We start from the raw sequence: 57,671 nt of genomic DNA, 5'->3' as shown, positions 1-57,671 counted from the left end.
GCTACCTCACGTGGCCCTGGTCGAAGGCGGCCGCGGTGGTGAAGGCGTGGCAGGAGTGGGGTCCGGCCCAGCCCGACGAGATCTGGTCCTCCCTCCACGTGGCGAACGTCCCCGGCGGCACCCCCACCATCTCCGTCGCCGCGTTCTGCATCGGTACGTACGGCCAGCTCGAGAACGCCGTCGACCGCCTCGCGGACCGGGTGGGCGCCCCCGCGAGGAACGTGTCCCTGCGCCGGCGCACCTACGAGGCGGCGATGGAGATCTACGCCGGCTGCTCGTCCTTCACCTCGGACGCCCAGTGCCACCTGCCGGGCTCCACGCCGGGCCGCTCCCCGCAGGGCGCGCTGGGCAGGGAGACGTACGCGGCCCGCTCGGACTTCTTCGACGTCTCGCTCTCGGCGGCGGGCATCCAGACCCTGCTGAAGCAGATCACGTCCGTGCGGGGCGGCTCGGGCAGCATCGCGCTGACGGCGCTGGGCGGCGCGGTGAACCGGGTCTCGCCGATGGCCACCGCGTTCGTCCACCGCCGCTCACGCATGCTGGCCCAGTACATCGCGTCCTGGCGGGCCGGCACGGCGGGGACGGCGGCGCAGGCCTGGCTGGACACCGCCCACCGGGCGATGGCCCCGTACGCCTCGGGCGCGGCCTACCAGAACTACGCGGACCCGACCCTGACGAACTGGCGCAAGGCCTACTACGGCGACGCGCTCCCCCGCCTGACCCGGCTGAAGCAGCACTACGACCCCAACGGCTTCTTCACCTACCCCCAGGCCCTCTGAGGGCCGAGGCGAGGCCGGGAGACGAGGCCCGGGACGAAGCCGCCGGGCAAGGCCGCCGGGCAAGACCCGGAGACGAGGTCAGGCGGCGAGGTCCCGCTCCTCGGCGGCGACCTCGGAGCGGGCACCGCGGCCGAGCCCCTCCAGGTCCCCGACCCGAGCCGACCGGCTGCGCACCAGCCACCCCGTCCGGGGCGACCGGTCCACGGCCCTCAGCACCGGGGTGAGCAGCATGGAGGCGACCGGCGACAGCAGCAGCGCCACGGCGGTGCCGAGCGCGAACCCGCCGATCACGTCGGTCGGATAGTGCACGCCCATGTAGACCCGGCAGAACCCCTCGAGCAGGGCGATCCCTATCCCGACGAGCCCGAACCTGCGGTGGGCGACGAAGAGCCCCACGGCCATGGCCATGGTGAGCGTGGCATGGTCGCTCACGAACGAGTAGTCGGTCTTGCCGGAGACGAGCACCTCGAGACCCTGGTGATCGCGGAAGGGCCGCGGCCGCTCGACGAACCCTCTTATCGGCACGTTGACCAGGACGGCGACGGCGGCGGCGAGCGGCGCCCACACCAGGGCGGCCACCGAGGAGGCGGCCTCCTCGGCCCCGCCCGGCCGGCGGCGCACTCCCCACCAGCACCACACGATCAGCAGCACCATGGCGAGCAACAGCCCGTACTCACCGACGAATTCGACGATGCGGTCGAACCACTGCGGCGCGTCCTTGGCCAGCCCGTTGATGTCGTAGAGCAGGTCGACGTCGGGGTTCGACCCGGATTCGGCGAGTCCAGCCATGGTGCTGCGGCCCCTTCGTCGTGTTCTGCTCGGCGCGCCTCGCATGCGCCCGCTTCAACAGGAACGCACGGCCCCGGTTGATACGTTCCACTCTCCACTGAATGATCACTCAGACGTTATCGAAGAGAGACAGATCCGCGCAGCTCAGAGCTGGGGTTCCGGCCCGCCTCACACCGTCGTCGGGAGCGCTTTCGCGCCATCTTCGGTGACCCGGGTGGCTCCGAAGTACTCGGCGGTGTCGATGGGGTCGAAGCGGATGACGGCCCCGGTGTAGGGCGCGTCGATCATGTACCCGCCACCGACGTAGATCCCCACGTGGTGGATGGCCCGCGAATTGCCGAGATCGGTGGAGAAGAACACCAGGTCCCCCGGCAGCAACTCGCTCCGCTTCGGATGCGGCCCGGCGTTGTACTGGTCGTTGGCGACCCGGGGCAGGGTGATACCGACGCTCTCGTAGGCGGCCTTGGTCAGCCCGGAACAGTCGAACCGTCCCCCCTGGTCAGCGGTGCCGTTCCCACCCCACAGATAGGGCGTGCCGAGCTTCTTCTGCGCGAAGTAGATGGCCCCGGCAGCCTGCTTGGACGGATCCACCCGAGAAACAGGAGCGGCAAAGGACTTCTCGAGCGTCGTGATCGTCTTCACGTAGGTCCGGGTCTCGCTGTACGGGGGCACACCGCCGTATTTGACGACCGCGTCCGGTCCCGCGTTGTAGGCGGCGAGCATGTTGTGCGTGATGTTTCCGGGGACGGTCTTTACGTACGAGGCGAGCTGGCAGTCGTACGCCGCCGCCGATGGAATCGCGTCATTCGGATCCCAGACGTCACGGTCGCCGTCGCCATCGCCGTCTACGCCGTGCGTGGCCCACGTTCCGGGGATGAACTGAGCTATTCCCTCGGCCTTCGCCGGACTCCTGGCGTTGGGGTTGAATCCGCTCTCCTGGTACAGCTGCGCGGCGAGCAGCGCGGGATTGATCGCCGCGCAGTGGTTTCCCCACTTCTGCACGAGCGCCTGGTACGCGGCCGGCACGGCCCCCTTGGCAAGCCCCACGCTCTTGCCGCCCACGCCGTTGACGATGTTCCCTGCGACGACGTACACGCCGACGACGAGCAGCAGCACGAAGCTGAGCCCCGCCCCGGCCAGGGCACCCGCCCCGATCCACGCCTTACGCACCGTCAACCGCCCCTCGCCCGCGCGGGATCCCGCCCCCGTCAGTCTATGAGCTTCCCACCCGGAATCCGGTGCAACCGATGCTCTCGTAGTCGGTCGGACCGCTCTTGACGTTGTAGAACACGGCGGTCCAGTCTCCCGGGTCGTTGGCCACGGGGATCGCTGCCTCGGACTGGCTCGGGGAGAAGTGGCTGCGGAAGTCGTCGGGATAGGTCAACTCGACGAAACGGCCGTCCTTCCAGTGCTCGTAGATGTCCACGGGTCTGCTCGTGTAGCCGACGCTCTTGCTCTCCGCCATCACTTCGTACGGCTTGCCCGTGTCGGCGTCTATGTCGTGCGGCGGTTTCACGCCAACCGAGACGTAGTACGGGGCCGGCTTCTTGTCCTCGATCTCCGCGTACTTGAAGCGGAACGTGATTCTCGCGCGTCTGACGACGGTGGGTGAGTCCGGATCATCGAGGTCGTCCACCCCGTACTGGAGTTCCTTCGGCGCATTGACGGCGCCGATCTGAGCGCACTTGCCGATGCCGTGCGCGGCATCGGCCGGCTCGGCCGACAAGGTCCAGCGATCCCGGGAGACACGGTCGTTCAGGATGTATTCCGGGGCCTTTTGCGGCGCGGTGTTCGCAGTGGGAGACGCCGAGGACGACGAGCCACCGCCCGTTCCCCCTGTCCCGTTTCCTTCCAGCAACTTCAGCGTCACCGCGGTCCCCGTGCCCACCACCACGACGACGGCGAGGGCGACGACCCACGGCGTGCGACGCGACCGTCGTCCCGGAACGGGCGTCGGCGCGGACGGCGCGGAGGTGGGCACATACCCCGGGAGGGCCGTCGGCACGTAGCCGGGCCCCACGGTCGGCGCGTACGCCGGGGGCGTAGGCGCTCCATGTCCCGGTGGGACCAGTCCCGCCGCCCTTGCGGCCGGGAGATCCTGCGGCACGGCCTCGATGTCACTGGTGAGACGAACGTAGAACGGGTCCTCGGCGAGCGCGGAGGTCACCGCGCAGCGGGTGATCACCTCGTCCGGCTCCGGGCGCCGAGCAGGGTTCTTGGCCACGCAGTCCCTGACGAGCTCGGCCAGTTCCGGCTCGACCCCACCGACGTCGATGTCCTCGTGCACCACCCGGTACGACACCGCGTGCGTGGGCCCCGACCCGAACGGCGCACGCCCCGTCATGGCGTAGGCCAACGTCGCCCCCAGGGCGAACACGTCTGTGGCCGCGCCCACCTGATTGCTGATCAACACCTCGGGTGCGGTGTATCCGGGTGTCCCAGGGGCGAGTCCGGTCTGCGTCAGAGCCGTGTCCGCCGCCCCGCGGGCAATGCCGAAGTCGATGAGCAGCGGCCCCTGCGGCGAGAGGATCACGTTCTGTGGTTTGAGATCCCGGTGTGTCACTCCGTATCCGTGGACGCTTGCCAGGGCCTCGGCCAGAGCGGCGAACAGCCTCCGCGCGCTGTCCGAAGGCAACGGCCCCCGCTCCCGCACCGCGCCGGCCAGCGTCGGCCCCGGCACGTACTCCGTCGCCAGCCAGTACGGGGCCGTGTCCAGCGAGGCGTCTATGAGGTTGGCCGTGTACGCACTGCGGACCGCCCGCACCGTCTCCACCTCGCGCCGGAACCGTGCCAGCGCTTCCGGATGGTCGACGATCTCGTCCCGGATGACCTTGATCGCCACGAGCCGTCCACCGGGCGAGCGCCCGAGGTAGACCTGCCCCATGCCGCCTGCGCCGAGCCTCGCGAGAAGCGTGTGCGCGCCTATCCGCGCGGGGTCCTGAGCCTTCAGTACGTCCACCGAACCGACCTTGCCACATCGATCGGTTGGCCAGGCATACGACCCGTTCCCCACGCCTGCGCGCCGGTGTCCGCCGTGTCCTGACGGCGAGCGTGCCCGGCGGGTAAAGGACGGACCGTGCCGACGCCAAGCATCGCCCAACGTTCGATCCACGGATCGTCATGCAGGGCCATGATTCGGCAACCCGTGCGACCGGGTTCGGGCTCGGACATACGTTCCACCCCGTGAATCCTGAAGACGCCCCCCACAGATCCGTGCAGCGCCCTCCGGCCGCCGCCACCGCCCGCCGCGCGCTGCTGCGCGGCCTCGCCGGCACGGCGACCCTGGGCGGCCTCGCCCTCTCGGCGGCCCCCGCCTCCGCCGCCCCCCGCCCGACCGCCTCGCGCGGCGCCTCCCCGCGCGGTACCGCGCCCCGGCCCGCCACCGCCGACCAGGCACTGCGGGAACTCGCCGCGGGCAACCGGCGCTGGCGCACCTACTGCGAGCGCCATCCGGACGAGACGCCCGCGGTCCGGGCGAGTCTGACGGCGGGTCAGCAGCCCTTCGCCGTGGTCCTCGGCTGCATCGACTCGCGCGTGCCGCCCGAGCTGGTGTTCGACCAGGGCCTCGGCGACCTGATGACCGTCCGCAGCGCGGGCGAGGTCCTCGACGAGGCCGTTCTCGGCAGCGTGGCCTACGGCGTGCTCGAACTGGGGATACCGCTGGTCATGGTGCTCGGGCACCAGTCGTGCGGCGCGGTGAAGGCCGCCGTGCAGGCGGACCGGTCCGGTGAGCGGCTGCCCGCCCACATCCAGTATCTGGCGGACCAGATATCCCCGAACATCGATCGCACGAAGGACGGCGACGCCCGCGTCGACTCGACCATCGACGCCAACATCCGGGCCGTCCGCTCGCGCCTCGCAGCCGAGCCCGACCTCGCCGCGAAGATCTCCGCCGGCGAGCTGGCCGTCGTCGGAGCCCGCTACGAGCTGAGCAGCCAGCTCGTGCACCCCGTCGTGTAGGCCCTCCAGGGCCCCTCTAGGGCGTGTCCTGGGAATCGGCGGAAGCCTGCCGGTACAGCTGCGCGGCCTCCGGTCCCAGGACCACGCTGTACGAGACGTCGTCCGTGGATCCGCCCTGCTCGTGACCGCCCAGTATGCCGACGACCTCGCCGTAGCCGTTCACCCACGGGCTCCCGCTGGTGCCGCCGGAAAAGCCGGGGCAGGCTATGCGCTGCTGGGTGCCGGTGTGGGCGGTGGGTTTGTTCACGCACCGGATCGGCGCCTCACCGGCATTGGGGTACCCCGTGACGCTCACGGGCGTGGCCCCCGTGGCGGTGCCCGGCGCGAACCGGTTGCCGCCGACCACGTCCTCGACGCCCTCGCCGTCCTGCTCCTCGAGCGCGGCGAACGCCACATCGCTGTCCTCGTCCTGCCCCTGCTTCCACTCGTCGGGCAGGAAGACCCTCGCGACCTTCCAGATCCCGTAGGGGGCCTCACCGTCCCGGTAGCCGGGGACGAACGCCACCTCACCGCCGTCGATCAGACAGTGCGCCGCCGTGACGACGAGATCGCGGTGCGGGCTGTGCACCACGGAGGCGGTGCAGACGTGCTCGCCGGCCAGGCCACCGGCGTCCGCGTCGTCCGCCGCGAACAGCGCGCCGACCTTCGCGGACTGCGGCGTCGACACGGCGACGGCCGTCACTCCGAGGGGCCCGGGCCCCCCGTCGGCGGCCGCCTCGGAGGCGGAGGTGACGGCCAGCAGCACGACCGCACCGAGCAGGGCGTTTCGGTTCATCGAATCCACTGTGGCCCACGAAGGTGAGAGAAGCGACAGATACCTCTTCCGACGCTACCCGCACTCGGCTCGCACAACCGTTCCTCCTCGGCTCTCCAGTACGGATGCTCGACTGTCCAGTACGGATCCTCAGCTCTCCGGTACGGGTGCCCCCCAGCGAGCCCCTCAGACCCGCCCGGCCGCAGTCCTCGCCCACCCGGAACGCGGCCCCCCGCCCGCGCTCGGCGTCACCACCGGCTCCGCTGCCCGGCGCCCACGCGAGCCCGATGGGCACGGCGGGCACGGCAGGCGCTGCGGGCGCGGCGGACCCTGCGGCCCCGGGGCGTCACCGTGCGAGGTGAAGTCCCGGCGTGCGGAGGCCACTTGATGCATCTGACGCCCGCAGGTCAAGTGGCGGCCATCGCCGCACCATCACCCCACCATTGATCAGCAATCACCCAACCCCCTCCGGTATTGCGGAAGTCAGGATTCCGCCAGGCATCTTGTTGTCGCGTACTCAACAAAGGAACAGTCGTCGTGGGCCGCCGCCCGCCGCCGGGGACCACGTACCGGTGGCACGCATCACCCCCCACCCGCACCGCCCCTGCCACCCCACCATCAGGAGCTGTCCGTTGCGTACGACGACTTCCCCCGCCTCCCCCGCCAGATTCGGCCGGCAACGCCGCACCGGTGCCTCGATCCTCGGTGCCGCCGCCCTCGTGCTCGCCGGACTCGGCACCGCGGCCCAGGCGAACGCGGCACCCGCGACCCCCGCCCACACGGCGTCCCCGAAGGTCACCTGGGCGGCCACCCCCTGTGCCACCCCCAAGCACAAGGGTGACCTGACCTGCAAATCCTTCCGCGTCACCGGCGGCACCACCGCCTTCCAGAAGGAACGCGCCGCCGACACCGGCCGGACCGCCGCCGTCACCCCGAAGGCGGCCGCCGCCGGCCCCACCGGCTACGGCCCGTCCGACCTCCAGGACGCCTACGGCCTAACCGACGCCGCATCGAGCAACGGCACCGGCGAGACCATCGCGATCGTCGACGCGTACGACGACCCGAACGCCGCCGCCGACCTCGCCAAGTACCGCTCCTACTACGGCCTTCCCGCCTGCACGGTGGCCAACGGCTGCTTCAAGAAGGTGAGCCAGACCGGCTCGACGACGTCTCTGCCCGCCGCCGACAGCGGCTGGGCCCAGGAGGAGTCCCTCGACCTCGACATGGCCAGCGCGGTCTGCCCGAACTGCAAGATACTGCTCGTCGAGGCCACCTCCTCCTCGATGGCCAACCTCGGCAAGGGCGTGAACGAGGCCGTGGCGCTGGGCGCGAAGTTCGTCTCCAACAGCTACGGCGGCTCCGAGTCCTCCTCGGACACCTCGTACGACACCTCGTACTTCAAGCACCCCGGCGTCGCCATCACCGTCAGCGCGGGCGACGAGGGCTACGGGGCCGAGTACCCGGCCTCCTCCAAGTACGTGACGTCCGTGGGCGGCACCGCCCTGTCCACGTCCTCGAACTCCCGCGGCTGGACCGAGAAGGTCTGGAACACCAGTTCCACCGAGGGCACCGGCTCGGGCTGCTCCGCCTACGACGCCAAGCCGACCTGGCAGACCGACACCGGCTGCGCCAAGCGCACCGTCTCCGACGTCTCGGCCGTGGCCGACCCCGCGACCGGCGTCTCCGTCTACGACTCCTACGGCGTCACCGCCGGCTGGTACACCTTCGGCGGCACCAGCGCCTCCTCGCCTGTCATCGCCGCCGTCTACGCCCTCGCCGGCACCCCCGGCAGCAGCGACTACCCGGCCTCGTACCCCTACGCGGCCGCCGGCACCTCCGCCCTGAACGACGTCACCAGCGGCAGCAACGGCACCTGCTCGTCCAGCGCTTCCTACCTCTGCACCGCCCGCTCCGGTTACGACGGCCCCACCGGCCTCGGCACCCCCGAGGGAACGGACGCCTTCACCGGATGACCTGACCTCCCGTCACACCGAACAGCCACAGTGGGCCGTGGGGGCCACCCGTGGCGAAGGGCGAACGGGCCGCGGCACCCAGCCGCGGCCCGTTCGCCCTTCTTCGTGAGAACATCGAAACGTAGGCTCACCCGACCGGCCGTCAGAATCCGCGCAGGGCCGTGAAGTGGGCTAACGACGGAACCACACCACAGGTTCCGCTCCGGCCTCGTTGCCCGGCGTGACCTGCCGTGATACACAGAGTGACCATACGAGCCATTCGTACGAATCCGGCACGGCAATGACGCCAAGTCGACATACGACGGCGACTTTGTCGGCGACAATGAGACGTGACCTCTGCACACCGGCAGAGGGCGGCGGAACTACCCACCAGGGGCGGTGACTTACATGCTGTTCGCGGCCGACAAGGGCGACATCAACACCATCATCGGCGGGATCGCTCCCGACTGGGGGCCCTTCGGCAGCCTGGGCAACGAGGCCAAGGTGATGATCGAGGTCGTGATGGCGGTCGCCATCCTCCTCTGCCTGGGCATCGCCATCTGGGGTGCGGCCAAACAGCGCATCGGCGCTACGGCCCTGCGGGACACCTTCAGCGCGGAACAGGGCAAGGGCCTCATCATCGCCGGCCTGACAGGCGTCTTCATCATCGGCTCCCTGGGGACCCTGTTCACGATCGTGTACGGCATGGCCGTGTAGCTGCGGCCACCGCACCACCCCCAGTCCCGTCCGGGCACGCCCGGCCCCCAGTCCCCACCCACCTGTCGTGCCCACCGGCTGAGGTTTCGTTTCCCTGATGTCCCTGATGTCGAGTCACCACACCGCGCCCGCGCGGGAACCAGCACGGCTACCGTCGTACTTCTACGCGTTCCGGTACGGCAACGAGGGGGCGTACCCGGCATGACTCCCGGCGACGAGAACGACTACGGCGAACCCACACGCACCGACGAGGGCCCGCGCTACGGCGGAACACGCCTCCGGCTGCCCGAGGACGACCCCTACGGCGGAGCCCGCAGAGCCGCCCGCGGCCCCTCACGCAGCATGGTGACGGTCGTCGGGGTCGTCGTGGTACTGATCGCGGCGATCGCCTTCGCGAACCGTGGAGGAGACGATTCCTCTTCCGGACCGTCCGCTACGACCGGCGGCGACAAACCGAACGCCACCAGCACGACCCCCACCGGCACGAAGCCGGTCCGGTCGAAGACGGGCGGCATCCCGGTCGGATACGCACACACTTCCCAAGGCGCTCAGAGTGCCGCGGCCAACTATGCCGTGGCACTGGGGTCGGCGGACATGTTCCTCACCGATCTCCGGCATCAGATCGTCGACACCGTCTACACACCCGATGCCGCCGCGGCCAAGAAGACCGCCCTGGACTCCGCATATGCGAGCGAGAGGTTCCTTAGCAACATCGGACTCGCCAAGGACGGCACCGCCCCCGAGGGCCAGACCTTCGTCTCACGAGTCATTCCCGTGGGCACCAAGGCCACAGCTGCCACGAGCAGCAAAGCCACCGTCGAGGTCTGGTACACGTCGCTGTTCGGCCTCTCGGGCGCGGCCTCGACCAACCCCGTCTCCGAGAGCTGGTTCACCACCACCTACCAGCTCTCGTGGGTCGACAACGACTGGAAGATCACCGGCTTCCAGCAGAAGGACGGTCCCGTTCCCGTCGGACGCGACCAGCGGGCCTCCACCGCCGACGACATGACGAAGGCCGTCGAGGAGTTCGGAGGGTTCACGTATGCGCGCTAAGCACCTCTCCCTCAAGGTGACGGCTGCTCTGGCCGCCCTTCAGGCCACAACCGTGCTGCTGGCCACACGTGCCGTCGCCGACCCGACACCCGATCCGACGCCCTCGTCCTCCTCCAGCAGCGCCTGCAGCGAACTCATCCGAGGACCCGCCCGGGACTACTGCGAAAAGGGGGAGAACCCGTCGTCCACCACCAACCCCGGCGTCTCCGACACCCTCGACCCCCTCTCCTCCCTCGCCAAGGGCTGCGCCGACGCCGCCTCCTGGACCGTGGACAAGCTCAGCGACGCCGTGAAGGAAACGGCGAACGTCGACTTCACCAACGAGCGGTTCCTCAAGCAGTACGCCGTCGTCTTCGCCGCCTCGACCGTCCTGACGCTCCTGCTGTGGCTGCTGGCCGTCGCCAAGCGGGCGGTACGCGGAGTGCCCCTGACCACCGCCATCGGCGAAGCCGTCGGGTTCCTCTGGCTGACCGTCCTCGCCTCCGCCTTCACCCCCCTCGTCCTCTACACCGTCGTCTCCGCCACGGACGGCATCACGGACGTCCTCGCCAAGACGACCGGCAACCAGACCAACACGTTCTTCGGCACCTTCTCGCAGGCCCTCGCCAAGGGCGAGAACATCGGCGGCGGCCCGATCATGCTGATCGTCGTGTCCCTGGTGTCGATCCTCGCCGCCGGAGTGCTGTGGCTGGAGCTCGTCATCAGGGCCGCCCTGCTCTACGTCGGCGCGCTGCTCGGCACGGTCGTCTACGCGGGACTGGTCGACAAGAACCTGTGGAGCCACGTCCGCCGCTGGGCCGGCATCATGATCGCCGTCATCCTCGTCAAACCGGTCATCGTGATAGTGCTCGGCCTGGCCGGCGCGCTGTCCTCCGCCGACGGCCCGGACTCCTTCTCCGCCGTCGTCTCCGGCCTTTCCATCATCCTGCTCGCCATCTTCGCCAGCGCGATGATCTACCGCTTCGTCCCCGGCTTCGGCGACGAGATCGCGAACGGCCGCAACAACCGCATCATGCAGGGAGCCGAGGGCAAGGCCGCCGCCGTCATCAGCTCCCCGGCGAACCTGGTCGCCCAGGGCATCAAGACGCACAGCACCCGCGCGGACAACGGCGGCTCGTCCGGATCCAGCGGGGCCCGCCCAGCCAACCCGGTGTCCGGCGGGGTCGCCGCGCACAGCTCGCGCACCTCGAACGGGGGCGGCGGATCCGTCCCCTCCGCCGCACCCGCACCCCGCGCGAGCAGCCCCGTCAACACCCCGCACGCCGGAAACACCCGAAACAGCAGCAACAACCGCACGGGAGGTGAAGGGCGTTGACGACCGATTCCCACGTGTCCCACGCGATCACGCCCCGCCGTACATATCTGATCGGCCGCGCCCGGCCGAACGCGATCGTCGGCCGCAACCGCGAGTCCGGCGAGATCGCGCTCATCGTCATCGGCGCGTTCCTCGGCATGATGTGCGGCCTCCTCGTCCCCGTCCTCGCCCTGCGCATCGTCCTGCTGAGCGGCTTCCCCATGCTCGCGCTGGCCGCGGTGTACGTGCCGTACAAGCACCGCACGTTCTACAAGTGGTTCGAGATCAACCGCAGCTACAAGCGCACCCTCCGCCGGGGCACCACGTACCGCTCGACGGCCTCGGAGGCCGGCACCCGCCTGGACGGCCAGGAGGTCGAGGTCGGCCCCCCGCCGGGCATCGGCCGCATCAGCTGGCTGGCCGCCCCCTTCGGTCCCGACGAGATCGCCGTCCTCCTGCACGCGGACCGGCGCACGGTGACCGCCGCCATCGAGATCGAGGGCCCGGGCGTCGGCCTGCGCGACAGCGAGGACCAGGAAGCCCTCGTCGACCGCTTCGGCACCCTCCTCAAGCACGTGGCCAACGGCGACGGCTTCGTCACCCGGCTGCAGATACTCGCCCGCACCCTCCCCGCCGACCCCGACGCCCACGCCAAGGACGTCGCCGTCCGCGGGGACGAGAAGTCCCCCGACTGGCTGGCCCGCTCCTACGACCAGCTCCAGTCCATGGTGTCCACCAGCAGCGAGCAGCACCGCGCCTACCTCGTCGCCTGCATGCACTACACCCGCGAACTGGCCGCCGAGGCACACGCGATGGCTCGCGCCGCCCACCCCCGGTCGGGCCGCAAACTGGACCGCGACGCCGGCCTCGCCGTCGTCATGGCCCGCGAGCTGACGGACATCTGCTCACGCCTGCAGGAGGCGGACATCCGCGTCCGCCAGCCGCTGGGCCAGGGCCGGCTGTCCTCCCTCGTCCACTCCATGTACGACCCGGACCACCCCATCGACCACATCCAGGCGATGACCAGGCGCAACGCCTGGCCGGCCGAGCTGGACGCCATGGAGCCGACGTACCTCCAGGCCAAGACCCGCGAGTCGTCCACCCGCGCCCCCTGGTGCCACGCCACGGCCTGGGTGAAGGAGTGGCCGATGACCCCGGTCGGCGTCAACTTCCTGGCCCCCCTGCTGGTCCACACCCCGGACGTCATCCGCACGGTCGCCGTCACGATGGACCTCGAACCCACCGAGGTCGCCATCGAGCGCATGCTCACGGAGAAGACGAACGACGAGGCGGAGGCCAGCCGCGCCGCCAAGATGAACCGGACCGTCGACCCGCGCGACGTCGCCGCCCACTCCCGTCTCGACCAGCGCGGCGAGGACCTGGCGTCCGGCGCGGCCGGCGTGAACCTGGTCGGCTACATCACGGTCTCCTCCCGCAACCCCGAGGCCCTCGCCCGCGACAAGCGGACGATCAGGGCGTCGGCCGGCAAGTCGTACCTGAAGCTGGAGTGGTGCGACCGGGAGCACCACCGTGCGTTCGTGAACACCCTCCCGTTCGCCACCGGAATCCGAAGGTAGGGGCTTCACATGCGGGACCCGATGTCCGTCCTCACCGACGCCTTCACGTCCTTCCTGTTCGGCAAGGTGGAGACGACCCGCCTTCCGGTCCGCACCTCCACCGGCCAGGCCCAGGCGGTCTATCTCCCCACGGCGGCGCCCGGCCTCGGCGACTCCGGCGTCATCATCGGCCGCGAGGTCTACTCCGGGAAGGGCTACATCTACGACCCCTTCCAGCTGTACGGCCAGCAGCTGCCCGCCCCGCACTGGCTCGTCCTCGGCGAGTCCGGCAACGGCAAGTCGGCCCTGGAGAAGACCTACGTCCTGCGCCAGCTCCGCTTCCGAGACCGACAGGTCGTCGTCCTGGACGCGCAGGGCGAGGACGGCGTCGGCGAATGGAACCTCATCGCGCAGGCGCTGGGAATAACCCCCATCCGTCTGGACCCGATGGCCGCCCTCGACCACGGCATCCGCCTCAACCCCCTGGACCCGTCGATCACCACGACGGGCCAGCTCGCGCTGCTGCGCACGATCATCGAGGTGGCGATGGGCCACGGTCTCGACGAGCGTTCCGGCTTCGCGCTCAAGGTCGCCCACGCCTACGTCAACGAGACGATCGTCGACCGCCAGCCGGTCCTCACCGACATCGTCGAGCAACTGCGCCACCCCGAACCGGAGTCGGCGGAGGCGATGAACGTCGCCATAGACGACGTGCGGGCCTGGGGCCTGGACGTCGCCCTGGTCCTGGACCGCCTGGTCGACGGCGACCTGCGCGGCATGTTCGACGGCCCGACGACGGTCGGCATCGACCTGGACGCCCCGCTGATCGTGTTCGACCTGTCCCACATCGACCGCAACTCGATCGCCATGCCGATCCTGATGGCGATCGTCGGGGTCTGGCTGGAGCACACCTGGATCCGCCCGGACCGGAAGAAGCGCATCTTCCTGGTCGAGGAGGCCTGGCACATCATCAGCAGCCCGTTCGTGGCCCAGCTCTTCCAACGGCTGCTGAAGTTCGGCCGGCGTCTCGGCCTGTCCTTCGTGGCCGTCGTCCACCACCTCTCCGACGTGGTGGACGGCGCGGCGGCGAAGGAGGCCGCAGCCATCCTGAAGATGGCCTCCACCAGGACGATCTACGCCCAGAAGACGGACGAGGCGAGAGCGACCGGCCGCGTCCTGGGCCTGCCACGCTGGGCCGTGGAGATCATCCCGACCCTCACCCCGGGCATCGCCGTGTGGGACGTCAACGGCAACGTCCAGGTCGTCAAACACCTGGTCACCGAGACGGAACGCCCGCTGGTCTTCACCGACCGCGCGATGACGGAGTCCTCCGCCGACCGCATGGCCGACGACGACGCGCTGCTCGCCGCCGAGCTGGAACAGGAACGACGGGCGGCGGCCTTCATGGAACAGCACATCGCCGACCTGGACGGCTCGTCCGAGTCGACCGTGGCGTAGAGGGCGGGGTGGTCATGAGACCGGGTGACGGGCATCGCCACGACAGCCACGGCTCCGGCCCGGGCCCCGGGCCGGGAGGCATCCCCGACGGCCTGCTCGTCGGCATACTGGCCTTCCTGCTCGGCATGACGCTCCTCGTCTGGACGGCCACCGGACTGTCGGCCCTCCTCGCCCACGGTTCCTGGCCGTCCGGGGTCACCTTCACGCGCACCCCCCTGGCCATGCGCCACCTCATCTCCGCGCCCCACGACGTCCCCGGCGCGTGGCCCGACGCGGACGCCACGCAGTTCTCCGGCTACGGCCTCTTCTGGGGCCTGCTCATCGGCCAGTTGATGATCCTGCTCGTGCTCACGGTGTTCGTGATGGGCACGCTGGCCCGCTGGCGGGCGGTACGCGCACATCGAAGGGCGGACCGGACGGCCCCCGGGCCCGCCCCGCAGCCTCCGCACCACGAGGTGCCCACCCCACGGGCCGAGGCGACGCCGGCGGAGACGGACCCGGGCGCCCGAGCCGAGCCGACCCCGCACACGCAACGCCTCGCGCCAACCGTCGCGTCGGCCACCCCGCCGGACCGGCAGCCCGTGGCGGCATCCCCGTCCTCCCTACCCCCGTCGCAGCCGTCCTCCTCGTCGCACCCGTCATCGCCGGCCGGGACGCGGCAGCCCGAGGCCGTCCTCGCGCCCGCCCACGGGTGGGAGAGCTCCCGCGCCGACGGCAGTACGGTCCACTACGCGCCCCCCGCGGCCCGGTACGCCCTCGCCTCCCAAGCCGTCCGGGACGCCGAGGGCCCGGCCCTCGTCCTCACTTCCGACCCCGCCCTCTGGCAGGACACCAAGGACGGCCGAGCCAAGCTGGGGCCGGTCCACCTCTACGACCCGGCGCACCGCTGCGACACCCCGGCCCGCCTCCACTGGTCCCCCATCGCCGGCTGCGAGGACAGACCGACCGCGGCCACTCGCGCGGCGGCGCTCCTCACGCCCGTGCGCCCCACGGCACGCCTGGACCAGGCGGTGGCCGAGACCGCCGAGACCCTGCTCCGCAGCTATCTCCACGCCGCGGCCATCGACGGCCGCACGGTCCGCCACGTCCACCGCTGGTCCCAGGGCACCGGCGTCCAGGAAGCGGTCCGCGCCCTGCGCACGAACCCCAAGGCCGCCCCGGGTGCGGCCGGCGAGCTCGAAGCCGCCCTGACCGCCCACCCCGAACGGCGGGACATCGCGCAGGAACTGACGGCCCGTACGCTCTCCGCTCTCTCCACGGTGAACATCCGCGAGGCGTGCACTCCCAACCGAACTGATGCCCTCGCCTTGGATTCCTTCGTGGACGAAGGGGGCACTCTTTATGTGCTCGGTGAATCTCTCGAGGACCCCAGGAGCAGTCCCGGTGCGATGCCGCTCCTGACGGCTCTCGTCTCCAGCGTGGTCGAGCGCGGCCGGCGCATGGCCGAACGGTCATCCTCCGGTCGCCTCGACCCACCACTGACGCTCGTCCTCGACGATGTGGCGGCCGTGGCTCCGATCCCCCAGCTTCCGGATCTCCTGGCCGCCGGAACAGGCCGGGGCCTGCCCACTCTGGCCCTGCTCCGCTCCCGCGAACAGGGCCGGGCCCGCTGGCCGCACCACGAACTACCGGTCTGACGCCCCGGGACGCTCGAGGGCGTACTCGTACTCGTTGTCCTCTGACTCCTCGCCCAACGACACGGTCCGCCCGGTCGGCGTGAACCCCGCCTTGCGGTAGGCCCCTTGCGCCCTCAGGTTCCGCTCGTGCACCAGGAGCCGCACCCGCTCCAACCCCAGCTCCCAGGCCCAGTTCGAGGCAGCGTCGAGAAGCGCCCGCGTCATCCCGCTTCCCCGCCACTCCTTCCGCACGAAGACGCCGACGACATGCCCCTGTCGTCGTTCGACGGGCTCGCCGGCCCAGTCGACGGTGCCCGCCTCCTCCACGAGCACGGTGACCGATCCCGCCCACTGCCCGTCCTCCGCCTCGGCGACGTACTGCCGCGCTCGGACAGACCCTTCGGCCGCTCCGGCGGCCCGCTCCTGCCAGACGGAGTCCGGTCGGGCCGCAGCCGCCTCATAGGTCTCCAGAAAAGCGAGCGGCGCCGCCGGATCCTCGAGCGCGAGCAGCCGCAACGCCTTGACCGAGGCCCACTCTTCCGGCCGCACCACCCGAACCGTATACGTGTACATGCAAAGCACAGTAGTGCCTGGGCTCCGACTCGGAAATTCCTTTTCGGCCCTGAACGCAGAAAACCCCCGTGCCGAATGGCACGGGGGTTTTCGCAATGATTGTTCGGCGGTGTCCTACTCTCCCACAGGGTCCCCCCTGCAGTACCATCGGCGCTGTAAGGCTTAGCTTCCGGGTTCGGAATGTAACCGGGCGTTTCCCTCACGCTATGACCACCGAAACACTATGAAACTGTTCAGCCGCACCACACCGTGACCATGGCATGGGGCTGTTCGTGGTTTCAGAACCAACACAGTGGACGCGAGCAACTGAGGACAAGCCCTCGGCCTATTAGTACCAGTCAGCTTCACCCATTACTGGGCTTCCACATCCGGCCTATCAACCCAGTCGTCTACTGGGAGCCTTACCCCATCAAGTGGGTGGGAATACTCATCTCGAAGCAGGCTTCCCGCTTAGATGCTTTCAGCGGTTATCCCTCCCGAACGTAGCCAACCAGCCATGCCCTTGGCAGAACAACTGGCACACCAGAGGTTCGTCCGTCCCGGTCCTCTCGTACTAGGGACAGCCCTTCTCAATATTCCTGCGCGCGCAGCGGATAGGGACCGAACTGTCTCACGACGTTCTAAACCCAGCTCGCGTACCGCTTTAATGGGCGAACAGCCCAACCCTTGGGACCGACTCCAGCCCCAGGATGCGACGAGCCGACATCGAGGTGCCAAACCATCCCGTCGATATGGACTCTTGGGGAAGATCAGCCTGTTATCCCCGGGGTACCTTTTATCCGTTGAGCGACGGCGCTTCCACAAGCCACCGCCGGATCACTAGTCCCGACTTTCGTCCCTGCTCGACCCGTCGGTCTCACAGTCAAGCTCCCTTGTGCACTTACACTCAACACCTGATTGCCAACCAGGCTGAGGGAACCTTTGGGCGCCTCCGTTACTCTTTAGGAGGCAACCGCCCCAGTTAAACTACCCATCAGACACTGTCCCTGATCCGGATCACGGACCCAGGTTAGACATCCAGCACGACCAGACTGGTATTTCAACGACGACTCCACCTGAACTGGCGTCCAAGCTTCACAGTCTCCCAGCTATCCTACACAAGCCGAACCGAACACCAATATCAAACTGTAGTAAAGGTCCCGGGGTCTTTCCGTCCTGCTGCGCGAAACGAGCATCTTTACTCGTAGTGCAATTTCACCGGGCCTATGGTTGAGACAGTCGAGAAGTCGTTACGCCATTCGTGCAGGTCGGAACTTACCCGACAAGGAATTTCGCTACCTTAGGATGGTTATAGTTACCACCGCCGTTTACTGGCGCTTAAGTTCTCAGCTTCGCCACCCCGAAGAGTGACTAACCGGTCCCCTTAACGTTCCAGCACCGGGCAGGCGTCAGTCCGTATACATCGCCTTACGGCTTCGCACGGACCTGTGTTTTTAGTAAACAGTCGCTTCTCGCTGGTCTCTGCGGCCACCCCCAGCTCGAGGAGCAAGTCCTCTCACCAAGCGTGGCCCCCCTTCTCCCGAAGTTACGGGGGCATTTTGCCGAGTTCCTTAACCATAGTTCACCCGAACGCCTCGGTATTCTCTACCTGACCACCTGAGTCGGTTTAGGGTACGGGCCGCCATGAAACTCGCTAGAGGCTTTTCTCGACAGCATAGGATCATCCACTTCGCCACAATCGGCTCGGCATCAGGTCTCAGACTATGTGGTGTGCGGATTTGCCTACACACCGTCCTACACCCTTACCCCGGGACAACCACCGCCCGGGATGGACTACCTTCCTGCGTCACCTCATCACTCACCTACTGCAAGTCTGGTCCGTCGGCTCCACCACTTTCCATTCCCCGAAGGGTCCGGAACGGCTTCACGGACTTAGCATCGCCTGGTTCAATGTTTGACGCTTCACAGCGGGTACCGGAATATCAACCGGTTATCCATCGACTACGCCTGTCGGCCTCGCCTTAGGTCCCGACTTACCCTGGGCAGATCAGCTTGACCCAGGAACCCTTAGTCAATCGGCGCACACGTTTCTCACGTGTGAATCGCTACTCATGCCTGCATTCTCACTCGTGAACCGTCCACAACTACCTTCCGGTGCTGCTTCACCCGGCACACGACGCTCCCCTACCCATCACGATCCCCGTTGGGGGTATATATCGCAATGACACGACTTCGGCGGTACGCTTGAGCCCCGCTACATTGTCGGCGCGGAATCACTAGACCAGTGAGCTATTACGCACTCTTTCAAGGGTGGCTGCTTCTAAGCCAACCTCCTGGTTGTCTCTGCGACTCCACATCCTTTCCCACTTAGCGTACGCTTAGGGGCCTTAGTCGATGCTCTGGGCTGTTTCCCTCTCGACCATGGAGCTTATCCCCCACAGTCTCACTGCCGCGCTCTCACTTACCGGCATTCGGAGTTTGGCTAAGGTCAGTAACCCGGTAGGGCCCATCGCCTATCCAGTGCTCTACCTCCGGCAAGAAACACACGACGCTGCACCTAAATGCATTTCGGGGAGAACCAGCTATCACGGAGTTTGATTGGCCTTTCACCCCTAACCACAGGTCATCCCCCAGGTTTTCAACCCTGGTGGGTTCGGTCCTCCACGAAGTCTTACCTCCGCTTCAACCTGCCCATGGCTAGATCACTCCGCTTCGGGTCTTGAGCGTGCTACTGAAACGCCCTGTTCGGACTCGCTTTCGCTACGGCTACCCCACCCGGGTTAACCTCGCAACACACCGCAAACTCGCAGGCTCATTCTTCAAAAGGCACGCAGTCACGAGATACGTGCAAGCACGTATCCGACGCTCCCACGGCTTGTAGGCACACGGTTTCAGGTACTATTTCACTCCGCTCCCGCGGTACTTTTCACCATTCCCTCACGGTACTATCCGCTATCGGTCACCAGGGAATATTTAGGCTTAGCGGGTGGTCCCGCCAGATTCACACGGGATTTCTCGGGCCCCGTGCTACTTGGGTGTCTCTCAAACGAGCCGTTGATGTTTCGACTACGGGGGTCTTACCCTCTACGCCGGACCTTTCGCATGTCCTTCGCCTACATCAACGGTTTCTGACTCGCCTCACAGCCGGCAGACTGTGAAAGAGAGATCCCACAACCCCGAATGCGCAACCCCTGCCGGGTCTCACACGCATACGGTTTGGCCTCATCCGGTTTCGCTCGCCACTACTCCCGGAATCACGGTTGTTTTCTCTTCCTGCGGGTACTGAGATGTTTCACTTCCCCGCGTTCCCTCCACATACCCTATGTGTTCAGGTATGGGTGACAGCCCATGACGACTGCCGGGTTTCCCCATTCGGAAACCCCCGGATCAAAGCCTGGTTGACGGCTCCCCGGGGACTATCGTGGCCTCCCACGTCCTTCATCGGTTCCTGGTGCCAAGGCATCCACCGTGCGCCCTTAAAAACTTGGCCACAGATGCTCGCGTCCACTGTGCAGTTCTCAAACAACGACCAGCCACCCATCACCCCCAACCTGAGCTGGAGTTCACTGGGGCCGGCATCAGAAGGGCAAGCGAAAACGCTCGCACCCTCAGACACCCAACAGCGTGCCCGGCACCCCCGCCACTCGTGATCAGCTTTCCACGCTCCGAAGAGCAGTACTTGCAGCCCGAGATGACTGAGAATGCCGAATAATCAACGTTCCACCCATGAGCAACCAGCACCGGACGTTCGCCGATGAACTGGCCTCTGGACAACCTTGCGGCTGCCTAGAAGTGCTCCTTAGAAAGGAGGTGATCCAGCCGCACCTTCCGGTACGGCTACCTTGTTACGACTTCGTCCCAATCGCCAGTCCCACCTTCGACAGCTCCCTCCCACAAGGGGTTGGGCCACCGGCTTCGGGTGTTACCGACTTTCGTGACGTGACGGGCGGTGTGTACAAGGCCCGGGAACGTATTCACCGCAGCAATGCTGATCTGCGATTACTAGCAACTCCGACTTCATGGGGTCGAGTTGCAGACCCCAATCCGAACTGAGACCGGCTTTTTGAGATTCGCTCCACCTCACGGTTTCGCAGCTCTTTGTACCGGCCATTGTAGCACGTGTGCAGCCCAAGACATAAGGGGCATGATGACTTGACGTCGTCCCCACCTTCCTCCGAGTTGACCCCGGCAGTCTCCTGTGAGTCCCCATCACCCCGAAGGGCATGCTGGCAACACAGAACAAGGGTTGCGCTCGTTGCGGGACTTAACCCAACATCTCACGACACGAGCTGACGACAGCCATGCACCACCTGTACACCGACCACAAGGGGGCGACCATCTCTGGCCGTTTCCGGTGTATGTCAAGCCTTGGTAAGGTTCTTCGCGTTGCGTCGAATTAAGCCACATGCTCCGCTGCTTGTGCGGGCCCCCGTCAATTCCTTTGAGTTTTAGCCTTGCGGCCGTACTCCCCAGGCGGGGAACTTAATGCGTTAGCTGCGGCACCGACGACGTGGAATGTCGCCAACACCTAGTTCCCACCGTTTACGGCGTGGACTACCAGGGTATCTAATCCTGTTCGCTCCCCACGCTTTCGCTCCTCAGCGTCAGTAATGGCCCAGAGATCCGCCTTCGCCACCGGTGTTCCTCCTGATATCTGCGCATTTCACCGCTACACCAGGAATTCCGATCTCCCCTACCACACTCTAGTCTGCCCGTATCGAATGCAGACCCGGGGTTAAGCCCCGGGCTTTCACATCCGACGCGACAGACCGCCTACGAGCTCTTTACGCCCAATAATTCCGGACAACGCTTGCGCCCTACGTATTACCGCGGCTGCTGGCACGTAGTTAGCCGGCGCTTCTTCTGCAGGTACCGTCACTTTCGCTTCTTCCCTGCTGAAAGAGGTTTACAACCCGAAGGCCGTCATCCCTCACGCGGCGTCGCTGCATCAGGCTTTCGCCCATTGTGCAATATTCCCCACTGCTGCCTCCCGTAGGAGTCTGGGCCGTGTCTCAGTCCCAGTGTGGCCGGTCGCCCTCTCAGGCCGGCTACCCGTCGTCGCCTTGGTGAGCCATTACCTCACCAACAAGCTGATAGGCCGCGGGCTCATCCTTCACCGCCGGAGCTTTCAACCCCCACAGATGCCTGCGGGAGTGGTATCCGGTATTAGACCCCGTTTCCAGGGCTTGTCCCAGAGTGAAGGGCAGATTGCCCACGTGTTACTCACCCGTTCGCCACTAATCCCCACCGAAGTGGTTCATCGTTCGACTTGCATGTGTTAAGCACGCCGCCAGCGTTCGTCCTGAGCCAGGATCAAACTCTCCGTGAATGTTTTCCCGTAATCGGGATCGCACACACGAGAGCGGAACGTCGAGCGGAATAAGCCCGGCGTTCACAACGTCCTCGCTGTGTTTGTTTCAAAGGAACCTCATCCTCGGCTATCACTGCCGGGGACGGGGTATCAACATATCTGGCGTTGATTTTTGGCACGCTGTTGAGTTCTCAAGGAACGGACGCTTCCTTCGTACTCACCCTCTCGGGCTTTCCTCCGGGCAGTTTCCCTTCGGTCTTGCGTTTCCGACTCTATCAGACCGTTTCCCGATCCGATTTCCTCGGTGCTTTCCAGGTTTCCCGCTTATCTCGCGGTTTCCCTTTCCGGCGGTTCCGACTCTACCAGACCCTTTCGGTTCTGATTCCCGGTCAGCGGGAGTCGTCTTCGCGGCTGTTGGGCCGTTCCGACGTCTCAAACCTTAGCGGATCCGTTCGGCAGTTGCTAATCGAGCTGCCGACCCTCGATCGAATTGAATTCGGGCACGCCGAATTCAACCCCGAGGGAGATCGTGCGGTGGTTTGTGGTGCCGCTACTGCGGCGGAGGTGCTGCCGGAGAACCGTTATGGCTCCGCGGCAACCCGAAGAACTCTACGGATCCTGGATGGGGCTGTCAACCACCCCTGTCAAGATCTTTTAGGCCGAACGGGCTCGGCCCGTTCAGTCGAGGTCGCTGAGCCGGCCGCCCGCATCCGGCTGGGCGTGCTCCACGCGGCGAAGGAGCCTGGTCAGGACCTCGCCGAGAGTGGTGCGCTCCACCGCGGAGAGATCCTGGAGGAGATCCTCCTCGAAGACGGTCGCCATGCGCATGGCCCGCAGCCACTTCTCCCGGCCCTCGGGCGTCAGCTCCACGATCACCCGGACCCGGTTGGTCTCGTCCCGCTCACGGGTCACCAGGCCCTCGGTGACCATGCGGTCGATCCGGTGGGTCATCGCGGCCGGCGTCAGGCCGAGCCGCTTCGCCAGGTCGCTGGGCCCCAGGCGATAGGGAGCACCGGAGAGGACGAGGGCCTTGAGGACCTCCCACTCGGCGTTGCTGATGCCGAGGTCGGCGGTCTGGCGGCCGTACGCGACGTTCATCCGGCGGTTGAGGCGGGAGAGCGCCGAGACGATCTTCTCGACCTGCGGATCAAGGTCCTGGAACTCGCGCTGGTAGGCGGCGATCTGCTCTTCGATCGTCGGCTCGCTGCCGAGACCGGTGCCGACCGTGCCGGGGTTGTCGCCCATGGGAACAAGTATCGCACGGGGCGCGTTCGTGTTGAAGTCCTTCGATGTGTACAGTTTAGCTTCGAACTTTAGCTTCTAAGTCTTCGGTCCTAAGGGCTGAGGACTCCTACCTGATTGAGGTGAACGTGACCAGGGCGATGGGCGCAGCGATGCGCCGGATCCACGTGGGCAACGCACTCAGCGCGTTCGGGCTCGGTTTCACCGTCCCCTACCTGTACGTCTATGTGGCGCAGGTGCGGGGGCTGGGGGCCATGACGGCGGGGCTGGTGCTCGCCGTCTTCGCCGTCGCCGCGCTGATCGTGCTGCCGTTCGCCGGCCGGGCGATCGTGCGGCGCGGTCCACTGCCGGTCCTGCTCGCCGCCCTGGTCACCGCCGCGCTGGGCGCGCTGGGCCTGGGGCTGGCCGGCACCGCCGCCGCCGTACTGGCCGCCGCGGTCGCGCTCGGGGCCGGGCAGGCCGTGATGCAGCCCGCGCTGGCGACGATGATCGTGGACTGCTCGACCGCGCAGACGCGGTCACGGGCGTTCGCCACGCAGTTCTTCCTGCAGAACCTCGGGCTCGGCGTGGGCGGTCTGATCGGCGGGCATCTCGTCGACACGACGCGGGTCTCCTCCTTCACCCTGCTGTTCGGCATCGAGTCGGCGATGTTCCTGCTGCTGGCCGCGGTGATGTCGACGGTGCGGCTGCCGCGGGCCCCTCGCGTCGAAGGCGCTCCGCAGTCCGCGCGGGGCAGCTGGAAGCAGCTGCTCGGCAACCGGGCCATGGTGCAGCTGTGTGTGCTGGGCTTCGTGCTGTTCTTCGCCTGCTACGGGCAGTTCGAGTCCGGGCTGAGCGCGTACGGGGTCGAGGCCGTGGGCATCTCGACGTCCGCGCTCGGGACGGCTCTGGCCGCCAACACGGCGATGATCGTGGTGGCGCAGTTCGCCGTGCTGAAGTTCGTGGAGCGCCAGAAGCGGTCGCGGGTGATCGCGGCGGTGGGGCTGCTCTGGGCCGTGGCGTGGATCGTGGCGGGGTACGCCGGGCTCGGGCACGGCAGCCGGGCGATGGCGACGGCCGCGTTCGTGTCGACGTACGCGCTGTTCGGGCTGGGGGAGGCCATGCTGTCGCCGACGCTCGCGCCGCTGGTGGCCGATCTGGCTCCGGCGGGCCTGGCGGGGCAGTACAACTCGGCGTTCGCCCTGGTGAAGCAGCTCGCGCTGGCCGTGGGGCCGGCGGTGGGCGGGCCGATGGGGGCTTCGCTGCACGCGCCGTACATCGTGACGTTCCTGCTGTTCTCGCTGGGGATCACCTACCTCGCGCTGCGGTTGGGGCGGCAGCTGACCGCCGTCCAGGACCAGCCGTGGCTGGTGCGCAAGCGGGTGGTGGCCCGGGGTGGGGCCGCCGTGCAGCCCGTGGCCGCACAGGCCTGACGCGCTTCGGGCGGGTCGCGCACGCCGCGCAGGGAGAGGCGGCCGTCGTTCTCCGGACGACGGCCGCCTCTCCTTTTTCGTGCGCTCAGCGGACCGCGGTCACGAGGGTCGCCGTGAAGGGGAAGGTCGTCGTCGACGGGGGGAGCTGGGCGCGGATCGTCTCGGCGGCCCGGGTGAGGGCCTCGTCGCCCGCGGTGTCGACGAGCGTCTGGCCCCAGGGGATCGAGGAGAGGTGGCCGGCGATGTAGTCGTCCAGTGGGGGAAGGTCGATGGCGAAGGTGAGGTCTCGGCGGGCCGTGGAACGAAAGCCCGCTCGGTCGAGGGCGGCGGTCACGCGGTCCGCGGCGTGGAAGGCGGCCCGGAAGCCCGCCGCGGCTTCCTGGCCGTCGTACCGCTCGAGTGTCCGGTACTGCGCCATGAAGTACGGGGAGTCGTCCAGCCGGGCCCAGAGCGTGGCGGCGAAGCGGCCGCCGGGGCGGGTGACCCGGGCCGTCTCCGTCAGGGCGGCGTCGAGGTCGGGGAAGAACTGGGCTCCCTGCTGGCAGAGGACGGCGTCGAAGGTCGCGTCGGGGTAGGGCAGGTCGTCGGCGGGGGCGGCGGTGAACTCGATGTCCGGGTAGAGGCGCGGGTGGCACGCCTGGGCGATCTTGAGCATGGCCTCGTTGAGGTCGGCGCCGGCGACCCTGCCGGTGGGCCCCGCCTGTGCGGCGGCGGCGCGGGCCGCGAAGCCGGTGCCGCAGGCGAGGTCGAGGACGGTGGCGCCGGGGAAGAGGTCCGCGGCGTCCACGAGTGCGGTGACGAAGGGCGCCATGAGGGGCGCGACGTAGTGTTCGTAGCGCTCGGGGGCGCTTCCCTTGAGGTGAAAGCCCGTTGCGTCTGCCATGCAGAGCTAGTAGCACCGGGGGGCGTGTTCGCCTAGGTGCCGCGCGCGGGGGATCGTGTGTTCGGCCGTTTTCCGCGCGCTGTCATCCCGTCGTCCCTGACTGGTCATTCCGTCGGTTTCGGCAGGACGAACTCGCACCAGACCGCCTTTCCGCCGCCCGGGGTGCGTCTGCTGCCCCAGTGGGAGGCGATGGTGGCGACGATCGCGATGCCGCGGCCGGACTCGTCTCCCGGTTCCGCGCGGCGTTGGCGCGGCAGGTGGTCGTCGCCGTCGGTGACCTCGATGATCAGGCGGCGGTCGGTGCGGCGCAGCCTGAGTCGCATGGGCGGGATGCCGTGCTGGAGCGAGTTGGCGACCAGTTCGCTGGTGGCGAGGACGCCCAGATCGTGCAGGTCGGCGGGGAAGCGCCAGCTGGTGAGGACGCCCGAGGCGAAGGCACGCGCGCGTGGGGCCGCTTCGACTCCGCCGAGAAGCTCCAGGGCCGCGTTGCGGAACAGTTCTCCGTCCGGTCCGGTGCGGGCGGGGTGCTGGAGGACGAGGACGGCGACGTCGTCGTCGTGGTCGGCGGTGACGCCCGCCGAGCGGACGAGGCGGTCGCAGACGACCTGGGGCGTGCCGGTGGCGCCGGCCAGGGCGCGCTCCAGGGCGGCGATGCCTTCGTCCAGGTCCTCGTTGCGGCGCTCCACCAGGCCGTCGGTGTAGAGGACGGCCGTCGAGCCGGGGCCGAGCGGGATCGAGCCGGAGGCGTGCATCCAGCCGCCGGTGCCGAGGGGCGGGCCGGTGGGCTCGTCGGCGCGCAGGACGGTGCCGTTGTCGTCGCGGACGAGAATGGGCAGATGGCCCGCGGAGGCGTACACCAGCCGGCCCTCGTTGGGGTCGTGGATGGCGTACACGCAGGTGGCGATCTGGTTGGCGTCGATCTCCATGGCGAGGCCGTCGAGGAGCTGGAGCACCTCGTGCGGGGGCAGGTCGAGGCGGGCGTACGCGCGGACGGCCGTGCGGAGCTGCCCCATGACGGCGGCCGCGCGGACGCCCCGGCCCATCACGTCGCCGATGACGAGGGCGGTGCGGCCGCCGCCGAGGGTGATGACGTCGTACCAGTCGCCGCCGACCGCGGCTTCGGTGCCGCCGGGCTGGTAGGTGGCGGCGATGCGCAGGTCGTCGGGCTCTTCGAGGTCCTGGGGCAGAAGGGAGCGCTGGAGCGTGACGGCGGTCTCGCGCTGGCGGCGTTCGCTGGCCCTGAGGCGTTCGGCGGCCTCCGCGTGGTCGGTGACGTCGGTGGCGAAGATCAGGACCGCGCCTTCCCCGTTTTCCTCGGCGGCGGGGGTGCAGGTGAAGGTGTAGTGGCGGCCGTCGGGGGCTTTGCGCGACTTCAGGGTGCGGGGCTTGCCGCTGCGCAGGGCCTGGTCCAGCAGCGGCAAGAGGCCGAGGTCGCGGAGTTCGGGCAGAGCCTCGGCGGCGGGTTCGCCGCAGGGGCGTGCGCCGAAGGCCGCCGTGTAGGCGTCATTGACGTAGGCGAGGCGGTGGCCGGGGCCGTGGACGAGGGCCACCAGGGCGGGGACTCGGTCGAGGACCTCACGCACCGGAAGTTCGTCGACGGCGGGCACAGGGGGCGCGTCGGCGAGTTGTTCGGCGCGGGCCGCGGGCACGGAGCCCTCGCCGCGTCGGTCCGTGGCGGTGACCGGGTGCTCGGCCCGCGCGGCGGCGCGGCGCTGTGTTCCGGGGAGCCGGGCGCTCCAGCGCGTGAAGTTCACGAATCCTTGCCTCGTGTAGTCGTCGTCGGCCGGCTCCGGGCCCGGCCTGCTCCGGGGGCCGCGCGGCGGTGGCCGCACATTGTTGCAGCACCCGGGGTGTGGAGCTGGTGGGGACGGCCTGGTGGGTTCGGCGGGAGCCTGCGCCGGCCCGCCGGGGCTCTGGAAGGGGCGGTGAAGGGATTCGGAGGGGATGCGGAAGGGGGGCCGGGACGGTTCGGGAGCGGCTCGGGATGGGCTGGGGCGCTCGGGGTCGGACTATGAGCAGGGAGCAGTCTGGCAGTGTGGCCGCCGTCCGGGCCGACATTCGTCAGACGTGGGGGCGGCCGGTGGAGTTCCTGTTTCGGTCAGGACGACCCCTTCGGGTCGCCGGAAGACTCGTCAGAAGGCTTTCCACCGGCAGCGAGTTCGAACTCCGCGCGAGGATGTTCGAGTGATCCGAGTGAGACGATCTCCCGTTTGAAGAGTCCGGAGAGGGTCCACTCGGCGAGTACGCGCATCTTGCGGTTGACGGTGGGCACGCGGCTGAGGTGGTACGCACGGTGCATGAACCAGGCCGGGTAGCCCTTGAGCTTGCGTCCGTAGACGTGGGCGACGCCCTGGTGGAACCCCAGTGAGGCGACCGAGCCGACGTATTTGTGGGAGTACGTCTGCAGGGGTTCGCCGCGCAGGGAGCGCACGATGTTGTCGGCGAGGACCTTGGCCTGGCGGACGGCGTGCTGGGCGTTGGGCGCGGTCTCCCGGCCGGGCTCGTCGACGGTGACGTCGGGGACGGCCGCGGTGTCTCCGGCGGCCCACGCGTGCCGGACGCCGTCGACGGTCAGCTCGGGGGTGCATTTCAGCCGACCTCGTTCGCTGAGCGGGAGGTCGGTGGCGGCGAGGAGCGGGTGGGGTTTGACGCCGGCGGTCCACACGACCGTGCGGGTGGGGAAGCGGGCGCCGTCGCTGAGGACGGCGACGCGGTCGGCGCAGGAGTCCAGGCGGGTGTTCAGGCGGACGTCGATGTTGCGGCGGCGCAGTTCGCTGACCGTGTAGCGGCCCAGGTCGGCGCCGACCTCGGGCAGGATGCGGTCGGAGGCCTCGACCAGGATCCACTTCATGTCGTCGGGCTGGACGTTGTGGTAATAGCGCGTGGTGTACCGGGCCATGTCCTCCAGCTCGCCGAGTGCTTCCACGCCCGCGTAGCCGCCGCCGACGAAGACGAAGGTGAGGGCCGCGTCGCGGATGGCGGGGTCGCGGGTGGAGGAGGCGATGTCCATTTGTTCGATCACGTGGTTGCGCAGCCCGATCGCCTCTTCGACGGTCTTGAAGCCGATGGCGTGGTCGGCGAGCCCGGGGATGGGCAGGGTGCGGGAGACGGAGCCGGGCGCGAGGACGAGTTCGTCGTACGTCAGCTGCTGGGGACCCGCGCCCTCTTCCTCGGTGGCGAGGGTGGTGAGGGTGGCGGTGCGTTTGGCGTGGTCGACGGCGGTGACCTCGCCGACCACGACCCGGCAGTGGGGCAGGACGCGGCGCAGCGGCACGACGACGTGCCGGGGGGAGATGGACCCGGCGGCCGCCTCGGGGAGGAAGGGCTGGTAGGTCATGTACGGGTCGGGGGTGACGACCGTGATCTCGGCCTCGCCGCGGCCCAGTTCCTGTTTCAGCCTCCGCTGCAGCCGCAGGGCCGTGTACATCCCGACGTAGCCGCCGCCGACAACGAGAATGCGCGCACGTTCCTTCACCATCCCATGACGCACCCGGCGCTTGCGTTTGTCCACAGCCTCGACAATTTGTGTGACCGCGAGTCGGGTGGCCGAGGGGTTGGCCGAAACACCGGGATGCGGGACAGGTGTGCAGGTCAGGTGGTGTGCAGTGGGGGGCAGGAGGGGGCGCAATCGGGACGTATGCCGCCGGTACTCCGATCGGGGGTCGCCCCGTGCGGATCGCCCCCCTTCTGAATTGACTCTCTCTCAACTATGTTCGTGGGACGACGGGGTGTCAGGGGGAAGCGCTCTGCGGGTCTGCGACGGGCGGGCCCGGGGCGGCCGTCCCCTGTGTTCCACGCCCCGGCTTTCGATGGCGGGGAAAGTCTCCGGGGGGAGACGTCATTACCGGGGGATTATTCATGCACATGCAGAATTCGCATTGGTCGTCGACGGCGTCCACGTCGGCCCTCGCGCCCGGTGGCGCGGTCGGGACGGCACTGGGCGGCGGACGCGGAGAGGGCGCGCGGACAGCGCCGCTGCGCGTGGACGCACAGCGCAACCTGGAACACGTACTGCGGGCTGCACGCGAGGTGTTCGGCGAGCTGGGCTACGGCGCGCCGATGGAGGACGTGGCGCGGCGCGCGCGGGTCGGCGTCGGCACGGTGTACCGGCGCTTCCCCAGCAAGGACGTGCTGGTCCGGCGGATAGCCGAGGAGGAGACCGCCCGGCTGACGGACCAGGCGCGCGCTGCGCTCGGGCAGGAGGACGAGCCGTGGTCGGCGCTGTCGCGCTTCCTGCGGACGTCCGTGGCCTCCGGCGCCGGGCGGCTGCTGCCGCCGCAGGTACTGCGGGTCGGCGTCGCGGAGGACGACGTGGAGGGTCCGGCGGTCGGGTCGGCACGAGTGCCGCAGCAGCGGACCCAGCCGGGCTCCGGTGAGCTGCGGCTCGTCCCGGAGGACGGCGCGACGGCGGCTGCCGACGACCACGGCGCGACGGCGCTGCTCGAGGTCGTGGGCCGGCTCGTGGAGCGGGCGCGGGAGGCGGATGAACTGCGCGCCGACGTGTCCGTGTCGGACGTGCTGCTGGTGATCGCGACGGCGGCGCCCTCGCTGCCGGATCCGGCGCAGCAGGCGGCGGCTTCGGCGCGGCTGCTGGACATCCTGCTGGAGGGTCTGCGCTCACGGCCTTCCTGACTCGTGAGGGTGACGGGTTGCGGGGGTCCCGAGCGGGCCCCCGCGCCCCGTTCACCACGGCCGGCGGACCGGGGTTCCACGGCTTTCGGCCCGAACTGCCCTGCACGGCAAGGAGGTTGCACCTCCCTCGTGGAGGGGTGAGGCCGGGTGCCGGGCTGCGGAGGAATCCCCGTGGACGAGTGGTCGGCCCGTCCGACGAGGTCCCGGCCGAAAGCCGATATGGCACTCTGACCCGGTGGTCGGGACGGGTGGGGCAGGCGGCGGGAGTCTTCCGCGATGAGCGTTGACGGTCCGGACGAACAGGTGCCGAGCCAAGGGGGACGCGCGAGCGGCCCGGCGGGCGAGCCCGCGGCGTCCCCGCCCGGTCACGCTTTCGAGGGCAGGGTTCCGGCCCAGCGGGAGTGGCGTGCCGACGGCGGCGTCCTGCCGCCGCCGAGGGATCTACCGCCCGCCGACGCCGACCTGATCGCCCGGATGCGCTCGGGCGACGACACGGCCTACGAGGAGCTCTACCGGCGCCACGCCGACGCCGTGCGCCGCTACGCCCGCACCTGCTGCCGGGACGCGCACACCGCCGACGACCTCACCGCCGAGGTGTTCGCCCGCATGCTCCAGGCGGTGCGCGGCGGCTCCGGACCCGAGTACGCCGTCCGCGCCTACCTCCTCACCTGCGTGCGGCGGGTGGCCGCCGGCTGGACGCGGTCCGCGAAGCGGGAACAACTCGTGGGCGACTTCGCGGTGTTCGCCGCTCGGTCCGCCCGTGCCTCGGAGATGTCGGACGATGCCGCACTCGCCCCGGGCGCCGACGTCCGCGCGATGCACGAGGCCGAGCAGTCCATGGCCATGCAGGCCTTCCGCTCCCTTCCCGAGCGCTGGCAGGCCGTGCTGTGGCACACCGAGGTCGAGGACGAGTCGCCGAGCGAGGTCGCCGTGCTCTTCGGCCTCGACGCCAACGGCACCCGGGTGCTCGCCAGCCGGGCCCGCGAAGGCCTGAAGCAGGCCTATCTCCAGGCCCATGTCAGCTCCACGCTCACCAGCGACGAGGAGTGCGCCGGCTACGCCGACCAGCTCGGCACCCACGCCCGTCGCCGACTGCGCACCCGCGCCGAACGGGGGCTGCGCAAGCACCTGGAGGAGTGCTCCAGGTGCCGGCTGGCGGCGTTGCAGATCGAGGAAGTGGCCGGCGGCATCCCCGCCGTGGTGCCGGTCGCGGTCATCGGCTGGTTCGGCGCGGCCGGCTACGCCAAGGCTCTCGCGCTCCTCGCCGGCGGCGCCGGAGCGGGGGCGGCGGGCGCGGCCGCGGCAGGCGGTTCCTCGGGCGGAGCGGGCGCCGGGGGCGGCGCACTGGCCTCGGAGGGGCTCGGCGCACCCGTGAAGGCGGGTGTCGCGGCCGGCGTGGTCGCGGTGGCGGCCGCCGCGGTGGCCCTCGCGCTCGTCGGCCACGACGCGCCCGTCCGGCAGCCCGAGGCACGGCCTGCGGCCTCCGCCTCCGCGCCGGTCGCGCAGCCCGGGCAGCCGACGCCCGCACCGCCGCGCGCACCGACGCGCGCGCGGCGGCCCGAGCCGCAACCGCGGGTGATCGTGCCGACCGCCGCACCGACACCGACGGCCGCCTCCGAGGCGCGGCCCACCCCGGCGCCGGCACCCACGCCCAGCCCGCCTCCCCCGGCCTCACCGGAGCCGACGCCCCCCGCTCCGACGCCCACCCGGACGCCCGTGCCCGGTCCCGTGCCCGCTCCTGCACCCGCCCAGGTCGTCCATCCGCTGGGCGAGCTGCCCTTCGACGTCGTCGGCGACGGGGCCGGGCCCGAGATCCGGCTCCGCGGCAGCAGCTGGGTGTGGCGGCGGCACGCGCTGTCCGTGGCGGACCGGCGGTACGCGGGCGGGGTGACCGTACACGGCGGTTCCTCCGTCACCGTCGACCTCCATCGCGCGTGCACCGCGTACGACGCACTGGTCGGCCTCGACGACCTGACGCTCGGACTCGGCGGGGTCGCCTTCTCCGTCTACGGCGACGGGACCCGGCTCTGGTCGTCCGGGGAGGTCAGGGGCGGCGCCCCGGCCGTCCCCGTCCATGTGGACCTCGTCGGCCGGACGACCGTGCGACTGGTCGTCGAGCCGCGCGACGCCCTGGGCTCGGTGGCCCTCGCGGACTGGGCGGATTCCAGGTTCACCTGCGCGTAGGCGCCTGGGTGCCCGCGGTGTCCCCGGCGTCCGCCGGGTCGGCGGGCGGGGTGCCGGACGGGTCGGCGGGCGGGGTGCCCGTCGGGTCGCCGGGCGGGTCGTCAGGCAGGCCGGCGGACGGGATCGGGTGGTCGTGGACGGCCGCCGTGATCTCGCGCAGGGCGTCGTCGGCCGTCATGTGGGACGCGCGGGCGCACTCGGCCGCATGGCGCTCGGCGCCCAGGGCCTCCCGGATCGCGGCCTCGGTGCGTTCGGCACAGGTGTCCTGCGGGGTGGGCCGCGGGTGGGGACCGCGCAGACGGTCGGCTGCCGCGAGGAGCCGCGCCGCACGCGCAAAGTCGCCGAGCCGGGCCAGCAGGTCCGCCGCATCGTCCACGATCGACGACGTGACCGCCTCGGCGCACTGGTCGGCCATCGCCTGCCGCAGCGTGTCGGCGAGCATCGGCAGGGCGTGCCGCGGCCCGGCCTCGACGGCCGTGAGGTCCGCGTCGAGCATGCTCAGCGCCGCCGCGAACTGGGGTGGCGGCGTCCCCGCGCCGGCCGCCGCCCGGCCCCGGTCGCAGAGCACGCGCGCGCGGGCCGCGTCCTCCTCCACGTACAGCGCGATGTGGGAGCGCAGCAGCAGGACGAAGGCACGGACGTCCGGCACGCCGTAGCGGTCGGCGGCGCTGCTCGCCTCGTCCAGGGTGGCCAGGGCGCCGTCCACGTCCCCCGAGCGGTAGGCGATCTCCGCGAGCCGGGCGATGAGGAACGGGGTCTCGGCGTACGCCCCGACCTCGTATGCGAGCCGCAGCGCCTCGCGGTACTCCTGCTCCGCCTCCGTGAAACGACTGCGCGCCATCTCGGCCTCGGCGGCCGCGCCGCACACCTGGGCCCGCATCCAGCGGTCGCCGACGCGCAGGCTCAGCACGCGCAGCTCCGCCAGGTCGTCGTCGACGCCGTGCAGCCCGCCGGGAGAGTCGACGACCATGTGCGTGCGGAACATCAGGGCGCAGCCGAGCTCCCAGTCGCCGCCGTACAGGCGGCAGTTCTCGACCGCCCGGTCGAGGATTCCCCGGACGTCCACCGTGTCCCGCATCTGGAAGGCCGTGACCGGCCAGATGAGGCCGGGCATGCGCGCCGCCTGCGGACCGCCCGGCTCGTAGCGGGCGCGCAGGCGGGCCAGGTACTCCGGATAGCGCGGATCCGTCGAGGTGTCGGTCGGCTCGGACTCGGACAGCAGGAACAGATGCAGCATCCGCAGGTTCGTCCGCTGCGCGGACCGGGGGTGGTCGTCACCTCCGGCAGCGTCCCCGGCAGCACCCTCGCCGTCGGGCTCGGCGAGGAAGACTCCGACGGGGTCGACGGCGGCCATCCGGGCCGCGAGGTCGGCGGCAAGGCCCGGGGCGACGGCGGAGGGCTCGGCTTCCCGAGCGGCGGAGGTCTCCGTCCCCGGCGGCCGGACGGAGTCCAGGACCGCGCCGAGGCGCAGGGTCCGGTCGGTCCACTCCGCGCCCTCGTGGCGGTAGTTGCGCAGCCACCAGAACCAGCCCGCGGCGAGGCAGAGGGCGGTGGCCTCCTCCTCGTCGCCCGCCGTGAGTGAACGGTCCAGTCCCACGCGGATGTTGTCGAACTCGGTCTCCAGACGGGCGATCCAGGAGAGCTGTTCGGCGGAACGGAGCAACGGGTCGGCTCGCTCGACCAGCGAACGCACCCACGCGCGGTGTCGTCGCTCCGTCGCCGCGCGCGACCGCGGCTGCTCGGCGGCGCGTTCCAGGGCGTACTCGTGGATCGTCTCCAGCATCCGGTAGCGCATGCCGTCGCCGTCCTGCACGGCGTGCGGGGCGGCCACGACCAGGGACTTGTCGACGAGCGCTCCGACGAGCTCCGCGACCGGGCCGGTGCACACGGCCTCGGCCGCCTCCAGGTCCCAGCCGCCCGCGAAGACGGACAGTTCGCGCAGCAGGGTTCGCTCGGGTTCGTCGAGCAGGTCCCAGGACCAGTCGACGACCGCCCGCAGGGTCTGCTGACGGGGCAGGACCGTGCGGCTGCCGGAGGTGAGCAGCCGGAAGCGGTCGTCGAGACGGTCGGCGATCTGTCGCGGGGTGAGCAACCGCAGGCGGGCGGCCGCCAGTTCGATGGCGAGCGGCAGACCGTCCAGCCGTCGGCAGATCTCCGCGATCGCCTCCTCGTTGCGCAGGGCGGTCGCCGCGTCCGGGCGGACGGCGGCCGCGCGCTCGGTGAAGAGTCGGTGCGCGTGGTCGGGGAGGAGGGGCTCGACCGGGCGGACCGACTCGCCGGGCACTCCCAGGGGTTCACGGCTGGTGGCGAGGATCGTGAGCCCGGGGCAGCGGGTGAGGAGGGTCTCGGCGAGGTCGGCGGCCGCGCCGATGACATGTTCGCAGTTGTCAAGGATCAGGAGATGGCTGCGCGGGGCGCAGTACTCGACGAGCAGGGCGACCGGGTCGTCCTGGGGCGCCAGTTCCGTGGTCATCAGCACGGTCTCGCGCAGGCCGAGGGCGCTGACCACCGCGCCGGGCACCGCCTCCGGCCGGTCGAGCGGCGCCAGCTCGACCAGCCACGCCTGCGGAAGCCCGGCGGCGGCTTCTTCGGCGAGACGGGTCTTTCCGGAGCCGCCCGGCCCGGTGAGCGTGACGAGACGGGCCCTGTGCACATCGGAACGGATGGCGGCGATCTCGGGTTCCCGGCCCACGAAGGAGGTAAGCCGCGGACGGATGTTGCCGGTGCGTTCGGGAAGCCCGGATGGGAGCGCGGGGTGCGGCGCACGCGGCCGGCCCCGCCCGGGGCCGGCCCCGGGGGTTCCCCCGGGACGCTCTGGATGGGGGGAGCCATGAGGTGGGAAGGACGGCGCCGGTCCTGGGCGGGCGGCCGACTCCGGACGGAGGGCGTGCTCCGGGCGGAAGGGACGCTCCGGGCTGCGGGAGTGCTCCGAGCGGACGGCGTGCTCGGGGTGAGGAGCCGGTCGCAGGTCATGGCTCGGCTCCGGACCGCCGCTCGGCCCCGGACCACGGCCGGGCTCTTGGCCACGGCCGGGCTCCGCACCACGGCCGCGCTCCGCACCGGCGCTCGGGTTGGCAACACCGCTCGGCTTCGCGCCGTGGCCGGGCTCCCCGTCGTCCAGGTCGAGGAGTTCGGCGTGCAGGGCGCGCAGGTGGGGGCCGGGGTCGGTGCCGAGGCCGTCGGCGAGGGTGCGGCGGGCGGTCTCGTAGGCGGCGAGGGCCTCGGCGGCGCGGCCGGAGTCGCGCAGGGCCCGGATCAGGAGCGCGTGCAGCGGTTCGTCGTAAGGATGCGCTGCGGTCAGTTCCCTCAGGCGGGGCACCGCCTCGCGGGCGCGGCCGAGGAGCAGGTCCGCCTCGAGGCGGGTGCGGGCAGCTTCCAGACGGAGGGCTTCCGGACGGGCGGCGGGCGTGCGGTCGGGCAGGTCGGCGAGCGCCCGGCCTCGCCACAGGGCGAGGGCGTCGTCGAGGGATCCGGCGGCGGCGGAGGCGTCGCCCCGCCGCAGGGCTTCGACGCCCTGTCGGACCAGTCGCTCGAAGACGAAGAGGTCGACGTCGTCCTCGGTGGCGGCGAGCCGGTATCCGCCCGGAGCGGAGGTCACGGCGTCCCTGCCGACGGCGCGGCGCAGCCGGCCGATCAGGGCTTGGAGAGCGGCGGGCGCGTCCTGGGGCGGCGTCCGCGGCCAGACCTCGTCGATGAGGGTCTCCGGGGCGGTGAGGCGGCCGGGGCGGAGGGCCAGGGCGGTGAGAAGGGCGCGGAGGCGGGCCCCGGACAGGGGGACGGCGACGCCCTGGTCGTCCTCGGTCTGGGTGACGCCCAGGATTCTGTACCGCACCGGGTCATTGTCGTCCGGAGCGAGGTGTGGGGCACGCGATTTCGCGACGCGAGGACAACAGCGTCCCGCGCCTCGCGGCTCCGCGCCCGGCGAGGTGCGGCGACAGCACTCGTCGTCCCTCCGGAGGAGACCGCCCGTCCCCCGAGGAAGAACGTCCGTCACCCCCCGGAGGAGACCGGCCCGTCACCCTCCGGAGGAGACCGCCCGCCTCTGAGGAGCGATGCCCGCGGGCACCGCACGCGCGCGTGCCGGGGTGCCGGTCCAGCAGGTGCCCCGGCGGGAGAGCAGCCGGCGCAGCCAGATCTCCAGCGAGATCAGGTCGGCGAGGCCGTCCAGCGGGAGGGGCTCGCCCGCCGCCGCCGCGCGCAGGGCCCTGCGGACCACCCGGGCCTCGATCAGCCCCGCTTCCGCGAGCAGCGGGGCCTCGAAGAGGCCGAGGAGCGGGTCTATGGCCATGCGCAGACCCGCCCGGGCGGCGGCGGACGCGGACGCCTGCGAGGGGGCGCCCCAGCCGGGCGGCAGGTCGGTGACGCCCGCGCCCTTGAGGACGGTGCGCAGGATCGCGGCGCGCGCCCCGGGTTGCACGCGCAGGGTCTCGGGGAGCGCCCGGCAGGCCCGGACGACCTGGTTGTCGAGGAACGGCGCGTGCAGTCGCTGGGAGCGGATCTCCGCGGCCTGTTCCAGAACCCGCAGGTCCATGGCGTGCCGGGTGAGGGCCGCACGCGCGCGGTAGTCGCCCGGACGCTGGCCGGGTCCCACGCCGGTGCGGTGCGCGGCACTCTGCAGGCGAACCGATACTTCAGCGAGCGCCTCGCCTGTCAGCCAGCGTGCGGCGGGGCCTGCTCCGCCCCACGTCAGGGCCGCCAGGGACGCTTCGAGCGCGCCGCCGGAGTCGTCGGAGCCGAACCTGCGGTGCAGCAGCCGTTCGGCGAGACCCTCCACGCCCGCGCGGTACGGCGTGCGGGCCAGCCGGCGGGCCGCGCCGTACACGCGCGCGGGGACGAGCACGGAGCCGTCGGCCTTGGTGAGCGCGGCCATGGGCCGCACGAGGTGGCGGCGTTTCCGGTCCATCAGCAGGTCGGCCAGGCGGGCCGGGTGGGCGTCCAGGACCTGGCGGGCGCCGTAGCCGGTGAAGTGGTCCGCGCTGCCCGCCGCGAGCCGGGCGCGGTGCCGGGCGACCGTGACCAGGCTCGGGCCGGGTTCGTCGGTCAGCGGACCGTCCATGTCGGCGTACGGCAGGGTCTCCTCGGCGCCCGCCGCCACCACGTGGTGCAGGCGGGGGCTTGCCGCGAGGGCGCCGGCCCGCTGCAGTTCGTCCTCGCCTCCGCCGACGGCCAGGTCGTTGAAGGTGACGGCCAGCAGCCGCTCGCCCGCGCCGGTGCCGTGGCCGAGCAGCGTGCCGGGCATGCCGGGCAGGCCCGCCGCGAGGAGTGCCAGCGTGCCGGAGGCCGGTCCGCCGGAGAGGTCGGCGCCGATGCCGGGCATCGGCATCCCGCGCGCGGCACGCCGTTCGGCGGGGCCCATGCCGGGCACCGGGCCGGGATCGATGTCGGGAACGTGGCGGGGCGCGGACAGACGCGCGCGTACCGCTTCGACGAGCGCGTCCCGCACGGCGTCGACCGCGCTGTCGGGGTCGGCCGGCGGCGCCGCCACGGCGAGCGAGGCCACCGGCTCGTACCCGACGATCTCGCGCGCCCCGGCGCGCAGGATCAGCGCGTGCCCCGGCGGCACACGTCGCACACCGTCGTACGGAGTGGAGTCGTGCAGGGCCGCGGGTACGTCGGGAGCTGCGAGCAGGGCCGCCAGGTGGCCGAAGTCGAGGTTGGCCTCGACGAGATCGGCCAGCGGCAGCGCGGCCGTGGCGTACGCGGTGCCGCCCTCCCAGGGGGTGTGGAACACCGGGCGCACGCCCGCCAGATCGCCGCAGACGGTGAGGCGCCGGCCGACCCGCACGATCGCCGTGTAGCTGCCCGGCCAGGCCGTCAGATGCCGAAGTGCCCCTCCGCGCGCGGCGGACAGCCCGACGCGCAGCTGCTCGTCGGTCGCGCCGCACGTGCCGAGCACCGCGATCCGGTTCTGCGCGTCGGCGGACACCACCCGCACCTCGTCGGGGCGCCAGTCGCCGACAGCCCACAGCGGATCGGGGTCGCCCCACAAGAGATGGGAGCCGACCGGCTGCAACGTCTCGCCCTCGTAGCCGACTTGGCCCCCGTACGCCGCATCGGCGTCGTGCCGGCCGTCGTAGCCGACGGACCCGCCCGACGTGCCCGCGGCGGTGCTGCTCCATCCCACCAACCACCGCATCGACGCCTCCACAGGCTGTGGACAACCGAGTGCACCGCAAGAACGGTTCACCATGCTGCCACGAAGAACGCGCCACAGACGGAGGCGACGCCACTCGCGATCGGTGGAATGCGCCTGTGTGAAGACGTCGGCACCGACCGGTGCGCTGGTGCGCACCCCGGTGTCTGCGACGTGAATGCGCCCCCGTACGCTCCCCCAGAACGCCGTGTGCGCCCTCGATTTCCGTGGTGAGAGGCGTTGTCCCGCACGGAACCCAGGGTCGATTTTCGGCCAAATCCCGTGGCCGTGGCCCGTGTTGGAGGCCTTTCGCGCAGGCTCCCGCAACGCTCCGTGCACGCGCGTGCCCTTGCAAAGCCGCGCCGGTCCGGGAGGCGGAAGGCGCCTCCCGGACCGCTTCCGCCACCCGCGGGGATGTAGGCGGCGGTGTCCCCCAGCCCACTGGATCCAGTACAGCGGGCCGACCCACGCACGACCCATGGAACCGCTCCCCCGATGGCCGGAGAAGAGCGCACGGCCGGGCGCACGGCCACATGGGCGGGAGCACGCCGCGACGGTCCGTACCTGGCCCCGCACTTCCGTACCGACCACAATCCCGCCAACCGGAAGAATGCCCCTTAACGCTTGGGATGCGGCGAACTACGCTGGGTTTACGAATGCCGCATGGTTATGCCAGCGCGGCAGCCGTCTGTGTCGAGGGGTGGCGCAATGTCCAGGGAGCAACGCGGGCCGAACGAAAAACTCGGCGCCGTTCTCGCCCTCGCGGGAATCAGCAACGCAGGACTCGCCCGACGCGTCAACGACCTTGGCGCTCAACGCGGGTTGACTCTTCGCTACGACAAGACGTCCGTGGCGCGCTGGGTGTCGAAGGGCATGGTGCCGCAGGGTGCCGCGCCCCACCTCATCGCGGCCGCCATCGGTCAGAAGCTCGGCCGTCCGGTGCCACTCCACGAGATCGGCCTGGCGGACGCGGATCCCGCTCCCGAGGTGGGCCTCGCCTTCCCCAGGGACGTCGGCCAGGCCGTGCGCTCGGCCACCGACCTCTACCGCCTCGATCTCGCGGGCCGCCGGGCCGGCTCGGGAGGCATCTGGCAGTCGCTGGCCGGATCGTTCGCAGTAAGCGCGTACGCAACGCCCGCCTCACGATGGCTGATAACCCCGGCCGACAGTTCGGTCGCCCGCGACGTACATCTGCTGGAAGGGTCCGGCGCACCGCTCAAAGTCGGCCACAGTGACGTGCAGAAGCTGCGAGAGGCCGCCGAGGACGCCAGACGCTGGGACTCCAAGTACGGCGGCGGCGACTGGCGTTCGTCGATGGTCCCGGAGTGCCTGCGGGTGGAGGCGGCGCCGCTGCTGCTCGGCTCGTACTCCGACGAGGTCGGCCGGGCTCTGTTCGGCGCCAGCGCCGAACTGACGCGACTGGCCGGGTGGATGGCCTTCGACACCGGTCAGCAGGAGGCCGCGCAGCGGTACTACATCCAGGCGCTACGGCTGGCCCGCGCGGCGGCCGACGTGCCCCTCGGGGGTTACGTCCTGGCCTCCATGTCCCTCCAGGCGACCTACCGCGGCTTCGGCGACGAGGGCGTCGACCTCGCGCAGGCGGCACTGGAGCGCAACCGGGGGCTGGCCACCGCCCGCACCATGAGTTTCTTCCGGCTGGTGGAGGCACGCGCACACGCACGCGCGGGGGACGCGCATGCCGCCGGCGCGGCGCTGAAGGCGTCCGAGGGCTGGCTGGAGCGGTCCCGCGACGGCGACCACGATCCGTCCTGGCTGGGCTTCTACTCCTACGACCGGTTCGCCGCCGACGCCGCCGAGTGCTACCGCGACCTGAAGGCGCCGCGCCAGGTACGCAGATTCACCGAGCAGGCGCTGTCGCAGCCGACGGAGGAGTTCGTGCGCTCGCACGGACTGCGGCTCGTCGTCTCGGCGGTCGCCGAACTGGAGTCGGGCAACCTCGACGCGGCCTGCGAACAGGGCGTGCGGGCGGTGGAGGTGGCCGGCCGCATCTCGTCCGCCCGGACCACGGAGTACGTCAAGGACCTGCTGCACCGGCTGGAGCCCTACGGCGACGAGCCGCGGGTGGTGGAGCTGCGGGAGAGGGCGCGGCCGTTACTCATGACCCCCGCCTGAGCGCTGCGCGCGGAGCGGGGGTCCTGGTCGGTCGCGCCCGGCCGTGACTTCGGTCACGGTCACTCGGTGCGTTTCCGGCGCTTTCAGCCGATTTGATCCGTGGGCGCGTGGGGGTCGGCCGCGCGAGTTCCCGGGCTACCGAGGAGTACCGGCCCGCGTCGGGTTTGAAGAGATTGTCAGTGGCGCAGTGCACTATCGAAGCCGGGAGGTGGTGCACGTGCCGAAGATCGATTACGACTGTGACGTGCTCGTGGTCGGCGGCGGCATCGTGGGGCTGGCCACGGCGTATGCGATCACGCGGGCCGCGCCGGGCACGCGGGTCACGGTGCTGGAGAAGGAGCCGGGGGTGGCCCGCCACCAGACCGGCCGCAACAGCGGGGTCATCCACAGCGGGATCTACTACCGGCCGGGCACCCTGAAGGCGCGGTACGCGGTGCGCGGTGCCGCGGAGATGACGAAGTTCTGCGCGGAGTACGGCATCGCCCACGCCGTCACCGGCAAGCTGATCGTCGCCACCGAGCGCTCCGAGCTGCCCCGGCTGCACGGGCTCGTCCAGCGCGGCCGGGAGAACGGCATCACCGTGCGGGAACTGGGCGCCGCCCAGATCGCGGAGTACGAGCCCGAGGTGCAGGGGCTCGCCGCCATACACGTGCGGACGACCGGCGTCTGCGACTACACGGCCGTCGCCCAGCAGCTGGGTGAGGCGTCCGGGGCGGAGATCCGGTACGGCGCGCGCGTGGTGCGGATCGACCGACGGCCGGAGCGCGGGGTGGCCGTGCTCACCGCCCGCGGTGACGTCGTACGGGCGCGGGTGCTGGTGAACTGCGCCGGGCTGTACTGCGACGAGATCGCCCGGCTGACCGGCGACGAGCCGGAGGTGCGGATCGTCCCGTTCCGGGGCGAGTACTACGAACTGGCGCGGCCGGAGCTGGTGCGCGGGCTGGTCTACCCCGTGCCCGATCCGGCCTTCCCGTTCCTCGGCGTGCATCTGACCAGGGGCATCGACGGGGGGGTGCACGTCGGGCCCAACGCGGTGCCGGCGCTGGCCCGGGAGGGATACGGCTGGGGCGTCGTGAGTCCCCGGGAGGCCGTGGCGACGGCGGCGTGGCCGGGCGTGTGGCGGATGGGCCGCCGGCACTGGCGGTACGGCCTCGGTGAGCTGCGGCGGTCGGTCTCGAAGGGCGCCTTCGTGGACGCCGTTCGAAGAATGCTTCCGGCGGTGGAGGAGAACGACCTGGTGCCGACGACGGCCGGCGTCCGTGCGCAGGCGGTCCTGCGGGACGGCGGCCTGGTGGACGACTTCCTGATCCGGGAGGGTCCACGGACGGTCCACGTCCTGAACGCCCCCTCACCGGCGGCGACGGCCTCCCTCCCGATCGGCCGCGAGGTGGCCCGCAGAGCCTTGGGCGCCCTGGCCGACACGTGACCTTGACCGACGCGTTGCCCTGACCGACACGTGCCCCTGACCGACGTCTGAGGGAGCCGCATGTCGTGCGGAACGCGGCGGCCGGGGCGACCGACCCCGGTCGGGAGTGACCGGCCCGGGATCCGGCGGGGTACCCGTGGGAAGCGGGGTGGATCACCGGGGCCCCGGGCGCTCGCGCGGGGGACGGTGGACAGCCCCGTAAAATCGACCCCACTGTGGCTGATTCCGTGAGCGTTCCCGATGTCCCCCCGTCCTCCCCGCGTGGTGAGCACCACCCGGGGGAGGCTGTTCGGCATACCCGCGCCAAGGGGGAGCCGCGGTTCCCCGACGGGCCGCGGGCCGATCCCGCCGGTTCACACTTCGAGCGGCGGATCCGCAGCTTCCAGCCCCGGCGCAGCCGGGTGACGGCCGGGCAGGCGGACGCGCTGCAGCGGCTGTGGGCCAAGTGGGGGCTGGACATCGACGGGCGCGGGGTGGACCTCGCCGAGTTGTTCGGCGCAGGAGGGCGTCCCGTCGTGCTGGAGATCGGTTTCGGCATGGGTGAGGCGACCGCGCGGATGGCCGCCGCCGACCCCGGCACCGACATCCTCGCGGTGGACGTGCACACGCCCGGTCAGGGCAACCTGCTCAGCCTCGCCGACCGCAACGCGCTGACCAACGTCCGGGTCGCCAACGGCGACGCGATCATCCTGCTGCGCGAGATGCTGCCGGCGGACTCGCTCGACGGGCTGCGCGTCTACTTCCCCGACCCCTGGCCCAAGAAGCGCCACCACAAGCGGCGGCTGATCCAGCCGGAGTTCCTCGACCTGGCGGCGACACGGCTGAAGCCCGGCGCGCTCGTGCACTGCGCGACCGACTGGGAGCCGTACGCGGAGCAGATGCTCGAGGTGCTGACCGCGCACCCCGACTTCGAGAACACCCGGGCCGACGGCGGGTTCGCGCCCCGGCCCGACTTCCGGCCGCTGACCCGTTTCGAGGGTCAGGGGCTGGACAAGGGTCACGTGGTGAACGATCTGCTGTTCCGGCGCGTACAGCATCGCGTCCAGCACGGGGATCACTGACCGAACAATTCCCTCCACCACAGTCCCCTCCCTCGTTAGGGTCGATGCCGTGGCCATCAGTTCCCCGTTTCCGCCCAGTCCGCCGCAGCCGCCGCACCCCGGCCGCGAGCCCGAGGGCGGTGTGCTCCGGCAGCCTCACTGGTGGCAGCACAGGTGGGTCCGGTACGGCGCGCTGATCACCCTGCTCGCCCTGTCCGGGCTGGTCATCCTCGCCCTGGTCCGCGAACAGACCGGCACCGAGGGCCTCCTCGTGGGGCTGGGGCTCGCCGTGCTGCCCGTACCGCTGCTCGTCGCCGCCTTCCGGTGGCTCGACCGGGTCGAACCCGGCCCGTGGCGGAACCTGCTCTTCGCCTTCGCCTGGGGCGCGTGCGCGGCGGCGCTCATAGCCATCATCGCCAACAGTTTCGCGACCAGATGGATAGCCACCGCGACCGCGGACCCGTCCGGCGCGGACACCCTGGGCGCGACCGTCATAGCGCCGGTCGTCGAGGAGTCCGCCAAGGCCGCGGCCGTCCTGCTCGTCTTCCTCTTCCGCAGGCGGGACTTCACCGGGATCGTCGACGGCGTGGTCATAGCCGGCATCACCGCCACCGGCTTCGCCTTCACCGAGAACATCCTCTACCTCGGCACCGCCTTCGGCACCGACCAGCTCACGGGCGACAGCGGCATCGCCTCCGTCACCGCCGCGACCTTCTTCGTGCGCGTCGTCATGTCGCCGTTCGCGCACCCCCTGTTCACCGTCCTGACCGGCATCGGCTTCGGCGTCGCCGCGCTCTCCGGGGAGCGCCGGCACGCACGGCGCGTGCTGCTTCCGCTGTCCGGGCTGCTCCTCGCGATGGGCATGCACGCCCTGTGGAACGGCTCCTCGTCGTTCGGCGAACTCGGGTTCCTCGCGGTGTACGCGGCGATCATGGTGCCCGCGTTCGGGCTGCTGACCTGGCTGGTGGTGTGGACGCGCCAGCGCGAGCTGCGCACGGTGCGCGAGGAGCTGCCCGTCTACGCGGCCGCCGGCTGGATCGCGCCGGCCGAACCGTTCGCGCTCGGCTCGATGCGGGCCCGGCGGCTGGCCAGGGTGTACGCCGGACGTCACCTCGGCAGGCCCGCGGCCCGTGTCGTGGCACAGTACGAGGCGTACGCGACATCCCTCGCGTTCCTGCGCCACCGCGGCCGGCAGGGGCGGGCAGGCGCCGATTTCCTGGTCCGCGAACGGGAGTTGCTGAACGAGCTGTGGCGGCGCAAGGACGTCGCCCGGCCCGCCCTGGACCACGCGGCCCGCATGACGGCCCCTCCGGTGCGGATGCCCCCGCCGCCCTGGCCGACGTACGGGACGTACGGGTACGGCCAGGGCCCGGCGTACGGCCAGGGCCAGGCGTACGGCCCGGGCCCGGGATACGGGCAAGGACCGGCGTACGGCCAGAGCCCGACCTACGGCGGCCGGCCGCCCGCCCCCGGATACGGCCACCGGAACGGCCACACACCCGGGTACGGGTACGGGTACGAGCCCGGCAACCCGCCCGGACACGGGCACGGATACGGGTATCCGCCGGGCCCCCACCCCGCGGCCAACCCCCACCAGTAGCCGGACGCCCCACGCGGGCCGACGCACCGGACGCGCCGAGCCGGTCAGGCCGACAGCCCGGACGCGCCGGTCAGGTCACGCCGATGCCTGGGTCAGGCGGGTGACCTCCGCCTCGGTCAGTTCCAGGTCGGCCACCGCCATCAGCGCCGGGAGCTGCTCGGCCGTGCGGGCGGAGGCGATCGGAGCGGCCACCGTCGGCTGTGCGGCGAGCCACGCCAGGGCGACCGTGGCGACCTGGGCGTCATGGGCGCGGGCGATCTCGTCCAGCGCGGCGAGGACGCTGCGGCCCCGGGCCGTGTCGAGGTGCTTGGCGGCGCCGCCGGCGCGGGCGCTCTCGACCGTCGTGCCGGGCCGGTACTTGCCGGTGAGGAAGCCGGAGGCCAGCGCGAAGTACGGGACGGCGGCGAGGCCGAAGCGGGCGGCGAGGTCCTGGAGGCCGCCCTCGTAGGTGTCGCGGGAGACCAGGTTGTAGTGGGGCTGTACGGCGACGTACCGGGCGAGGCCCTCGCGGTCGGAGAACTCCAGGGACTCCTGAAGGCGTGCGGGCGAGATGTTGGAGGCGGCTATGTGCCGCACCTTGCCCGCCCTCACCAGTTCGTCGAGCGCGCCGACGATCTCTTCGACGGGCACCTCGGTCTTGTCGAAGTGCGTGTAGTAGAGGTCGATGTGGTCGGTGCCGAGACGGCGCAGGGAGGCGTCGGCGGCGGCCTTGATGTTGTCCGCGGACAGACCGGGGAAGTCGGGGTGCTGGCTGACCTTGGTGGCGATCACGACGTCGTCGCGGTTGCCGCGGGCCTTCAGCCACCTGCCGATGACGGTCTCGGACTCGCCGCCGCCGTTGCCCTCGACCCACGCGGAGTAGGAGTCGGCGGTGTCGACGAAGTTGCCGCCCGCGGCCGTGTAGGCGTCGAGGACGGCGAAGGAGGCCGCCTCGTCCGCGGTCCAGCCGAAGACGTTGCCGCCGAGGGCGAGGGGGAAGATCTCGAGGTCCGAGGAACCGAGGGTGCGCAGAGAAGTCATGCTTCGTCTCAACGGACGCGGCAGGCACGCCATTCCTCGCGTGACACGAAGAACAGGTGAACAAGCGGCAGCCCTGACGTCGGGGGTGGCCGTCAGGGCTGCCGTTGCTCGATGGTCCTCAGAGCTCCTCGAGGGACGGCTCAGGCCTCCTCGAGGGACGGCTCAGGGGTTGAGGCCCTTGCTGCGCAGCCAGGCCGCCGGGTCGATGCCGTCGGCGTCGCCGTTCGCGTGGACCTCGAGGTGGAGGTGGGCTCCGGTGACGTTCCCGGTGGCGCCCACGCGGCCGATCACGTCACCGGTGGCGACCTTCTGGCCGACGCTGACGCTGATCGACGACTGGTGGCAGAACCAGAGCTCGGTGCCGTCGTCCAGGGTGAGGATGGTGCGGTAGCCGTAGGAACCGGCCCAGCCGGCCTCGGTGATGGTGCCGCTGTGGACGGCCTTGATGAGCGTGCCCGTCGGCGCGGCGAAGTCCAGACCCGTGTGGTAGCCGGAGGACCAGAGGGAGCCGGCCTGGCCGAAGGTCGAGGTGATGGTGTACGAGGAGGTCGGCAGCGTGTACTGCTTGGCCAGCTCGGCAAGACGCGCGGCCTCGACCTTGGCGGCGGCCTCCTCGGCGGCCTTCTTCTTCGCGGCGGCGGCCTTGGCCAGCGCCTCCTTCTCGGCCTTGACGACGGCGTCGGCCTTCGCCTTGGCGGCCGCGGCGGCGGCCTTGACCTCGACCTGGGTCTTCTGCGACTCGGCCTGGGCCATGATCCGGCTGCGCAGGGCCTCGCCGGCGTCGGCGACGCTCTGGTCGACGTCGGTGTCGGCGTCGGTGTCGAAGGCGGCCTCGGAGCCGAAGCTCGCCAGGGCGGGCGCGGCTTCCGGGGCGGGCTTGTCGTCGGAGATCAGCGAGCCCACGCCCGGCAGGTCCGGCATGGAGATGGAGACCGGGGCCTTGCCGGTGTTGGCGCTGGCCATCCCGCCCGCGCTGACGGCGGCGATGACGCCGACGCCGAGGACGGTGGAGCTGCGGGCGAATCCGCCGCCGCGCTGCTTGGCGACGCGGTGCTTGCCGCGTACCGGGCGAATGGACTCCGCGGTGGGGTTCCACTCCTCCCAGGGGCCCTCGTCGGTGCGGTAGCCGCCGTAGCCGAAGGTCTCGGTGGGGGGCTGGACCGGCGCGTACGGGGCCTCGGGGGCAGGCGGGTTGGACGCCACGCGGGCGCGCTCCTTTCCTTCCGTCGCCTACCGGGTTAGCTGACGGGTTCGGAGTCGGAAGGTCTCCTACGCGCGTATACCGGCCGTGGACTCTGCGAGTTCACGGAGGCTTCCGCGTGATTCACCCCAAGGTGGTGGTTCCCCGGTTCCCTTGCGGGATTCGGCGCGTGCGCACGGAGCCGACTCTTGTGTCGGCTGGGACGGCCGCGCTGCGTTATCGAACGTTAATAGACCCGGGGGTGCGTTTCCAAGCCGTTCTTCTTGATCAACAACAATTCCGGCCTGGACTTTCTGGCCAGCAGCGGTGAAAAACGGGCGAGTTGACCCTCGTTCCGGGCGCCTCACCAGTCACACGCGTAGACGCGGCCGCCCAGGCACGGCGCACAGGGCGGCCACCCGGTCACGAAGGGTCACGAAGGGGCGTGGACACGCCATGGAGACGAACGCACCGAGGGCCGGAACCCTTTCGGATTCCGGCCCTCGGCCTTCAGTAGCGGGGACAGGATTTGAACCTGCGACCTCTGGGTTATGAGCCCAGCGAGCTACCGAGCTGCTCCACCCCGCGTCGTTGTGACTCCAGTGTACGTCATCCGGGGGACGCCCAGCACCAGGCTTTGTCGCGGCCCGGCCGGGGCCTCACACCAGGTGCCGGTTCGGGGCCTTCGCCCGCTCCTCGTACTCCGGCAGCACAAGGACGTCGACGCCCGAGGCCGCCAGCATGCCGGTCCCGTCCGCCGCCGTCACGAAGGTGTCGGGCTCGCGCCACGCCGTGACCACCCGGCGCACGCCGGCGTCCAGGATGAGGCGGGCGCACGGGGCGGGGCGGGAGGAGCGGCGGGCGCAGGGCTCGAGGCTGCTGTAGACGGTGGCGGCGGCCAGCCTGGGGTCGGCGGGGTCGAGCTTCGCGAGCGCCGCCTCCTCGGCGTGCACGACCGGGTCGCCTCCCTCGCGGGAGTGCCCGCGGGCCAACTCCGTCCCGTCGGCGGCCACGATCACCGCGCCGACGCTGAACGCCGTGCCGGAGGGCGGGCACTGGGCGGCCAGCTCGCAGGCGAGGGCCAGCCAGTGCCGGTCGGCCGCGGCGGCGAGCGGTCCGGCGCCGGGGGCGGTGGGCTCGTAGCGGTGCAGGACGACGTCCTCGATGCGCCGTGTCTCCACCAGCCGCAGCCGTCCGCCCTGGTAGCCGCCCGGCCCGAAGAGGCGGGGCGCGTCGGGGTCGCCCACGAACAGCGGGGCGAGGACGAGCTGGAGTTCGTCGGCGAGCCCCTGCTGGAGCAGCTGGGTGTGGACGGTTCCGCCGCCTTCGACCATGAGGCGCCGGACGCCGAGCTCGTCGTGGAGGTGTGTGAGGAGGCGGCGCCAGTCCAGCTCGGGGCCGAGCGGGACGACGTCCGCGGCGATGCCGAGCGCGCGGGCCCGTTCGGCGCCCTTCTCGGTCGTGTACACGGCCTTCTCGCCGCCCGTGTGCCAGAAGTTCGCCGCCGGGTCGAGGTCACCGGAGCCGCTGACGGTGACCTTGAGCGGGTAGGCCGGCCGGCCGGCGGCGACCCGGGCGGCGCGGCGCTCGGGGGAGTTCACCAGGAGCCGGGGGTTGTCGGCGCGGATGGTTCCGGCGCCGATGAGGATGGCGTCCACGGAGGCCCGTACCGCGTCGACGCGGTCGAAGTCGGCGGGGCTGGAGAGCAGCAGGCGTTCGGGCGTGGTGTCGTCCAGGAAGCCGTCGAGGGAGACGGCGGCGGACAGCAGGACGTACGGGTACGGCATCGACGTGCTCCCGGGCTCGGTCCGACGGCGGTCTTGGCTGGGGGGTCTTGATTGTCAGGGTCTCGATCGGCGGGGTCTTGGTTCAAGTTTGAAACAACCTACACTGGGTGCATGACGACTCGCTGGCTCACCCCCGAGGAGCAGCGCGCCTGGCGCGCCTATGTTGCGGGCTACCTCCTGCTGGAGGACGCGATCGACCGGCAGCTCCAGCAGGAGGCCGGCATGCCCCACCTGTACTACTCCATTCTCGCCAATCTCTCGGAGACCCCGGAGCGACGGCTGCGGATGACCGAGCTCGCGGAGCAGCTGAAGATCACCCGTAGCAGGCTGACCTACGCGGTGTCCCGGCTGGAGAAGGACGGGCTGGTGCGGCGCGAGGAGTGCCGGTGGGACAAGCGCGGCACCGTCGCGGTCCTGACGGACGAGGGCATGGCGATCCTGGAGAACCTCGCGCCCGGCCACGTCGAGACGGTCCGCGCCGGCCTGTTCGACCGGCTCACCCCCGAGCAGGTGGGACAGCTGGCGGAGATCTTCACGCAGGTCGTCCAGGGTTTCCAGGAGGACGCGGGCGGCGAGGCCGGAGCCGAGGAGCTCCCGTGGCGGCGGCGTTCGACGCCCTGCTCCGGGACGCCGGGGGCCTCCGGGGCCTCGTGAGCCGCGCCACAAACCAGTTGCTTCAAATTTAAAGCATGGGGTAGGGTCTCGTTTCGTCGGACTTGCTTCAAATCTGAAGCAAAGACCGGCCCAGTATCGCCCTGACAACCGCCCTCCGGACCCGGGAGCCCCTCATGCCCGACACCCCCGCCGCCACCCAGCGCGCCCGCGTCCGGGTTCCGCTCCGCTTCCACGACGGCTACTCCGTCGACGCCGAGCTGGTCACCTTCCACGGACTCGTCGACGGTCAGGAGCACGTCGCCGTCGTCCTCGGCGAGCCGGCCCCGGGCTCGGTCCCGCTGGTCCGGCTGCACTCCGAGTGCCTGACCGGCGACGCCTTCGGCTCCGCCCGCTGCGACTGCGGCCCCCAGCTGCGCGAGGCGGTCGAGCGGATAGCGGCGACCGGCGGCGTCCTGCTCTACCTCCGCCAGGAGGGCCGCGGCATCGGCCTCTACAACAAGCTCGACGCGTACGCCCTCCAGGACCAGGGCCTCGACACCTACGAGGCGAACGCCGCGCTCGGCCTGCCCGAGGACGACCGTGACTACACGTCGGCCGCGCAGATGCTGCGCGCCCTCGGCATCACGAGCCTGGACCTGCTGTCCAACAACCCCGACAAGGCAGAGCAGTTGCGGGATCTGGACATCGACGTCCAGGACCGCGTGCCGACCGGCGTCTTCACCACCCCGCACAACGTCCGCTACCTGCGCGCGAAGGTTCTGCAGACCCAGCACACGCTGCCGCTGGCCTCCCTCACCGGCCTCAGCGCGGTCTGACGACGCCGTCGGCCTCCGGCGCGGGCAGGCGCATGCCCCGGGACTCCGCGACGCGCAGGGCGTCTCTCAGGCACTCTGCGAGCCGAAGGCCCGCGTAACGCACCTCGGTGTACGGCGACACGGGGTCGTCCAGCAACGGGCGGGCGAGGCCGAGCACGTCGACGGCCAGGGCGAGCTGTGTGGCCTCCAACTCGTCGGCGAGACGCGAGAGACGGCTGCCCCGGTCGTCCGTCACCAGGTAACAGGGTTTGCCGTCGGGGGACGACCAGGGCAGGAGCCTGGGGGGCGAGGAGAACGCCGGTGTCATCACGCGGCCACCTCCCGCGCGCCGATCAGGTGCCCGTCCAGGTCGACCCCGAAGTCGGTGGCCAGGACGAGGGCGAGCCGACGACGCTGCTGGAGCGCGGCCTCCCGGTCGTGCGCGGCGAGGTAGGGGCGCACGAGAACGGACTCCGCGCCGTCGAGTGAGCCGACGAGCCCGTACGGGGAACGGTGCAGGGGAAGGTGCGGCCCCACTGGTGCGGATTCGTGCCGTACGGCGGTGAAGTGCAGGCAGAGCCGGGGCCGTTGACGGTGGGTGCGACGCCGTTTCCCGGTGCCGGGCGCGAGGAGAAGGCGCACCCACTCGAGGGTGCGACGGATAAGGTCATGCATGTCGACGCTCCTTTGTAGCGTTGGCCACGCCCCGGGAGGTCTAGCTCACCTCGCCGGGGTCTTTCCATCCTGGAAGCTACACCGCTCTGCAGCCCTCTACATACAAGTACAGAGGGATCCACACGATCGTGCACATCACTGCCGCTCTACGTTGGACAAATGAGCGATACAGAAGAGTCGGACGCGGCCCTGGACCCGATGAGCGCGCGGCCCCTCTACGTGCAGCTGGCCGACGTCATCGCCAAGAAGATCGCCACTGGTCAGCTGGCTCCGGACAGGCCGATCCCCTCGGAGAACCACCTCGCCGAGGAGTACGGCGTTGCTCGGCTCACCGCACGGCGGGCCGCCCAGGAACTCCGCGAGCGCGGGCTGATCGTCACAGTCCGCGGCAAGGGCTCCTTCGTCGTCGAGCAGCCGCCCGGTGACGCCCCCGAGGAGACCGAAGAGGACGTACCGGTCGACCGTCAATGAAGTTGAGCCCGCAGAAGACGGGCCACCTGGTCTGCCTGGTCGGGTGTCACCCACTCCGCCTCTGGCCGCCGGAGCAGCTCGAAGACGCCCGGCCCCCGGTGTTCCGGCCGCAGGTCGGCCATGCGCGGCACGATGTGGAAGTGCACGTGCGCGAAGCCTTCGGCCTCGGCGAACTGGACGACGTAGGTCTTCGCGCAACCCGTCACCACCCGAAGCGCCCGGGAAAGCTTGACCTGCCACATCCCCAGGGCGGATGCCTCGGCATCGGTGAGGTCGTGGACGGCGGTGACATGTCTCCGGGGCAGCAGCACCAGCCAGCCGGGGACCGCCGCGTTGAAGGAGTGGGCCACCCGCCAGTGCTGGTCGTGCACGACGCACTCGCGCGGTGGAAGGTCGTCGAACTCGTCTTCCTTGCTGCAGGTGTAGCAGTCGGGAGTCGTCATGAACCGAGAGCGTAGAACCCGTCCGTGCGACAGGTCCGGCTCCACCAAGGGCCGCTGCATCCCTGGAGAACCTCAGTCCCAGCAGCCGGTCTTCGCCCCGTCCGTCTCGGAGCCGACCTCTATCCCGAATCCGGAGCCCGAGTCGAACTCCGGCCCGGCGTCGTAACCGTGCTCGATCTTCAACTGACGGGCGGTGGTGAACCGCAAGGTCAACAGGAGGGCGTCACCGTCCCCGCCCCTGGTGAAGCACAGTCCGCCCTCGGTGTCAGCGACGTCCGGGTTCACGGGATCGGGCCGTAGGCGCCAGCCGTCCGCCTTGGCGGTGGTGCGGTAGAAGTCGACGACCTTCTGTCGGGAGCCGGGGAAGGCGTAGATGCGTTCGGCGTACAGCCAGGCGTCGCCACTGTCGTCGATGCAGCCCGAGTCAACCGATTCGAACCCCTTGGGAGCGGTCGCCCCTTCGGGGGTGGAGCTGAGGATCGACTGGGAGCGCAGTTCCTTCAGCCGCGCCGCGGTGTCGTCACAGGTGTTGAACGGGGACAGCGCGGAGCAGCCGGTCAGGCCGGCGGTCATCAGAGCACCGGCCAGGAGCAGGGCGGTCGGCCGGGTGGGGTGCGTCCTGAGCGGCATGAGGTCTCCCGAGGGCGTGGGCGGGCGGGTTTCACGGTCTGGTGGGGAGAGCAGGGGTCGGAGCGAATACGGAGGCGGTACAGCGGTGCCGGGGCCGGCCTCACGAAAGGACCGGCCCCGGCACCCGGTTGCGGCTCAACCTGTCACGGGACGGAAGCGTCCTAGGCAGGCCCGGGATCACCCGGCCAGGTACCCGTGGCTGTAGAGCCAGCTGCCGGCGCTGTACAAGTACTGGAAGAGGTAGCCGCGGCTGTTGTAGTAGCGCATCCAGTACCGGTTTGTAACTGCTCGCGACGAAGTTGCGCGCCACCCGGTTGTTGTACTGGTCCTTCCGAAAGTCACGGCTTGTCTGTTCGTAAACACGATCGCGCTCGACAGCACGACCATCTCCGAACTGCGCGACCACAAAGCCCGCGTCCCTTGAACCCTTCCGGGCTCTCTGCGTCTCGCGCTCATACCGTAGATCCAGTGGGCCCCGCGGAAGCGCGTGGTCACCGGCGTGTCGGCAGCCACGTAGACCCTCGACCAACTGCCGCGCAGACCTCTCCCGGTGTGCAACCCTGAACATCCGCTCACGCATCGCTCACGCAGAACCCCGAAAACGCCACAGCGCCCGAGCCGACCGAAGCCGACTCAGGCGCTGCGTAGCAGGTCAGAGGGGTGAACCCTCTCCTGCACCGGTAGGCCCTGTGGGACTCGAACCCACAACCAATGGATTAAAAGTCCACTGCTCTGCCAATTGAGCTAAGGGCCCCGGTGATGTTGCCTCCCCGAGCATAGCGGGAGGCGGCCGTGTCGCCGATCGGGTATCGGGGACACGGCCGCGTCGCAGGACGGGGAGCGGCGGGGATCCGTCACGGGTTGGGCAGTTTGCCGGACGTGCCCGCCCGTGCCGTCTCCCTGGCGAGGGTCTTCTCGTGCTCGGGGTTGAGGAACCAGTCACGCGCCGAGAGCTGCCACCACCCGCCCGCGAAGCCCAGGACGACGAGGACGGCGATCGGGGCGTAGTTGAACGTCTCCCAGGTGACCGGGGAGACCTGGGGCAGCATGAACAGGACGGTGATGACGGCCACCCAGGCGACCGACACCACGCCGATCGCCTTCGACCAGCGGCCCAGGTGCCACGGGCCGCGCGCGAAGGCGTCGCCCTTGCGGATGCGCAGCAGCGTCGGGATGACGTACGCGATGTAGAGGCCGATGACGGCGATGGAGGTCACGGCCGCGTACGCGGTCACGTTGATCAGGTAGGGCAGGCCCAGCACCAGCGCGCCGCCGGCCGCCAGCCAGACCGCCGCGACGGGCGTACGGGTGCGCGGGCTGACGGTGTGCCAGACGTGGGAGAAGGGCAGCGCCCCGTCGCGCGAGAAGGCGTAGATCATGCGGCTGTTGGCGGTCACCGACGCCATCCCGCAGAACAGCTGGGCGCCGATGACGACGAGCAGCAGCAGCTTGCCGGCGGTCGCGCCGAGCGCGTCGAGCAGGATCTGGGCGGGCGGCGCGCCGGTCGGCGAGGCGAGGGCGGCGTCGTAGGACTGGATGGCGTACGTGAAGCCGAGGAGCAGGACGAAGCCGGCGATCCACGAGGTCCAGATGGACTGCACGATGCCCTTGGGCCCGGCCGTCGCCGCGTCGTGCGTCTCCTCCGTCATGTGGGCGGAGGCGTCGTAGCCGGTGAAGGTGTACTGGGCCATCAGCAGGCCGAGCAGGACGACGTACACCCCGCTGCCCCAGCCCGTGTTGTTGACGAACTCGCCGAACACGAAGGACGTCGACTGGTGCTTGTCGGGGACGAAGGCCAGCGCGCCCACGATGACGCCCACGCCGAGCACGTGCCACCACACGCTCACGCTGTTGAGGAGGGCGACGATGCGGACGCCGAAGGTGTTCAGCAGACCGTGCAGCAGCAGGATGGCGGCGAAGAGCAGGACCGTCCGGCCGGGCGTCACCTCGAAGTCGAACTGGAGGTTCAGGTACGCGCCGAGGAAGGAGGCGGCGCCGAAGTCGATGCCGGCGGTCACCGCGACCTGCCCGAGCACGTTGAACCAGCCGGTGAACCAGGCCCAGGCCGCGGCCGAGCGCGGGGGCGCCAGCCGGTGCGCCCAGAAGTACAGGCCGGCCGACGTCGGGTACGCCGAGCAGATCTCCGCCATCGACAGGCCGACGAACAGCGTCATGAGGCCGACGGCCACCCAGCCCCAGGTGATCACCGCCGGGCCGCCGGTGTTCATGCCGAACAGGTACAGCGTCAGGCAGCCCGACAGGACCGAGATGATCGTGAAGGAGACCGCGTAGTTGGAGAACGCCGACATGCGGCGGGCGAGAACCTGGGTGTAGCCGAGCTGGGCCAGCCGCTCTTCGTCCGAGAGGTTCCCGGAGGAGCCGCCGCCCACTGTGCCGTCATCTGTCATGCCCCCAGCAATTCCCACACCGAGGGCGTGACACACGTCACAACTTGGCTAGAAAATGCCCTTGTAGGCCTGCCAGCCGGCGCCGATCTTCACACGGGTGGTGAAGGAGCCCCTGCCGTCGCCGGGAATCCGGTACAGCCCGCCGGCCGTGTCCCGCGCGACCAGGTCCGCCTTGCCGTCGCCGGTGATGTCGCCGACGCCGACGAGCGTGTCGTACGCGGAACCCCAGCCGGCGAACACCTTCACCGCCGGGCCGAAGGTCCCCCTGCCGGTCCCGTAGAACCGGTACAGGTTGTTCGCCCTGTCCTGGGTCAGCAGGTCGCCGACGCCGTCCCCGTTCAGGTCACCGGCCGCGACCACCTTCTTGTACGCCTTCCAGTTCGCGTACAGCTTCACGGCGCTCGCGAGCCGCCCCGCGGCGGTTCCCTTGTAGAGGTAGACCGCGCCGGTCGTGGCGTTGCGCGCGACCAGGTCGGGGAGGCCGTCCCCGCTCACGTCGCCGGGCGACGTCAGCACGTCGAACTGCTTCCAGCCGGGCCCGAGTCGCGTGTACGAGGTCCACCCCGAGGACGAGACGACGCACGGCAGCCGGTACACGTACAGGTCGCCGTTGCTCATCCGCACCAGCATGTCGTTGCAGCGGTCTCCGTTCAGGTCGCCCACGGGCACCGGAGTGAAGCCGGAGTCCCAGCCCCAGCCTCCGACGCGTCCGGAGAAGGCGCCGCCGTCCGTGCCCCGATGGACGTTCAGCCGGCCTCCGGAGTCGACGGTGAACAGATCGCCGACCCCGTCCGACAGCGAGTTCGGGCCGCCCAGGTAGTCGTGGCGGACCGCGCCTGCGTGCACCAGCCGGACCGTGCCCTTCACCGTGAGCGCTGCGCCGACGCCGTCGGCGGGCGTGAACGAGACCGTCCAGTCGTACAGCCCGTTCGGGGCATACCTGCCACCGCTGGTGCCGTCCCACCCCAGCCCCGGCAGGCTGCCGCGCACCGGTCCGCCGCCGCGGCTGACGACGGCCTTGCCGCTCGCCCTGTTCCGGACCGTGAACTGCCAGCTCTCCACGGGCTTCGACAGCAGGATCTCGCTCGACGTGATCAGTGTGCTGTTGCCCTCCTCCGCCCAGATCGCGTCCGCGGTCCGCAGCGTCTCCAGCAACCGCAGCGGCTGCTGATTCACCCCCGAAGGCACGAGGTGCACCTGCTCCTGGGCGTCGACCCAGGCCGCGTTCGCGCCGGACTCGTCGACGGTCCAGCGCACGTTCCGCTGCGAGACGCCCGTGTCGGGGAGGTCGCCGATCACCCGGCTCACGGCCGTGCCGTCGGCGACCGCCGTGAGCGTCAGCTTCCCGGCCCGCTTGTCGTGCGTGACGACGTACCCGTCACCGAGCGCGGCCTCGTCGGCCGGGACGGCCACCGACTTCTTGGCCGTCCGGTCGTACACCCCGGCCTTGTCACCGCAGTTCCAGTACAGCCACCGGCCCAGCGCCTGCAGTTCGGCGGGCGCGCAGTCCGCGTCGATGGTGACCGTCTCCGCGGTCTTCTTCGCCGTCAGGTCAAAGGCGGTGAGGGTGCCGGGGGCGGCGCCGGCCGTCCACAGGGCGTCGCCGGAGAGAGCGGCGGGGCCCGGTGCACGGGTGACGACCGGGGCACCGCCTTCGACGTCGTAGACGTACTGCTGGCCGGACGTGGTGTAGAGCACGTACGCCCCGGAGACGTCGGTGATCCGCCCGCCGGCGGGAACGGTGACTTCCCGGAAGTCGTAGTCCTTCGGCCCGTTGATCCGGATGCGGTCGTACTGCTCCAGGTACCGGTCCAGCCAGACGGTCCGCCCGTCGGCCGTGCCGAACAACTGGGAGCAGCCGACGTCCGTCACCGGGCAGGAGCCCAGCAGTGTGTCCCTCCCGTCGTACGACGAGCGCTTACCGAACGTCGGCGTCCCGGTCGCGGCGACGGTCCGCCCGTAGGTGTCGCGGTATCCGAGGTAGCTGGGGTCGGCGACGACGAGTTCGCCCTGCTCCAGGGACAGCCCCTGGATCTTGTACGGCGGCTTCGGCAGCGCCTTCACCTGGGTGACGACCGGACTGCCGTCGGAACCGGGCTGGATACGCTGGACGCCCCAGTCGTCCCGGACGGCTGCGGTGCGGCCGACAACGACGGCACTGCCGTCGGACACGGCCGAGATGTGGATGTTCGACGCGGTTAGCAGGGTCTTCGAGGGACCGCCCGTGACGGGCTGGGCGACCACCGCGCCCGCGGTGCCGGGCCGGGTCACGAGCCAGCCGCCGACCACGGCGAGGTCCTGAGCCGGGTTGGTGGCGCCGCTGCCGAGCGTGACCTCGACTGGGGCGGCGGACAGGTCGGCGCGGGAGAACACCTGGACGACGGGGTCACCGAGGTCGAAGAGGACCACGTGGTCAGTGGTGACCTGCGCATGGGCGTAGGCCTTGGAGCGCAGCGGGGTCCAGCTCTGGACCTGGCCCGTCCGCCGGTCGACCATGACCGACAGATAAGGCCCGCCCGCCTTTCCGGCGTGGAGGAGCAGCCCGTCCGCGTCCCCGCCCATAGGCTGGCCGAGGAGGTACCCGTCGGGCACTCCGGTCACGAGCACGTCACGCGTGCTGCCGTCCGGCTCCGGGATCAGCAGGTGCATGTCCCGCCGGACCGTCGTGCCGTTCTCGTCCCGCACCGTCCGGAAGGCGACCGCGAGATCGGCGTGGACGGTGAGCAGCGTCAACCCCTCGGGCGTCCGGATCGTGCGAGTGGTGCCGTCGGCCGCGTTCCACAGGTCGACCCGGCCGTCGGCGAAGTAATAGGCGAGGACGTCGCCGCCCGTCGTGGCGTAACGGGTGTAGCCCGCAGGAGGAACCACCTTGACGGACGTGCCGTCCGCGTAACGCGTCCAGACCAGGCCGGAGCCCTCCAGACTGTGGAACACCCCCTGGGCTCCGGCTCCGTCCCGTCCGGAGTAGGACGAACCGCCGTAGACGGCACCCGAGGTGTACATGTCGCGCAGCGTCGCCGGCACCACCGTTTCCTGGGGCGTGTCCGCGACCGCCGTCGAAGGGAGCAGCGGGGTCAGCCCGGCCGCCAGGACGGCGGAGGCGGCGACGAGACGCAGGCGTGCGGAGCCTTGACGAGGCAAGAGGGTCCCTCCCCGGGAACGGAGACGGGTGGGACCGGACGCCCCTCGGTGTCCACGGTCCCCGGCCCCC

At 70.4% G+C, this 57,671-nt stretch carries 39 protein-coding genes, 2 tRNA genes, 3 rRNA genes and 1 riboswitch (1 of these 45 running past the window's edge); of the genes, 19 read left to right on the top strand and 25 right to left on the bottom strand.

Annotated features, from left to right (window positions below; translation table 11 throughout):
* Window positions 1–779, top strand: partial view of an FAD-binding oxidoreductase gene (locus tag C6376_RS11050; protein ID WP_107443258.1) — the 3' end only. 796 nt of this gene lie to the left of the window's left edge; only the last 779 of its 1,575 coding nucleotides appear in the window; its start codon lies off the left edge, out of view; the stop codon is at window positions 777–779.
* Between the two features lie 78 nt (window positions 780–857).
* Here the strand turns inward: C6376_RS11050 and C6376_RS11045 are convergent, their stop codons facing one another.
* From C6376_RS11045 to C6376_RS11035, 3 genes are all read right to left on the bottom strand, one after another.
* Window positions 858–1,568, bottom strand: coding sequence for a phosphatase PAP2 family protein (locus C6376_RS11045; protein ID WP_107443257.1), 711 nt, complete (start codon window positions 1,566–1,568; stop codon window positions 858–860).
* A gap of 168 nt (window positions 1,569–1,736) precedes the next feature.
* Window positions 1,737–2,744, bottom strand: coding sequence for an NlpC/P60 family protein (locus C6376_RS11040; protein WP_107443256.1), 1,008 nt, complete (start codon window positions 2,742–2,744; stop codon window positions 1,737–1,739).
* A gap of 37 nt (window positions 2,745–2,781) precedes the next feature.
* Window positions 2,782–4,527: a serine/threonine-protein kinase gene (locus C6376_RS11035; protein ID WP_107443255.1), complete on the bottom strand. Its 1,746-nt coding sequence runs from the start codon at window positions 4,525–4,527 to the stop codon at window positions 2,782–2,784.
* Between the two features lie 224 nt (window positions 4,528–4,751).
* Between C6376_RS11035 and C6376_RS11030 the strand changes: the two genes are divergently transcribed.
* On the top strand, window positions 4,752–5,528 hold the full coding sequence (locus C6376_RS11030) for a carbonic anhydrase (protein WP_254075904.1): 777 nt from the start codon (window positions 4,752–4,754) through the stop codon (window positions 5,526–5,528).
* 16 nt (window positions 5,529–5,544) lie between these two features.
* On the opposite strand, the gene C6376_RS11025 is transcribed toward C6376_RS11030, so the two are convergent.
* Window positions 5,545–6,303, bottom strand: a complete 759-nt coding sequence (locus C6376_RS11025; protein WP_107443253.1) for a serine protease — start codon at window positions 6,301–6,303, stop codon at window positions 5,545–5,547.
* Between the two features lie 611 nt (window positions 6,304–6,914).
* Here C6376_RS11025 and C6376_RS11020 point away from each other — a divergent pair.
* The 7 genes from C6376_RS11020 to C6376_RS10990 all read left to right on the top strand — a co-directional run bounded on the left by C6376_RS11020 (window position 6,915) and on the right by C6376_RS10990 (window position 15,949).
* Entirely contained in the window at window positions 6,915–8,255 is a 1,341-nt protein-coding gene (locus C6376_RS11020; RefSeq protein ID WP_107443252.1) for a S53 family peptidase, read from the top strand.
* A 387-nt stretch (window positions 8,256–8,642) separates the two neighbouring features.
* Window positions 8,643–8,951, top strand: coding sequence for a hypothetical protein (locus C6376_RS11015; protein WP_003991275.1), 309 nt, complete (start codon window positions 8,643–8,645; stop codon window positions 8,949–8,951).
* A 201-nt stretch (window positions 8,952–9,152) separates the two neighbouring features.
* A complete protein-coding gene (locus tag C6376_RS11010) occupies window positions 9,153–10,004 on the top strand; it encodes a hypothetical protein (RefSeq protein ID WP_173985621.1) in 852 nt (283 codons plus the stop codon).
* Complete coding sequence (locus C6376_RS11005; protein WP_107443251.1) at window positions 9,994–11,319, top strand: hypothetical protein; 1,326 nt, start codon at window positions 9,994–9,996, stop codon at window positions 11,317–11,319. Before C6376_RS11010 ends, C6376_RS11005 begins: the two co-directional genes overlap by 11 nt.
* On the top strand, window positions 11,316–12,875 hold the full coding sequence (locus C6376_RS11000; RefSeq protein ID WP_107443250.1) for an SCO6880 family protein: 1,560 nt from the start codon (window positions 11,316–11,318) through the stop codon (window positions 12,873–12,875). The genes C6376_RS11005 and C6376_RS11000 overlap by 4 nt, the downstream gene beginning before the upstream one ends.
* Before the next feature lie 9 nt (window positions 12,876–12,884).
* Entirely contained in the window at window positions 12,885–14,312 is a 1,428-nt protein-coding gene (locus tag C6376_RS10995) for an ATP-binding protein (RefSeq protein ID WP_107443249.1), read from the top strand.
* A 14-nt stretch (window positions 14,313–14,326) separates the two neighbouring features.
* The gene (locus C6376_RS10990; protein ID WP_107448892.1) at window positions 14,327–15,949 is read left to right on the top strand and encodes a type IV secretory system conjugative DNA transfer family protein; all 1,623 of its coding nucleotides are present in this window, start codon (window positions 14,327–14,329) and stop codon (window positions 15,947–15,949) included.
* On the opposite strand, the gene C6376_RS10985 is transcribed toward C6376_RS10990, so the two are convergent.
* From C6376_RS10985 to C6376_RS10960, 5 genes are all read right to left on the bottom strand, one after another.
* Window positions 15,938–16,501, bottom strand: coding sequence for a GNAT family N-acetyltransferase (locus C6376_RS10985; protein WP_107448891.1), 564 nt, complete (start codon window positions 16,499–16,501; stop codon window positions 15,938–15,940). The two genes, C6376_RS10990 and C6376_RS10985, sit on opposite strands and share 12 nt — an antisense overlap.
* Before the next feature lie 101 nt (window positions 16,502–16,602).
* Window positions 16,603–16,719: ribosomal RNA gene (rrf, locus tag C6376_RS10980) — 5S ribosomal RNA — on the bottom strand.
* A gap of 90 nt (window positions 16,720–16,809) precedes the next feature.
* Window positions 16,810–19,931, bottom strand: a 23S ribosomal RNA gene (locus tag C6376_RS10975).
* Window positions 19,932–20,244: 313 nt separating this feature from the next.
* Window positions 20,245–21,770 (bottom strand): 16S ribosomal RNA (locus C6376_RS10970).
* Together the 16S, 23S and 5S rRNA genes form the textbook arrangement of a ribosomal RNA operon.
* 660 nt (window positions 21,771–22,430) lie before the next feature.
* Complete coding sequence (locus tag C6376_RS10960) at window positions 22,431–22,997, bottom strand: MarR family winged helix-turn-helix transcriptional regulator (RefSeq protein WP_107443248.1); 567 nt, start codon at window positions 22,995–22,997, stop codon at window positions 22,431–22,433.
* Between the two features lie 125 nt (window positions 22,998–23,122).
* On the opposite strand from C6376_RS10960, the gene C6376_RS10955 reads away from it, so the two are divergent.
* Window positions 23,123–24,406: an MFS transporter gene (locus C6376_RS10955; protein ID WP_254076363.1), complete on the top strand. Its 1,284-nt coding sequence runs from the start codon at window positions 23,123–23,125 to the stop codon at window positions 24,404–24,406.
* Window positions 24,407–24,491: 85 nt separating this feature from the next.
* Here the strand turns inward: C6376_RS10955 and C6376_RS10950 are convergent, their stop codons facing one another.
* The 3 genes from C6376_RS10950 to C6376_RS10940 all read right to left on the bottom strand — a co-directional run bounded on the left by C6376_RS10950 (window position 24,492) and on the right by C6376_RS10940 (window position 28,767).
* Window positions 24,492–25,289: a class I SAM-dependent methyltransferase gene (locus C6376_RS10950; protein ID WP_107443246.1), complete on the bottom strand. Its 798-nt coding sequence runs from the start codon at window positions 25,287–25,289 to the stop codon at window positions 24,492–24,494.
* A 104-nt stretch (window positions 25,290–25,393) separates the two neighbouring features.
* On the bottom strand, window positions 25,394–27,043 hold the full coding sequence (locus C6376_RS10945; RefSeq protein ID WP_107443245.1) for a SpoIIE family protein phosphatase: 1,650 nt from the start codon (window positions 27,041–27,043) through the stop codon (window positions 25,394–25,396).
* A gap of 344 nt (window positions 27,044–27,387) precedes the next feature.
* The gene (locus C6376_RS10940; protein ID WP_107443244.1) at window positions 27,388–28,767 is read right to left on the bottom strand and encodes an NAD(P)/FAD-dependent oxidoreductase; all 1,380 of its coding nucleotides are present in this window, start codon (window positions 28,765–28,767) and stop codon (window positions 27,388–27,390) included.
* 380 nt (window positions 28,768–29,147) lie between these two features.
* Between C6376_RS10940 and C6376_RS10935 the strand changes: the two genes are divergently transcribed.
* Together C6376_RS10935 and C6376_RS10930 are read left to right on the top strand one after the other, a co-directional pair.
* Complete coding sequence (locus C6376_RS10935; RefSeq protein ID WP_107443243.1) at window positions 29,148–29,921, top strand: TetR/AcrR family transcriptional regulator; 774 nt, start codon at window positions 29,148–29,150, stop codon at window positions 29,919–29,921.
* A gap of 276 nt (window positions 29,922–30,197) precedes the next feature.
* Entirely contained in the window at window positions 30,198–32,105 is a 1,908-nt protein-coding gene (locus tag C6376_RS10930) for a sigma-70 family RNA polymerase sigma factor (protein WP_107443242.1), read from the top strand.
* Here the strand turns inward: C6376_RS10930 and C6376_RS10925 are convergent.
* Both C6376_RS10925 and C6376_RS10920 read right to left on the bottom strand, forming a co-directional pair.
* Entirely contained in the window at window positions 32,092–35,937 is a 3,846-nt protein-coding gene (locus tag C6376_RS10925) for a BTAD domain-containing putative transcriptional regulator (RefSeq protein ID WP_107443241.1), read from the bottom strand. The genes C6376_RS10930 and C6376_RS10925 overlap by 14 nt on opposite strands.
* A 183-nt stretch (window positions 35,938–36,120) precedes the next feature.
* Window positions 36,121–38,241: an asparagine synthase-related protein gene (locus C6376_RS10920; protein ID WP_107443240.1), complete on the bottom strand. Its 2,121-nt coding sequence runs from the start codon at window positions 38,239–38,241 to the stop codon at window positions 36,121–36,123.
* 705 nt (window positions 38,242–38,946) lie between these two features.
* Between C6376_RS10920 and C6376_RS10915 the strand changes: the two genes are divergently transcribed.
* The 4 genes from C6376_RS10915 (at window position 38,947) to C6376_RS10900 (ending at window position 44,437) form a co-directional block, all read left to right on the top strand.
* The gene (locus tag C6376_RS10915) at window positions 38,947–40,371 is read left to right on the top strand and encodes an MFS transporter (protein WP_107443239.1); all 1,425 of its coding nucleotides are present in this window, start codon (window positions 38,947–38,949) and stop codon (window positions 40,369–40,371) included.
* Window positions 40,372–40,579: 208 nt separating this feature from the next.
* Complete coding sequence (gene lhgO, locus C6376_RS10910) at window positions 40,580–41,797, top strand: L-2-hydroxyglutarate oxidase (protein ID WP_254076362.1); 1,218 nt, start codon at window positions 40,580–40,582, stop codon at window positions 41,795–41,797.
* Between the two features lie 215 nt (window positions 41,798–42,012).
* Window positions 42,013–42,858 carry a tRNA (guanosine(46)-N7)-methyltransferase TrmB gene (gene trmB / locus C6376_RS10905; RefSeq protein WP_107443237.1) on the top strand — a complete coding sequence of 282 codons (846 nt, stop codon included), beginning with the start codon at window positions 42,013–42,015 and terminating at the stop codon, window positions 42,856–42,858.
* A 121-nt stretch (window positions 42,859–42,979) separates the two neighbouring features.
* Window positions 42,980–44,437, top strand: a complete 1,458-nt coding sequence (locus tag C6376_RS10900) for a PrsW family glutamic-type intramembrane protease (protein WP_107443236.1) — start codon at window positions 42,980–42,982, stop codon at window positions 44,435–44,437.
* 75 nt (window positions 44,438–44,512) lie between these two features.
* On the opposite strand, the gene C6376_RS10895 is transcribed toward C6376_RS10900, so the two are convergent.
* From C6376_RS10895 to C6376_RS10880, 4 genes are all read right to left on the bottom strand, one after another.
* Window positions 44,513–45,457 (bottom strand): aldo/keto reductase, encoded by a 945-nt coding sequence (locus tag C6376_RS10895; protein WP_107443235.1) that lies wholly within the window; start codon window positions 45,455–45,457, stop codon window positions 44,513–44,515.
* A 162-nt stretch (window positions 45,458–45,619) separates the two neighbouring features.
* The gene (locus C6376_RS10890; RefSeq protein ID WP_107443234.1) at window positions 45,620–46,660 is read right to left on the bottom strand and encodes a M23 family metallopeptidase; all 1,041 of its coding nucleotides are present in this window, start codon (window positions 46,658–46,660) and stop codon (window positions 45,620–45,622) included.
* Window positions 46,661–46,669: 9 nt separating this feature from the next.
* A riboswitch (cyclic di-AMP (ydaO/yuaA leader) is annotated at window positions 46,670–46,836 on the bottom strand.
* Window positions 46,837–47,151: 315 nt separating this feature from the next.
* Window positions 47,152–47,225 (bottom strand) — tRNA-Met (locus tag C6376_RS10885).
* A 71-nt stretch (window positions 47,226–47,296) separates the two neighbouring features.
* On the bottom strand, window positions 47,297–48,424 hold the full coding sequence (locus tag C6376_RS10880; RefSeq protein ID WP_107443233.1) for a dihydrofolate reductase family protein: 1,128 nt from the start codon (window positions 48,422–48,424) through the stop codon (window positions 47,297–47,299).
* A gap of 111 nt (window positions 48,425–48,535) precedes the next feature.
* On the opposite strand from C6376_RS10880, the gene C6376_RS10875 reads away from it, so the two are divergent.
* Both C6376_RS10875 and ribA read left to right on the top strand, forming a co-directional pair.
* The gene (locus C6376_RS10875; protein WP_107443232.1) at window positions 48,536–49,078 is read left to right on the top strand and encodes a MarR family winged helix-turn-helix transcriptional regulator; all 543 of its coding nucleotides are present in this window, start codon (window positions 48,536–48,538) and stop codon (window positions 49,076–49,078) included.
* Between the two features lie 134 nt (window positions 49,079–49,212).
* Window positions 49,213–49,854, top strand: a complete 642-nt coding sequence (gene ribA, locus C6376_RS10870) for a GTP cyclohydrolase II (protein ID WP_107443231.1) — start codon at window positions 49,213–49,215, stop codon at window positions 49,852–49,854.
* Here the strand turns inward: ribA and C6376_RS10865 are convergent.
* Window positions 49,841–50,161 (bottom strand): hypothetical protein, encoded by a 321-nt coding sequence (locus C6376_RS10865; RefSeq protein WP_107443230.1) that lies wholly within the window; start codon window positions 50,159–50,161, stop codon window positions 49,841–49,843. The genes ribA and C6376_RS10865 overlap by 14 nt on opposite strands.
* On the bottom strand, window positions 50,161–50,508 hold the full coding sequence (locus tag C6376_RS10860; RefSeq protein WP_107443229.1) for a hypothetical protein: 348 nt from the start codon (window positions 50,506–50,508) through the stop codon (window positions 50,161–50,163). Before C6376_RS10860 ends, C6376_RS10865 begins: the two co-directional genes overlap by 1 nt.
* Before the next feature lie 159 nt (window positions 50,509–50,667).
* Between C6376_RS10860 and C6376_RS10855 the strand changes: the two genes are divergently transcribed.
* Window positions 50,668–50,979, top strand: coding sequence for a GntR family transcriptional regulator (locus C6376_RS10855; RefSeq protein WP_319596551.1), 312 nt, complete (start codon window positions 50,668–50,670; stop codon window positions 50,977–50,979).
* Here the strand turns inward: C6376_RS10855 and C6376_RS10850 are convergent.
* From C6376_RS10850 to C6376_RS10830, 5 genes are all read right to left on the bottom strand, one after another.
* On the bottom strand, window positions 50,973–51,422 hold the full coding sequence (locus tag C6376_RS10850) for an HIT family protein (protein WP_107443227.1): 450 nt from the start codon (window positions 51,420–51,422) through the stop codon (window positions 50,973–50,975). The two genes, C6376_RS10855 and C6376_RS10850, sit on opposite strands and share 7 nt — an antisense overlap.
* 72 nt (window positions 51,423–51,494) lie before the next feature.
* Window positions 51,495–52,052, bottom strand: a complete 558-nt coding sequence (locus C6376_RS10845; protein ID WP_107443226.1) for a hypothetical protein — start codon at window positions 52,050–52,052, stop codon at window positions 51,495–51,497.
* 681 nt (window positions 52,053–52,733) lie between these two features.
* Window positions 52,734–52,806: transfer RNA gene (locus tag C6376_RS10840), tRNA-Lys, on the bottom strand.
* A 100-nt stretch (window positions 52,807–52,906) separates the two neighbouring features.
* On the bottom strand, window positions 52,907–54,460 hold the full coding sequence (locus tag C6376_RS10835; RefSeq protein WP_107443225.1) for an amino acid permease: 1,554 nt from the start codon (window positions 54,458–54,460) through the stop codon (window positions 52,907–52,909).
* A gap of 48 nt (window positions 54,461–54,508) precedes the next feature.
* Window positions 54,509–57,601 carry a VCBS repeat-containing protein gene (locus C6376_RS10830; RefSeq protein ID WP_107443224.1) on the bottom strand — a complete coding sequence of 1,031 codons (3,093 nt, stop codon included), beginning with the start codon at window positions 57,599–57,601 and terminating at the stop codon, window positions 54,509–54,511.
* Window positions 57,602–57,671 lie beyond the last annotated feature (70 nt).

Source organism: Streptomyces sp. P3 (assembly GCF_003032475.1).
GTDB lineage: Bacteria > Actinomycetota > Actinomycetes > Streptomycetales > Streptomycetaceae > Streptomyces.
Note: the sequence above shows the minus strand (reverse complement) of the source record. Positions and strands in the feature narration are given on the sequence as shown.

Excerpts from the sequence above, each read along its gene's own strand:
- C6376_RS10845 (WP_107443226.1), bottom strand. The coding sequence starts at position 52,052 with ATGCCGCTCAGGACGCACCCCACCCGGCCGACCGCCCTGCTCCTGGCC.
- C6376_RS10880 (WP_107443233.1), bottom strand. The coding sequence starts at position 48,424 with ATGCCGTACCCGTACGTCCTGCTGTCCGCCGCCGTCTCCCTCGACGGC.
- C6376_RS10985 (WP_107448891.1), bottom strand. The coding sequence starts at position 16,501 with ATGTACACGTATACGGTTCGGGTGGTGCGGCCGGAAGAGTGGGCCTCG.
- C6376_RS11010 (WP_173985621.1), top strand. The coding sequence starts at position 9,153 with ATGACTCCCGGCGACGAGAACGACTACGGCGAACCCACACGCACCGAC.
- C6376_RS10875 (WP_107443232.1), top strand. The coding sequence starts at position 48,536 with ATGACGACTCGCTGGCTCACCCCCGAGGAGCAGCGCGCCTGGCGCGCC.
- C6376_RS10930 (WP_107443242.1), top strand. The coding sequence starts at position 30,198 with ATGAGCGTTGACGGTCCGGACGAACAGGTGCCGAGCCAAGGGGGACGC.
- C6376_RS10950 (WP_107443246.1), bottom strand. The coding sequence starts at position 25,289 with ATGGCAGACGCAACGGGCTTTCACCTCAAGGGAAGCGCCCCCGAGCGC.
- C6376_RS10895 (WP_107443235.1), bottom strand. The coding sequence starts at position 45,457 with ATGACTTCTCTGCGCACCCTCGGTTCCTCGGACCTCGAGATCTTCCCC.
- C6376_RS10960 (WP_107443248.1), bottom strand. The coding sequence starts at position 22,997 with ATGGGCGACAACCCCGGCACGGTCGGCACCGGTCTCGGCAGCGAGCCG.
- C6376_RS10990 (WP_107448892.1), top strand. The coding sequence starts at position 14,327 with ATGAGACCGGGTGACGGGCATCGCCACGACAGCCACGGCTCCGGCCCG.
- C6376_RS10995 (WP_107443249.1), top strand. The coding sequence starts at position 12,885 with ATGCGGGACCCGATGTCCGTCCTCACCGACGCCTTCACGTCCTTCCTG.
- C6376_RS10835 (WP_107443225.1), bottom strand. The coding sequence starts at position 54,460 with ATGACAGATGACGGCACAGTGGGCGGCGGCTCCTCCGGGAACCTCTCG.
- C6376_RS10915 (WP_107443239.1), top strand. The coding sequence starts at position 38,947 with ATGTCCAGGGAGCAACGCGGGCCGAACGAAAAACTCGGCGCCGTTCTC.
- C6376_RS10920 (WP_107443240.1), bottom strand. The coding sequence starts at position 38,241 with ATGCGGTGGTTGGTGGGATGGAGCAGCACCGCCGCGGGCACGTCGGGC.
- C6376_RS10860 (WP_107443229.1), bottom strand. The coding sequence starts at position 50,508 with ATGCATGACCTTATCCGTCGCACCCTCGAGTGGGTGCGCCTTCTCCTC.
- C6376_RS10850 (WP_107443227.1), bottom strand. The coding sequence starts at position 51,422 with ATGACGACTCCCGACTGCTACACCTGCAGCAAGGAAGACGAGTTCGAC.
- C6376_RS10855 (WP_319596551.1), top strand. The coding sequence starts at position 50,668 with ATGAGCGATACAGAAGAGTCGGACGCGGCCCTGGACCCGATGAGCGCG.
- C6376_RS11015 (WP_003991275.1), top strand. The coding sequence starts at position 8,643 with ATGCTGTTCGCGGCCGACAAGGGCGACATCAACACCATCATCGGCGGG.
- C6376_RS11025 (WP_107443253.1), bottom strand. The coding sequence starts at position 6,303 with ATGAACCGAAACGCCCTGCTCGGTGCGGTCGTGCTGCTGGCCGTCACC.
- C6376_RS10940 (WP_107443244.1), bottom strand. The coding sequence starts at position 28,767 with ATGGTGAAGGAACGTGCGCGCATTCTCGTTGTCGGCGGCGGCTACGTC.
- ribA (WP_107443231.1), top strand. The coding sequence starts at position 49,213 with ATGCCCGACACCCCCGCCGCCACCCAGCGCGCCCGCGTCCGGGTTCCG.
- C6376_RS10935 (WP_107443243.1), top strand. The coding sequence starts at position 29,148 with ATGCACATGCAGAATTCGCATTGGTCGTCGACGGCGTCCACGTCGGCC.
- C6376_RS11005 (WP_107443251.1), top strand. The coding sequence starts at position 9,994 with ATGCGCGCTAAGCACCTCTCCCTCAAGGTGACGGCTGCTCTGGCCGCC.
- C6376_RS11045 (WP_107443257.1), bottom strand. The coding sequence starts at position 1,568 with ATGGCTGGACTCGCCGAATCCGGGTCGAACCCCGACGTCGACCTGCTC.
- C6376_RS10865 (WP_107443230.1), bottom strand. The coding sequence starts at position 50,161 with ATGACACCGGCGTTCTCCTCGCCCCCCAGGCTCCTGCCCTGGTCGTCC.